63 protein-coding genes (2 of these 63 cut by a window edge) are annotated in these 57376 nt (G+C 37.3%); 49 read left to right on the top strand and 14 right to left on the bottom strand.

The annotated features are described in order from the left end of the window. Positions 1–1936: the 5' end (the start) of an alpha-2-macroglobulin family protein gene (locus B0G92_RS15250; protein WP_101472866.1), read on the bottom strand. 4601 nt of this gene lie to the left of the window's left edge; 1936 of the gene's 6537 nt are visible here — the first part of the coding sequence; the start codon lies at positions 1934–1936; the stop codon falls past the left edge of the window. Positions 1937–2120: 184 nt separating this feature from the next. On the opposite strand from B0G92_RS15250, the gene B0G92_RS15245 reads away from it, so the two are divergent. Together B0G92_RS15245 and B0G92_RS15240 are read left to right on the top strand one after the other, a co-directional pair. After that, entirely contained in the window at positions 2121–2819 is a 699-nt protein-coding gene (locus tag B0G92_RS15245) for a tetratricopeptide repeat protein (RefSeq protein ID WP_101472865.1), read from the top strand. 28 nt (positions 2820–2847) lie between these two features. After that, a complete protein-coding gene (locus tag B0G92_RS15240) occupies positions 2848–4206 on the top strand; it encodes a UDP-N-acetylmuramate--L-alanine ligase (RefSeq protein WP_101472864.1) in 1359 nt (452 codons plus the stop codon). 52 nt (positions 4207–4258) lie between these two features. On the opposite strand, the gene B0G92_RS15235 is transcribed toward B0G92_RS15240, so the two are convergent. Then, positions 4259–4834 (bottom strand): DUF1287 domain-containing protein, encoded by a 576-nt coding sequence (locus B0G92_RS15235; protein ID WP_101472863.1) that lies wholly within the window; start codon positions 4832–4834, stop codon positions 4259–4261. A 125-nt stretch (positions 4835–4959) separates the two neighbouring features. Here B0G92_RS15235 and radC point away from each other — a divergent pair, with 125 nt between their 5' ends. After that, positions 4960–5667 (top strand): RadC family protein, encoded by a 708-nt coding sequence (gene radC / locus B0G92_RS15230; RefSeq protein ID WP_056068877.1) that lies wholly within the window; start codon positions 4960–4962, stop codon positions 5665–5667. 49 nt (positions 5668–5716) lie between these two features. On the opposite strand, the gene B0G92_RS15225 is transcribed toward radC, so the two are convergent. From B0G92_RS15225 to B0G92_RS15210, 4 genes are all read right to left on the bottom strand, one after another. Continuing rightward, positions 5717–6217, bottom strand: coding sequence for a hypothetical protein (locus B0G92_RS15225; RefSeq protein ID WP_056068875.1), 501 nt, complete (start codon positions 6215–6217; stop codon positions 5717–5719). A gap of 53 nt (positions 6218–6270) precedes the next feature. Next, the gene (locus B0G92_RS15220) at positions 6271–7449 is read right to left on the bottom strand and encodes a hypothetical protein (protein WP_101472862.1); all 1179 of its coding nucleotides are present in this window, start codon (positions 7447–7449) and stop codon (positions 6271–6273) included. A gap of 117 nt (positions 7450–7566) precedes the next feature. Beyond that, on the bottom strand, positions 7567–7977 hold the full coding sequence (locus tag B0G92_RS15215; RefSeq protein ID WP_101472861.1) for a hypothetical protein: 411 nt from the start codon (positions 7975–7977) through the stop codon (positions 7567–7569). A gap of 27 nt (positions 7978–8004) precedes the next feature. Then, on the bottom strand, positions 8005–8502 hold the full coding sequence (locus B0G92_RS15210; protein ID WP_101472860.1) for an outer membrane beta-barrel protein: 498 nt from the start codon (positions 8500–8502) through the stop codon (positions 8005–8007). A 140-nt stretch (positions 8503–8642) separates the two neighbouring features. Between B0G92_RS15210 and B0G92_RS15205 the strand changes: the two genes are divergently transcribed. The 7 genes from B0G92_RS15205 (at position 8643) to B0G92_RS15175 (ending at position 15377) form a co-directional block, all read left to right on the top strand. Next, positions 8643–10655 (top strand): tetratricopeptide repeat-containing sensor histidine kinase, encoded by a 2013-nt coding sequence (locus B0G92_RS15205; protein WP_101472859.1) that lies wholly within the window; start codon positions 8643–8645, stop codon positions 10653–10655. A gap of 6 nt (positions 10656–10661) precedes the next feature. Next, complete coding sequence (locus B0G92_RS15200) at positions 10662–11327, top strand: LuxR C-terminal-related transcriptional regulator (RefSeq protein WP_101472858.1); 666 nt, start codon at positions 10662–10664, stop codon at positions 11325–11327. A 208-nt stretch (positions 11328–11535) separates the two neighbouring features. Then, positions 11536–12165 (top strand): ABC transporter ATP-binding protein, encoded by a 630-nt coding sequence (locus B0G92_RS15195; RefSeq protein ID WP_056069097.1) that lies wholly within the window; start codon positions 11536–11538, stop codon positions 12163–12165. Continuing rightward, entirely contained in the window at positions 12162–13433 is a 1272-nt protein-coding gene (locus B0G92_RS15190; protein WP_101472857.1) for an ABC transporter permease, read from the top strand. Before B0G92_RS15195 ends, B0G92_RS15190 begins: the two co-directional genes overlap by 4 nt. Beyond that, positions 13426–13962, top strand: coding sequence for a hypothetical protein (locus B0G92_RS15185; protein ID WP_245867904.1), 537 nt, complete (start codon positions 13426–13428; stop codon positions 13960–13962). The genes B0G92_RS15190 and B0G92_RS15185 overlap by 8 nt, the downstream gene beginning before the upstream one ends. A gap of 1 nt (position 13963) precedes the next feature. Beyond that, entirely contained in the window at positions 13964–14650 is a 687-nt protein-coding gene (locus B0G92_RS15180) for a YjjG family noncanonical pyrimidine nucleotidase (protein WP_101472856.1), read from the top strand. A 10-nt stretch (positions 14651–14660) separates the two neighbouring features. Beyond that, positions 14661–15377 (top strand): hypothetical protein, encoded by a 717-nt coding sequence (locus B0G92_RS15175; RefSeq protein ID WP_101472855.1) that lies wholly within the window; start codon positions 14661–14663, stop codon positions 15375–15377. On the opposite strand, the gene B0G92_RS15170 is transcribed toward B0G92_RS15175, so the two are convergent. Next, a complete protein-coding gene (locus tag B0G92_RS15170) occupies positions 15374–16651 on the bottom strand; it encodes a replication-associated recombination protein A (RefSeq protein ID WP_056068859.1) in 1278 nt (425 codons plus the stop codon). The genes B0G92_RS15175 and B0G92_RS15170 overlap by 4 nt on opposite strands. 193 nt (positions 16652–16844) lie before the next feature. Between B0G92_RS15170 and B0G92_RS15165 the strand changes: the two genes are divergently transcribed. Next, complete coding sequence (locus B0G92_RS15165; RefSeq protein ID WP_101472905.1) at positions 16845–17645, top strand: rhomboid family intramembrane serine protease; 801 nt, start codon at positions 16845–16847, stop codon at positions 17643–17645. On the opposite strand, the gene rlmB is transcribed toward B0G92_RS15165, so the two are convergent. The 5 genes from rlmB to B0G92_RS15140 form a co-directional block, all read right to left on the bottom strand. Then, positions 17642–18376 carry a 23S rRNA (guanosine(2251)-2'-O)-methyltransferase RlmB gene (gene rlmB / locus B0G92_RS15160; RefSeq protein WP_101472854.1) on the bottom strand — a complete coding sequence of 245 codons (735 nt, stop codon included), beginning with the start codon at positions 18374–18376 and terminating at the stop codon, positions 17642–17644. The two genes, B0G92_RS15165 and rlmB, sit on opposite strands and share 4 nt — an antisense overlap. 91 nt (positions 18377–18467) lie before the next feature. Then, positions 18468–19376, bottom strand: a complete 909-nt coding sequence (locus B0G92_RS15155) for a DUF4843 domain-containing protein (protein WP_101472853.1) — start codon at positions 19374–19376, stop codon at positions 18468–18470. A 14-nt stretch (positions 19377–19390) separates the two neighbouring features. Next, positions 19391–20866 (bottom strand): SusD/RagB family nutrient-binding outer membrane lipoprotein, encoded by a 1476-nt coding sequence (locus B0G92_RS15150; RefSeq protein WP_056068850.1) that lies wholly within the window; start codon positions 20864–20866, stop codon positions 19391–19393. An 11-nt stretch (positions 20867–20877) separates the two neighbouring features. After that, a complete protein-coding gene (locus B0G92_RS15145) occupies positions 20878–23961 on the bottom strand; it encodes a SusC/RagA family TonB-linked outer membrane protein (RefSeq protein ID WP_101472852.1) in 3084 nt (1027 codons plus the stop codon). Positions 23962–24069: 108 nt separating this feature from the next. Further along, positions 24070–25686 carry a BamA/TamA family outer membrane protein gene (locus B0G92_RS15140; RefSeq protein ID WP_245867900.1) on the bottom strand — a complete coding sequence of 539 codons (1617 nt, stop codon included), beginning with the start codon at positions 25684–25686 and terminating at the stop codon, positions 24070–24072. Positions 25687–26010: 324 nt separating this feature from the next. On the opposite strand from B0G92_RS15140, the gene rpsL reads away from it, so the two are divergent. The 33 genes from rpsL to carA all read left to right on the top strand — a co-directional run bounded on the left by rpsL (position 26011) and on the right by carA (position 44581). Further along, positions 26011–26394 (top strand): 30S ribosomal protein S12, encoded by a 384-nt coding sequence (gene rpsL / locus B0G92_RS15135; protein WP_007136570.1) that lies wholly within the window; start codon positions 26011–26013, stop codon positions 26392–26394. Positions 26395–26484: 90 nt separating this feature from the next. Further along, positions 26485–26961 (top strand): 30S ribosomal protein S7, encoded by a 477-nt coding sequence (gene rpsG / locus B0G92_RS15130; RefSeq protein WP_056068845.1) that lies wholly within the window; start codon positions 26485–26487, stop codon positions 26959–26961. Positions 26962–26971: 10 nt separating this feature from the next. Beyond that, positions 26972–29128 (top strand): elongation factor G, encoded by a 2157-nt coding sequence (gene fusA / locus B0G92_RS15125; RefSeq protein WP_101472850.1) that lies wholly within the window; start codon positions 26972–26974, stop codon positions 29126–29128. A 12-nt stretch (positions 29129–29140) separates the two neighbouring features. Further along, positions 29141–29446, top strand: a complete 306-nt coding sequence (gene rpsJ / locus B0G92_RS15120; protein ID WP_056068841.1) for a 30S ribosomal protein S10 — start codon at positions 29141–29143, stop codon at positions 29444–29446. 154 nt (positions 29447–29600) lie between these two features. Next, the gene (rplC, locus tag B0G92_RS15115; RefSeq protein WP_056068839.1) at positions 29601–30218 is read left to right on the top strand and encodes a 50S ribosomal protein L3; all 618 of its coding nucleotides are present in this window, start codon (positions 29601–29603) and stop codon (positions 30216–30218) included. Continuing rightward, the gene (gene rplD, locus B0G92_RS15110) at positions 30218–30847 is read left to right on the top strand and encodes a 50S ribosomal protein L4 (RefSeq protein ID WP_101472849.1); all 630 of its coding nucleotides are present in this window, start codon (positions 30218–30220) and stop codon (positions 30845–30847) included. Before rplC ends, rplD begins: the two co-directional genes overlap by 1 nt. Before the next feature lie 6 nt (positions 30848–30853). Beyond that, positions 30854–31144 carry a 50S ribosomal protein L23 gene (rplW, locus tag B0G92_RS15105; protein WP_056068835.1) on the top strand — a complete coding sequence of 97 codons (291 nt, stop codon included), beginning with the start codon at positions 30854–30856 and terminating at the stop codon, positions 31142–31144. A gap of 16 nt (positions 31145–31160) precedes the next feature. After that, positions 31161–31985: a 50S ribosomal protein L2 gene (gene rplB, locus B0G92_RS15100; RefSeq protein ID WP_056068833.1), complete on the top strand. Its 825-nt coding sequence runs from the start codon at positions 31161–31163 to the stop codon at positions 31983–31985. Between the two features lie 6 nt (positions 31986–31991). Then, entirely contained in the window at positions 31992–32270 is a 279-nt protein-coding gene (rpsS, locus tag B0G92_RS15095; protein WP_014085019.1) for a 30S ribosomal protein S19, read from the top strand. A gap of 8 nt (positions 32271–32278) precedes the next feature. Further along, complete coding sequence (gene rplV / locus B0G92_RS15090) at positions 32279–32689, top strand: 50S ribosomal protein L22 (protein ID WP_056068831.1); 411 nt, start codon at positions 32279–32281, stop codon at positions 32687–32689. Positions 32690–32693: 4 nt separating this feature from the next. Then, complete coding sequence (gene rpsC / locus B0G92_RS15085; protein ID WP_056068830.1) at positions 32694–33440, top strand: 30S ribosomal protein S3; 747 nt, start codon at positions 32694–32696, stop codon at positions 33438–33440. Between the two features lie 19 nt (positions 33441–33459). Continuing rightward, on the top strand, positions 33460–33885 hold the full coding sequence (gene rplP / locus B0G92_RS15080) for a 50S ribosomal protein L16 (protein WP_056068828.1): 426 nt from the start codon (positions 33460–33462) through the stop codon (positions 33883–33885). 12 nt (positions 33886–33897) lie between these two features. Continuing rightward, positions 33898–34089 (top strand): 50S ribosomal protein L29, encoded by a 192-nt coding sequence (gene rpmC / locus B0G92_RS15075; RefSeq protein ID WP_056068826.1) that lies wholly within the window; start codon positions 33898–33900, stop codon positions 34087–34089. A 17-nt stretch (positions 34090–34106) separates the two neighbouring features. Continuing rightward, positions 34107–34364: a 30S ribosomal protein S17 gene (rpsQ, locus tag B0G92_RS15070; protein ID WP_026710306.1), complete on the top strand. Its 258-nt coding sequence runs from the start codon at positions 34107–34109 to the stop codon at positions 34362–34364. A gap of 2 nt (positions 34365–34366) precedes the next feature. Continuing rightward, positions 34367–34735, top strand: coding sequence for a 50S ribosomal protein L14 (rplN, locus tag B0G92_RS15065; protein WP_007803649.1), 369 nt, complete (start codon positions 34367–34369; stop codon positions 34733–34735). Between the two features lie 11 nt (positions 34736–34746). Next, positions 34747–35061: a 50S ribosomal protein L24 gene (rplX, locus tag B0G92_RS15060; RefSeq protein WP_056068824.1), complete on the top strand. Its 315-nt coding sequence runs from the start codon at positions 34747–34749 to the stop codon at positions 35059–35061. Between the two features lie 2 nt (positions 35062–35063). After that, positions 35064–35615 carry a 50S ribosomal protein L5 gene (rplE, locus tag B0G92_RS15055; protein WP_056068822.1) on the top strand — a complete coding sequence of 184 codons (552 nt, stop codon included), beginning with the start codon at positions 35064–35066 and terminating at the stop codon, positions 35613–35615. Between the two features lie 3 nt (positions 35616–35618). Continuing rightward, positions 35619–35888: a 30S ribosomal protein S14 gene (gene rpsN / locus B0G92_RS15050; protein WP_014085011.1), complete on the top strand. Its 270-nt coding sequence runs from the start codon at positions 35619–35621 to the stop codon at positions 35886–35888. 153 nt (positions 35889–36041) lie between these two features. Beyond that, positions 36042–36440, top strand: coding sequence for a 30S ribosomal protein S8 (gene rpsH / locus B0G92_RS15045; protein ID WP_056068820.1), 399 nt, complete (start codon positions 36042–36044; stop codon positions 36438–36440). A 19-nt stretch (positions 36441–36459) separates the two neighbouring features. Next, positions 36460–37002: a 50S ribosomal protein L6 gene (gene rplF, locus B0G92_RS15040; protein WP_056068817.1), complete on the top strand. Its 543-nt coding sequence runs from the start codon at positions 36460–36462 to the stop codon at positions 37000–37002. Positions 37003–37014: 12 nt separating this feature from the next. Then, positions 37015–37368, top strand: coding sequence for a 50S ribosomal protein L18 (rplR, locus tag B0G92_RS15035; RefSeq protein WP_056068815.1), 354 nt, complete (start codon positions 37015–37017; stop codon positions 37366–37368). 6 nt (positions 37369–37374) lie between these two features. Next, positions 37375–37899, top strand: a complete 525-nt coding sequence (gene rpsE / locus B0G92_RS15030; protein WP_056068813.1) for a 30S ribosomal protein S5 — start codon at positions 37375–37377, stop codon at positions 37897–37899. A gap of 11 nt (positions 37900–37910) precedes the next feature. Further along, positions 37911–38093, top strand: a complete 183-nt coding sequence (gene rpmD, locus B0G92_RS15025) for a 50S ribosomal protein L30 (RefSeq protein ID WP_056068811.1) — start codon at positions 37911–37913, stop codon at positions 38091–38093. Positions 38094–38105: 12 nt separating this feature from the next. Beyond that, positions 38106–38561: a 50S ribosomal protein L15 gene (gene rplO / locus B0G92_RS15020; protein WP_056068809.1), complete on the top strand. Its 456-nt coding sequence runs from the start codon at positions 38106–38108 to the stop codon at positions 38559–38561. 15 nt (positions 38562–38576) lie between these two features. After that, entirely contained in the window at positions 38577–39929 is a 1353-nt protein-coding gene (secY, locus tag B0G92_RS15015) for a preprotein translocase subunit SecY (protein ID WP_101472848.1), read from the top strand. Between the two features lie 5 nt (positions 39930–39934). Next, the gene (infA, locus tag B0G92_RS15010) at positions 39935–40150 is read left to right on the top strand and encodes a translation initiation factor IF-1 (RefSeq protein ID WP_007136545.1); all 216 of its coding nucleotides are present in this window, start codon (positions 39935–39937) and stop codon (positions 40148–40150) included. Between the two features lie 10 nt (positions 40151–40160). Next, complete coding sequence (ykgO, locus tag B0G92_RS15005) at positions 40161–40277, top strand: type B 50S ribosomal protein L36 (protein ID WP_002987490.1); 117 nt, start codon at positions 40161–40163, stop codon at positions 40275–40277. Positions 40278–40279: 2 nt separating this feature from the next. Then, positions 40280–40654, top strand: coding sequence for a 30S ribosomal protein S13 (gene rpsM, locus B0G92_RS15000; RefSeq protein WP_056068805.1), 375 nt, complete (start codon positions 40280–40282; stop codon positions 40652–40654). Positions 40655–40662: 8 nt separating this feature from the next. Then, entirely contained in the window at positions 40663–41046 is a 384-nt protein-coding gene (rpsK, locus tag B0G92_RS14995) for a 30S ribosomal protein S11 (RefSeq protein WP_023574076.1), read from the top strand. 87 nt (positions 41047–41133) lie between these two features. Next, the gene (gene rpsD, locus B0G92_RS14990) at positions 41134–41739 is read left to right on the top strand and encodes a 30S ribosomal protein S4 (protein WP_056068803.1); all 606 of its coding nucleotides are present in this window, start codon (positions 41134–41136) and stop codon (positions 41737–41739) included. A gap of 19 nt (positions 41740–41758) precedes the next feature. After that, entirely contained in the window at positions 41759–42751 is a 993-nt protein-coding gene (locus B0G92_RS14985) for a DNA-directed RNA polymerase subunit alpha (RefSeq protein WP_056068801.1), read from the top strand. A gap of 39 nt (positions 42752–42790) precedes the next feature. After that, the gene (rplQ, locus tag B0G92_RS14980; protein ID WP_101472847.1) at positions 42791–43306 is read left to right on the top strand and encodes a 50S ribosomal protein L17; all 516 of its coding nucleotides are present in this window, start codon (positions 42791–42793) and stop codon (positions 43304–43306) included. Positions 43307–43468: 162 nt separating this feature from the next. Continuing rightward, the gene (gene carA / locus B0G92_RS14975; protein ID WP_101472846.1) at positions 43469–44581 is read left to right on the top strand and encodes a glutamine-hydrolyzing carbamoyl-phosphate synthase small subunit; all 1113 of its coding nucleotides are present in this window, start codon (positions 43469–43471) and stop codon (positions 44579–44581) included. 67 nt (positions 44582–44648) lie between these two features. On the opposite strand, the gene B0G92_RS14970 is transcribed toward carA, so the two are convergent. Continuing rightward, positions 44649–48191, bottom strand: a complete 3543-nt coding sequence (locus B0G92_RS14970) for a T9SS type A sorting domain-containing protein (RefSeq protein ID WP_101472845.1) — start codon at positions 48189–48191, stop codon at positions 44649–44651. Positions 48192–48554: 363 nt separating this feature from the next. Between B0G92_RS14970 and eno the strand changes: the two genes are divergently transcribed. The 5 genes from eno to B0G92_RS14945 all read left to right on the top strand — a co-directional run bounded on the left by eno (position 48555) and on the right by B0G92_RS14945 (position 57086). After that, complete coding sequence (gene eno, locus B0G92_RS14965) at positions 48555–49847, top strand: phosphopyruvate hydratase (RefSeq protein ID WP_056069090.1); 1293 nt, start codon at positions 48555–48557, stop codon at positions 49845–49847. Between the two features lie 192 nt (positions 49848–50039). After that, entirely contained in the window at positions 50040–52007 is a 1968-nt protein-coding gene (locus tag B0G92_RS14960; protein WP_101472844.1) for a tetratricopeptide repeat protein, read from the top strand. Positions 52008–52009: 2 nt separating this feature from the next. Continuing rightward, positions 52010–52771: a LytR/AlgR family response regulator transcription factor gene (locus tag B0G92_RS14955; RefSeq protein ID WP_056068778.1), complete on the top strand. Its 762-nt coding sequence runs from the start codon at positions 52010–52012 to the stop codon at positions 52769–52771. 100 nt (positions 52772–52871) lie between these two features. Continuing rightward, positions 52872–55538 (top strand): DUF7619 domain-containing protein, encoded by a 2667-nt coding sequence (locus B0G92_RS14950; RefSeq protein WP_101472843.1) that lies wholly within the window; start codon positions 52872–52874, stop codon positions 55536–55538. A gap of 264 nt (positions 55539–55802) precedes the next feature. Beyond that, positions 55803–57086, top strand: coding sequence for a citrate synthase (locus B0G92_RS14945; RefSeq protein WP_101472842.1), 1284 nt, complete (start codon positions 55803–55805; stop codon positions 57084–57086). Positions 57087–57113: 27 nt separating this feature from the next. Here B0G92_RS14945 and B0G92_RS14940 read toward each other — a convergent pair whose 3' ends face one another. After that, positions 57114–57376, bottom strand: partial view of a hypothetical protein gene (locus tag B0G92_RS14940; protein ID WP_143395055.1) — the end only. It continues 1087 nt past the right edge of the window; only the last 263 of its 1350 coding nucleotides appear in the window; the start codon falls outside the window, past its right edge — the gene reads right to left on this strand; it ends in the stop codon at positions 57114–57116.

The raw sequence follows: 57376 nt of genomic DNA, 5'->3' as shown, positions 1-57376 counted from the left end.
GAATTTGAAACTCCCCAGCGATTGAGCCAAATTCATTAGTTTTTAACCGGGATTTATAAACTTCCTCATCGTTCCTGTTTTTTACTACGATAGTTACATATTTGTCCGGAACAGTGTATGTTTTTTCATTTTTGCTTTCAAACAAAATTCCCTTAAAAAAGATATTTTGCCCAGGTCTGTAAATGGCCCTATCGGTATATAGACTTACTTTGGATTTGATTTTTATTTTCTCACGATCATCTCGCGAATAGTAATATGAATCATGATATTGAGTAAGTGTATCGTTTTTAAATATAGCCTGAATCTTCTTTATGTCTCTTCCGTTTAAATCGTCTTCTTGATTTGTTGTTATTCCAATTTTATTCGTTTTTTTCAAATAAATGCTGTCAATTTTTATACTTACATCTTGAATTGGCTTACCTGTTTTTCTATGTAATACCTGAATCTTTTCCTGCTTTCCGGACCACGAATATGCCATAAGCATTTCAGAAGCATTTAAGATCGTATAAGCGTACTCTGAGTTTTCAGTTATGCTGTCTTTTTGTATATTCATTATCAAAAGATAGGAGCCAATCTCAATTTTCGGAAGAATTATTTCTGTTGTGTATTGAAAATAATCATCTTTTTTTGGCAGTATACTTTCAAATGTTTTATAAGCTTTGTTTTTATTTGCAAAATCGATAAAAAGACTATCGCGATCTGCATAGTTCTTATCTTCTCTCCGACTATCATAATCCCTGTCTTCATCGTATCTGTATGCCCATTCATTCGGGATTTTATATAACGATCCATAAATAGTATCTGCATTTTTGAATTTAACCAATGCTTTGTTTGTTTGGTTTGGTATCAGGTATTTTTCAGTTGTAATGTTTAAGTATTTTTGAGAAATCGACCGTTTAAGTTCTTTTGCCATTAAAAGGTAGGGTTCTTGCTTTTGAGAAATTATTTCCTCGCATATAGTAATTGCCTTCTGGTTGTAATCAGGATGTTTTTCTTTTGAGGCATTTTTATTGTAGACAGTCGCCATTTCATATAAAAAAGCGGCTCTAAGTTGATTGTTTTCCTTTGTAAATTTTTCAAGCTGATCCAAATATTCTTTTGAATCATTTCGGGTGTTGTATATATGTTGAACCCTTTTTAAGATTGTTTTTGAAAGGGCTAATGAGTTATTTTGTAATGCATAACTTCTTTCCAGTTTTTGATAAAAGAAGAGTTTTTTATAAAAAAAACTCTTGATAAGTGGTTCAATTTTAATTTTTTGAAAGACACTGGTTTCACCATATAAGTCTTGAATGTTGTTTTTTAAGAATGAATTTTCTTCTTCAGACAAACCGCCATAATAATAGTATTTTTGCAGGTATTTTTCTGTAAGGAAGTCATATAGGGACTTGTTTAAGTCAGCTTCGTGTTCTGTGAGGGTGAAAATTTCTTTGTAATCATTTAAAGGAGTCTTTAGTAAAATAGCATCGTTTTCAATGCTTTTTTCATAAGCCATATCAATTTCCTTTTTGAAATCGTTAATAGCCCATGTTCTAAAATCAGGGTCAACTATGCTGTCACTGCCTGTCCTGTTTTTTAAATAATAGTTTTTAGCATATAAATAATCCCTTAATAATTGTCCATAGATATAGTTGAAGATTGATTTAGTAGGTATGTCCTTTGCTTGTATTTCTTTCTGAAGATTTTTGATGATTTTATATTGAGCCTCTTCTTCAAGTGTCATCATGAACTTGGATTGATAGATAAAAGTCCTGATTATTTCTGCCTGATCATTTTTCTTTCGGGCTTTGATGTAAATTTTGTTCAATTCCTCTGATGCGGATTTTATTTTTCCGTCGTATTCGTACTCGTATACTTTATTCCAGTTTTTATCAAAACTTTGGGCTGCGATTGATAGAGAAAAGAATAGTGCTAATAATCCAATAATTTTTTTCATAAAGAAGGTTTTTATATAATTAAGGGAGTATAGTTTTTATAAAAAGGTTGGAAGCCTCCAAAAAAATAAAATTGGAGCCGTATTTGTCACCAATATACTACTTTTATTTATTCTCCAAAACACATAAAATCCATCCCGCTATTCCAAATCATTTTCCTATTTTTGGAACACTAAATCAAGTCTGTTGAAACATTTCTTTTTAATCTTATTCTTATTTCCGTTAGCAGTCTTTTCGCAATCAGAATTTGCGAAAGGAGCGCAGTTTTTTGATAAAGGGAATTATGAAAAGGCCAAAGAAATATTTACAGCTCTTTATAAAAAGAACCCTAAAGATGTCAGTGTCATTGAATATCTGGGTGATATCGAAGCACATGCCAAAAAATGGGAGGAGTCTTTAGTATATTATGAAAAGCTAAAAGAATTAAAACCTTCTGAAGCTAATTATTATTATAAATATGGAGGCGCTCTTGGAATGAAAGCTAAAGAGAGCAATAAATTTAAGGCTCTTGGGATGATTGGCGATGTGGAAGATTCTTTTAAAAAAGCTATTGAGCTAAATCCGAAGCATATTGAATCAAGATGGGCATTGGTGGAATTGTACCTGCAACTTCCTGCTATTATTGGAGGCAGTGAAAGAAAGGCGCAAAAGTATGCTGACGAACTAATGACACTGTCTGCTGTTGATGGTTATCTCTCAAAAGGACATATTGCTGAATATTTTAAGAGATATAAAGAAGCAGAAAAAAACTATAAAAAGGCAATTGAAATTGGCAAATCAAAAACAACCTACAAGAAATTAGCCGATTTGTATAAAAATAAAATGAAGCAGCCGGAAAAAGCCAAGGCTGTTTTAGAAGAATATGCTGAAATAAGCAAAACATAATTAATATCCTATCCATATATTTGAATAGATGAGAACACATTTTATAGCCATTGGAGGCAGCGCAATGCACAATCTTGCCATTGCATTACATGAAAAAGGATACCAGGTGACCGGTAGTGATGATGCTGTTTTTGAGCCTTCCAAAACACGTTTGGAAAAAAGAGGACTGCTGCCTGAAGAGTTGGGCTGGTTTCCTGAAAAAATCACTTCAGATATTGATTCGGTTATTTTGGGCATGCATGCCAAAGCTGATAATCCGGAACTTTTAAAAGCACAGGAATTAGGATTAAAGATTTTTTCATATCCAGAGTTTTTATACGAGCAGTCAAAAAATAAGACAAGAGTAGTAATTGGCGGTTCGCATGGAAAAACTACCATTACTTCCATGATTTTGCATGTTATGCATTACCATGGCATCAATGTAGACTATATGGTTGGAGCGCAATTAGAAGGTTTTGATACGATGGTGCATCTAACAGAAGAAAATGATTTTATTGTTCTTGAAGGAGATGAATATTTATCATCTCCAATGGACAGAAGACCAAAATTTCATCTCTATCAGCCCAATATTGCTTTGATTTCAGGAATTGCCTGGGACCATATTAATGTTTTTCCAACCTATGAAAATTATGTGGAACAGTTTGAGATTTTCATTCAAAAAATAACCAACGGAGGGATTCTTGTCTATAACGAAGATGATGCAGAAGTAAAAAGGGTAGCGGAAGCAGCTACGAATCCTATCCGCAAAATTCCATACACAACGCCAAATTATACAGTTGAGAATGGAATAACATTGCTTGAAACTCCGGAAGGAAATATGCCAATTGAGATTTTTGGAGCCCACAACCTGAATAATCTGGCCGGTGCCAAATGGATATGTCAGAATATGGGCGTTGACGAAGCCGATTTTTATGAGGCGATTTCCAGTTTTAAAGGAGCTTCAAAACGTTTGGAGAAAATTGCGGAAAATAAAAACAATGTAGCCTATAAAGATTTTGCACATTCGCCGAGCAAAGTGGCTGCCACTACAAAAGCGGTGAAAGAACAATATCCGGACAGAAAACTGATTGCCTGTCTGGAATTGCATACCTACAGTAGCCTGAATGCTGAATTCCTGAAAGAATATGAAGGAGCCCTTGATGCTGCAGATGTAGCGGTGGTTTTCTATTCGCCGGATGCCGTCAAAATCAAACAACTGGAAGAAGTAACCTATGATCAGATTGCAAAATCATTCAATCGCGAAGACCTGATTATTTACACCAATCCGGCTGCATTTAAAGAATACCTTTTCCACCTTAAATTTGATACGGAGAAAATTGCATTATTGCTAATGAGTTCCGGAAATTATGGAGGACTTAATTTTGATGAGGTAAAAACGCTTCTATAAATAAACTATGATGATTAGCGGAACTGTTATTCCTTTCAGAAAGCAGGTCCGCTTACTTTTTAAATTGGTAGTGTCCTGTTATTTTATATTGGAAAAGGCAATCTTCCAAAACCTGGCCGGCACCAACATTATGCACAATCAGGTTCCGTTTCCCATCAGCTGATTTTCGATTGGTCACAATTCCAATATGGGGCATTTTATCATTGATCATCCAGGTTACCAAATCGCCTGTCTTATAATCTGAAGCTTTATCGGTTACTTCTAAACTTTTACCGAATCGTGTGAAGAAAACCTGAAGATTAGGTACTCTTCTATGGTCAATATTGGGATCTGTTTTTTTGAGTCCCCATTTTTGAGGGTATTTTGAGAAGTTTTTTTTCATGTCTTCATGTACTTCTTTCTGCAGGTCAATCCCCAGTTTTCTGTATGCCCTGATAACAACGTCTGTACAAACGCCTTTTCCTTTCGGTACATCGCCGTTAGGATAGCTGATGGAAAAATAGCCTGGGTCATAGACGACCTTGTCTTTAGTCAGCGTAATTGCCGCATCCGAAAGTTTCTCCGGAAAACTTTTTTCTATAATAGCGGTAATGAAAAGAAAACAGGTAAAAGAGATGAAATATTTCATGGCAGTTATTTTTTAACTATAACGGCAGATGTATGATATATCTTATAATTTCGGTTAAATTTAATAGGGGTATTTTTTTATAGTATATATTCGTATATTCACTTATTAGATTTAATTTCAACGCCATGCAGGGAAAAGAAGCGAAAAAAACAAAAACATTTCCAATCAAGGATTGGGCAAAAGATGACAAACCAAGAGAGAAACTAATGCATAAAGGGCAGGAAGCACTAAGCAATGCAGAGCTTATAGCTATCCTGATACGTACCGGAAATCATACCGAAAGTGCTGTAGACTTGAGCAAGCGAATTTTGGCAGATGCTAAAAGTCTAAATGGGATAGGAAAGCTATCTATTGAAAAGCTCCTCACTTATCACGGCATTGGAGAGGCAAAGGCGATTACAATTCTTGCGGCTGTTGAATTGGGCCGAAGAAGGCGCTCTGAAGAAGCCGTGCCATCGAGGAGAATTGCTACAAGCAGGGTGGTTTTTGAAACGATGCAACCTGTAATAGGTGAACTTGCACATGAAGAATTCTGGATCCTATTTCTTAGTAACTCCAATAGAATTGCTCACAAATGGAGATTGAGTAAAGGTGGAATGACAGGAACCGTAGTGGATGCCCGCCTTGTTTTTAAAATAGCAATTGAGCATAATGCAACAGCAATAATTCTGGCACACAACCATCCTTCAGGGGTATTATATCCAAGTGAATCTGACAGAATAATAACTAAAAAATTAAAAGCAGCAGGAGAAAGCCTCGACATACGGGTTTTTGATCATGTGATAATTACCGAAAATGATTATTACAGCTTTGCAGATAATGGTATTTTATAGATTTGAGAAGTGCAACATCCTTGCAAGGATGTTGCACCAGATCAGGTTCTTATTCCAAACTAAAAGCAAACATGAAGTCACCGGATCCAAAAAAGTACTCTCCTGAAGCGAGATTTTTAACGACTAAGTAATAATAGCCGTCTTTTACTTTTTCAATCGTATAATTAATCTTGTCGAATGAAGTTGATGTGCTGGTTGCTTTTGCTTTCGTGGTAATCAAAACCCTTTTATCTTTTCGGATTTCAAATTTTACTAAATCAAAAACAGAAGTCGGATCGGTTCCGGGATTTACTTTAACAATGAATTTTAAAGTGCTTTTGTTTTTAATGGTAACAGACGATTTGATTCCGTTTAAATAAAAACCGCCCTCCGCACTAAATAATCCTTTGGCCTTTGCCATAGTGTTGTATTGTGATTTCTCCAACTCAATCAGCTCATTTGTGGCGGCATTGAAATAGGCCGGCTTGTCATTAAACTCGGGTAATTTGGTTTGGGCTTTACCATATACAGATGATAACAGCAATAGTAATATGCCAATGTGTCTTTTCATTTTTTTTATATTAAAGGTTCAAAAAAGGCATATTAAAAATTGAAGATGATGGATTATTTTATTTTTGCATCAAATTCCTGGATAATCTTATAATTTTTATCCTTAATAATTATTTTATAAATGCCTTTGTCTAAAATAAGATTTGTCTTTGTTTCCTTATTTAGGATTTCAATAATGTCTGCAGGGACTCCATTTTTTTCGTATTCATTTTTTCGGTAGGCAAGAACCAAAACAGGATATTCGGTAATTTTAGACTTTGGAACCGTATATGTTTTTCGTTTCCCATCTAATAATAACCAATCAGGCCTTTCGTTTTCGTATTCCGTAATAGGATGAATTATCCTGCAATCGGTCTGATCGTTTGTTTCTCCGCCATTAAATAATTTTCCGGCTCCATTGATCAGGATTACCGATTTTTTAGGATTCGCCATCAAGACATAAGGACTGGTGAATTTAATATCACCTTTTTCCGTATAATACACCTGATCAATCGTAAAAGGATCAATATTTGTTTCGTCTTTTAATCGGCCAGCCATAGCTCTTTCCCAACTTTTGCTTGGTGGAATTCCTTCTATTACATGGTCGAAGCCACAATGGATTAAAAATTTTGAATTTGGATTTTCTTTGACTAATCGGGCAATATTAGCAGCCTGTTCAATTTCTCTTTCTTTACCATTTTTTCCATCAGATGCTTCATACTCAAATAAAACAAAACCAATTTTTAATGCTTCGCTTAACATATTTGCCATCTGTGGTTCTTTTACATAAAAACCACTTTCCATGACAGGAAATTTCCGGTCATTTATTTCCGTATCAGCGAGTGCCTCCAAACCAAAGAAGCGATAACCATTATCATACAAACCTTGTAAAAGCGAAGTCGTAAAAATACGGTGCCTGTTGTTATGGTGTGCTTCATTGATGATGATGATTTTCTCGTCTTTTGAGCGATTTATGATATAGTCCTTTGCATTCTTTTGCCTGAAAGAAGTGAAGTACAAACTATCTTCTTTGCTGATTTTTCGTGCAGGTCTTCCGTTCTTATCCCAGGTTTCTAAAGCCTGTTTATAATATCCGTTTATGGAATAATCTGTTGCTCCCATTTGATATTTCCATGCCAGTGTGTCTTTTTCGATTTTGACTGCAATATCTTTTGAAAACTGATAAGTTTCTGTATTGGTTTGTGCTGAAATTTTTAAAGTGAAAAGAAAAACATACTTAAACAATTGCTTCATGATTATTTGGCTTAACTGAATTTATTTTTTCTAAATATATTTTCTTTTACTTAATTATCAGCCATTTCTCTTCCTTAAACAGGATGTTTTTTTGTAAACGTCCTAATAATTAAGGTGTTAAGGAAAAACAAAAGCCAGGCTTTCAAAACTAAATGTACCATTAACGTCCGCAATTTTATTGCTTTGCCTCACAACGTTGTTGTCATAATAGATTTTTAAGCTGGCCGTTTGACCTGCAACACCGGGATTTTGCATTACGGCATTACCGCTAATGCCAATACCCATGACGTTATCAGGATATTCAATTGTTTTGCTCCATGGCAATGAAGTGACTGTTTCAGTCGTGTTTCCGGTGACATTGTTGTTATAAACTACAAATATATGACCGGTAAAGTTGCCCGTTATTTCAAATTTTGCAGTTTTAACCGGTGTGGGTGTAGGTATTGGGTTGCCGTCGCCATCGTCACTGCTACAGGAAACAGTAATGGCAATTAATAAGATGGAAAAAAATGTTTTTATTGTTTTCATAGTTTTTGTTTTTTAGAGATGGTACTTTTAATTTAACAGATAAGTAATGCCAATTTTTCCTCCTGTTGTAACATTTCCACTTCGGAGCTCCAGATTTACAGCAAATCTCTCATTAAAGAAATACCTTCCGCCAATTTGAATCCCAACTCCAAAAGGTTCGTCATTAACCAGATAAGTGTTGGTTTCCGAATCTTTGAATTTCCAGTTATAGTAATTTAAATTAAGCCCGGCATAAACATCCCATTCATTCGGGATTTTCAGCAATTCATTAAAATGATAATTCCCGTTGGCCTGCAAACCTATTATGGTACTTTTAATGCCATAGGTAGTATAAGACTGATAGGACGCCTCAACTCCTACAGTAATTGGATTCGAAATCGTGTAATCAGCACCAACATAAACAGGCGTCGACCAGTTAGATGTCCCAAAGCCGGCGTTTAATTGAATTTTGCCTTTTTCAAGCGAAGATTGCGCGAATGCAGAAAGAGTGAGCAAAAGCACGGATAAATTGATAAGCTTTTTCATTTAATTTTTTTAATTGATTAGATGGTTATTAGATGTCAGACAAATTTATAGAGGAGGTTTAATTTGCTTCTAATCATAAAAAGGTATATATGATTACCTGAAATCAGGTAATTTTCTGCCTTTTATTCAGAATCCGAATAATGGTCGTTACATTTGTGGCTTATCTCTACAAAATGAAGCGATTGCATCTTGTTTTCCTCCTGTTTGCTACCTGTCTGGGACATGCTCAAAATAACAGCACATTAAATGATTATGAGGTTACAATTGATAGCCTGAAAAATGCAATTTCTACCAGTAAATCAGATAGCCTCCGTTGCATTATGAATTACAGGCTGGCTTATATTTATACTAAAAATGTAGATAAGAAAGAGTTGGGAAAGATTCATTTAAAAAAGGCCAATGAATTAGTAAAAAACAATAGTTATTTAAAAGACCTTTCCTATTATTATAATTCGCTTTTTTTTAGCCTGACAAAAGAGAATCTGCAGAAGTTCCGAAAAGCAGACGAAGCCTTAAAAAAATACAACAGCAGGGAAATATACATATTAAGGTCTAAAATACTTTTTAATATAGGACTCCTGTATCAGCGGGAAAATGAACCCTTACAAACAATAGAGGTTTTGGTGAAGGAAGCGATTCCGGTAGCAAAGAAAAGCAAGGATAGCCAGGAACTGTCTAATCTATATAAATTAATTGCCGTTGTTTTTTATAATAATGAAGATATTGCCAAAACAAAATATTATCTGGATCTGTCAATCAATACTTTGGAACAGGGAAAGAGCAAAAAGAACAGATACAATGAGGATTTAATAGAATTGTATTTGTTTAATGTTGAGGTTTTATCTGTTCAGAAAAAAACGAATGAAGCTTTTGAATATTTGCAAAAAGCTGAAGATTTGTTGAAATCCTATCCGTTGAAATCGTTATATATTGAATATTATTTTGCAAAAGGGAGTTTGAATCAGGAGATTAAAAACTATGAGCAGGCTATTTCGGATTATGATAATGGTATAAAGTTGTCAAAACTGAATAAGGATTCTGCTCTGGAACAAAGATTCAAACTCATGAAATATGAGGTCTTTATTCTTCAAAATAAAATTGAAAGTGCTAAAGATTTGCTGCTGGACGTTTTTAAAACCGGTGGAATGAATATTAAGGATAGGGCCTATTATTCATATGAACTGTCTAAAATTTACCGGAAATTAAATGATTTTGAAAAGGCTTATGTCTATAATGAGCAATACATTCAATTAAAGGATAGCCTGAGTCAAATGTTTGAGGCTGAAAAAATAGCAGACATTGAGGCCAAATACAATAAATTGGAAAATGAAAATAAGATAAAAGAGCTAACCATCGAAAAACAGGCAACATTATTAAATCAGAGAAAAAATATGCTCTTCCTTTTATTGCTGTCTTTTGCTCTCGTATGCGTATTGATTTTCGCTTATTTTATTTGGAAGAATTTAAAAAACCAAAAGAAAATAACAGCCCAAAAAGAAATTAACCATTTTCAGAAGCTAAATAATTTAAAAAGGGAAAAAGAAATTGAAATCATGCAAACCATGATTAATGTAGAAGAAGCTGAAAGAAAAAGGGTAGCCCGGGACTTGCATGATAGTATTGGCAGTAAGCTGTCGGCTTTGAAAATTATATTTGCAAATACACAAAACAAAAACGATTATAATGATAGCAGAATCAATACTATTTTAGAAACGTCCATAGCTGAGTTAAGGCAGATTTCATACAATTTGGTTCCCGAATCTCTGCTGAAATTAGGTTTGGAAAAAGCCCTTGGCGATTTGTGTTTTACATTGCGTTCTGATACTGTTTCAATTGAATTTCATTCGTATGAAATTGATAATTCAATGCCGCTCACTACGCAAACAAATATTTTTAGAATCGTTCAGGAATTATTAAACAATGCGCTAAAACATTCAAAAGCCACTCAGATTTTAGTTTCTTGCAGCCAGAATGGCAACCGGTTTTATATTTCAATAGAAGATAATGGAGTTGGTTTTGATATTTCAGGGATTGAAGAAAACCAGGGACTTGGAATCAAAAATATAAAAAGCAGAATAGAACTTTTACATGGAAGCCTTGACTGTGAAAGTAGTTCCGGAGGAACTTCCTATAATATAGAACTTGATGTCTGACAGACTATGGAAAATAAAAAATTGAATATTGCCATTTTAGATGACCACCCTTTGATTATTGAGGGGTTGACAACACTTTTTTCAAACCACACAGAATTTAATCTGCTGGGTGGTTTTAACCAAAGTGAAGAACTGTTTGGTTTTGAAGAAATTGACAAAATTGATGTACTGCTGTTGGATATTTTCTTTGGAAATAATAACGGAATCGATATTTGTTTTGATTTGAAAAAGAAATATCCTAAAATGATTATATTGGGAATTAGCAGTCAGGCGGAAAGAAGTATTGTATTACAGATGATCAAACAGGGTGCCTCCGGTTATTTATTAAAAACAGCCAAAAATGATGAATATATCCATTGCATAAAAGAGGCGGCAAAAGGGAAAATTGTATTTGGAAAAGAAGTACAGGCTACGTTGGATAAAATACAGATAGCTGATTTAAAATCGATTCCGAGGCTGACCAAAAGAGAAAAAGAAATATTGGCTTTATTAATAAAAGGGAAATCTACACAAGAAATCTCAGAAGAGTTGTTTTTAAGTTTTTTAACCATACAAACCCACAGAAGAAACTTGCTTCAAAAGTTTGATGTCAAAAATTCTCTCGAACTAATCAATTTTGCCAATGAGAATGGACTTCTTAATGACCCTTATTTTCCACCTAATTTTAGCTGACGTTTCAATTTAGAACCCCATTTCTTGTCTGATGTTTCGGATAATTCTGAAAATTGCATTTCTGTCATTACATTAACCTTCTAAGCAGGAGCAACTTTGATTGTTTCGTTTCATTCACTTTTCAAGGCTATATTTTATAAGTTTGGCTTAACAATTTATATTAAAGTATTTCAGTATCTTGCAGGCACTTGCAGAAATGACTTTAGTTATGATTCAGACTAAAAATCTGGCTTTTTCTTATAATGGGAAAGCAAATTTTAATTTTCCTGATATTTCCTTAAATAGCGGCGAGGTACTTTTGATTACCGGCGGCTCCGGAAAAGGAAAAACAACATTGCTTCACCTTTTGGGTGGGTTGCTGAAAGCCCAATCAGGTTCTATCCGTATAGGCGATGTCAATATCGAAACCCTGTCCAATAAGAACCTGGACAAATTCAGAGGCAAAAATATTGGGTTAATACTCCAGCAATCCCATTTTGTAGAGGCATTTTCTGTGTTTGAAAATGTTGTTCTTTCTTCCTGGCTGGCAACCGGACGAAAAGCAGACGAAAAAGCAAAATTACTTTTGGCAGAACTGGGACTGTCGGATCAAATACACAAGCTTACATCACGTTTGAGTATTGGGCAGCAGCAAAGAGTTTCCATAGCCAGAGCTTTGGTGAATGAGCCCCAATTGCTTTTGGCAGACGAACCCACGTCAAGCCTTGATGATGAGAATGCCTATAAGGTAGCCGACCTGCTTTCGCAATTGTCAAAAGAATATGGTGCGGCACTCATTATTGTTACGCACGACCAAAGACTAAAAGATCGTTTTTCTAATCAAATTACATTAGCATGATTGGCAGATTAGCCTGGAAAAATATTTGGTTCAAACCCTTGAATACCATTTTGAGTATTATTTTGCTGACGGCAAGTGTTGCCATAATTTCATTGTTAATTCTGCTTCAGGAACAATTTGAAAAGCAATTTTCAAGTAATATTGATGGTGTTGATGTTGTTTTGGGGGCACAGGGAAGTCCGTTGCAGCTTATTCTTTCCTCAGTATATCAGGTTGATGCGCCAACAGGCAATATTAGTTACAGCGAAGCAAAAACATGGATGAAGCATCCTTTTGTAAAAAGCGCCATACCTTTGGCTTTTGGAGATAATTACAGGGGATTTAAAATTGTAGGAACAACACCCGCCTATCTCGATAAATTTGGGGCAACTGTCTCTCAGGGAAAGATATTTCAATCCGATTTTGAAGTTGTTATCGGTGCCGAAATTGCAAAAAAACTAAATATAAAAGTAGGAGATAAGTTTTTCGGGTCGCATGGAGATGCGGCCGAAGGTGAGATTCATGAAGAATTTGCATATAAAGTCAGCGGCATTGCAAGCCCTACCGGAAAAGTAATCGACAATCTTATTTTGTGCAACATCCCTAGTGTATGGGCTATGCATGAAAACCACGAGCATGCAGACGAAAATCCGGAACATGGAGAAGAAGGACATATTCACTTTGAAGGCGATGAACACGAACATCACAATCACGAAGCAGCAACGTCGGTATCTGAAGAAGGGAAAGAAATAACTGCCGTATTGATAAAATTCAGGAATAAAATGGGTTTTGTGACCTGGCCGAGATTGATTGCCCAGAATACAAAAATGCAGGCAGCTTCTCCTGCAATCGAAATCAACAGGCTGTTTTCCTTATTCGGGATAGGACTTCAGGCTTTACAGTATCTGGCATACGGAATCATGCTTATATCCGGAATCAGTATTTTTATAGCGCTTTATACAACATTGAAAGAACGGAAATACGAATTCGCCCTCCTGAGGGTTGGCGGAGCCAGTCGATTACAATTGCTTAGCCTGGTGATGTTTGAAAGCATATTGCTTTGCTTTGTCGGATTTATTTTCGGCACTATTGTTGGAAGGATTGCATTGTTTTTAATTTCTTCTTCAACAGATGAGGAATATAAAATGACTTTTGATCCATTTGCTTTTGTTTGGAAGAAAGAAGGAATTTTATTTATAGTAACTATCTTTGTAGGAGTATTGGCGGCAGCAATTCCTGCCATAAAAGCATACCGATTGAATATTTCAAAAACTTTAGCAAATGCGTAAGACTTATTTTTTCATAGCGCTTTTTCTTTTTTTAGGCGCAATTTATATGAATGTAAAGGGAAGAGAATCAGATTCATTTTCAGTGCAGCAGGCAGGTTTTTTGCCAAAAGCAGGAGCTTTTTCTAAATCGGAAGCAAAATCTCTTATTGTGACCGATACTTTAAACTGGAAATTGCTGGGGGCTATCAAGTTTGTAAAAAAAACAACCAAGGATTATCCAGAAGGTGTCATGTACCCGATAATCAATTCCACCTTAAAGACAAAAAACAAAAAGAGGATTGCCATGTCAGGCTTCATTGTGCCGATAGACAATACCACCTATGCACTCAGCAAAAATGTTTTTGCAGCCTGCTTTTTCTGCGGACAGGCAGGGCCGGAAACCATTATGGGAATAAAGTTCAGGGGAGGTACTCCAAAGTTGAAAACGGATCAGTATGTAACTTTGGAAGGCAATTTCCGTATAAATGAAAATGATGTAGAAGATTGGATCTATCATATTGAAGATGCCGTAATTGTAAAAGGAAAATAAATTGGAAACTAAAATTTCAGACGTTTTTTTTGATTTGGACCATACCTTATGGGACTTTGAAAAGAATTCTGCGTTAGCATTTGATACCATCCTGAAGAAACACAAAGTTAATGTGGATATTCAGGAGTTTATTTCGTTATATGTTCCCGTAAATATTAAATACTGGAAGCTTTACCAGGATGATAAAGTTACACAGCAAGAATTGCGCTATGGAAGACTGAAAGATGTTTTTGACCATATGAAAATTGAAGTCGATGACGAAATGATTCATTTTTTAGCAGAAGAATACATCAGTTATCTTCCGCAGTTCAATCACCTCTATGAAGGGGCAATAGAACTGTTGGAATACCTGAAGCCAAAATACAGGCTGCATATAATCACAAACGGATTCCACCAGATACAAAATAATAAGTTGGTCAATTCTAAAATTGTGCATTATTTCGAAACCATTACCAATTCCGAAAATGCAGGTGTAAAAAAACCACATCCGGAAATATTTAATTATGCTTTGGATTTGGCAAAATGTGCCAAAGAAACAAGCGTCATGATTGGTGACAATCTTGAAGCCGACATAGAAGGGGCCTTGAATGTGGGGCTTGACGCTATCTTTTTTAACGAACACAATTTAGAAACCCATCCTAATATCAAGCAGGTAAATCATCTGCTGGCCTTAAAAAAATATCTTTAAACCTCTCGTTATGAAAAAAAACATCCTAATACTATTCCTATTTGCCTCTTTATCCGCTTTGGCACAACGTTCATTAAATGATTACAAATATGCTATAGTTCCAATAAAATTTGATTTTTTGAGTGAGCCCAATGAATACAGGCTGAACACTATTACAAAATTTAATCTGACAAAGATGGGATTTGAGGCTTTCTATTCAAATGAAGATTTGCCATTAGAAACAGCCGGAGAAAGATGCAGCAGGGTTTTTGTTAATGTAGAAAAAATAAGCTCATTACTGTCAACAAAACTGGTTGTCGTATTTAGGGATTGTAATAATGTTGAGATTAACAGGAGTGATGTTGGAGTAAGCAAAACCAAAGAATATAAAATTGCTTATCCGGAGGCACTGAATGATGCTTTCAAATCACTGTTTACTTTTGGATATAACTATAACGGAACGGTTTATAAACCGGAATCGGCTAAAAAGGTAGAAACTCCTAAATCTTCTGTTGAGCCGGAAGATACTCCTAATATGCTTTTTGCGCAGCCAATTCCTAATGGTTACCAATTGGTAGATAAGACGCCTAAAGTGGTATTCAAAATTTTCAAGACTTCTCACCCTGACTATTTCACAGTGCAATCGGATACCATTAACGGGGCATTAATCAGAAAAAATAATGAATGGGTACTGGAATATTATAAAGACGATAAGCCGGTTTCAGAAAAACTTTTAATTAAGTTTTAATAACCGTATTTGTCTTTCCAACGATTTTTTAAAAATTCCCTTGTTGACTGTTCTCTGGAATTATTTCCCGGAACATAGATAGGGGTATTTTTTATTTCATCGGGAAGGAATTCCTGCTCGGCAAAATTGTTTTGATAATCGTGGGCATATTTATAATCTTCACCATAACCCAGTTCTTTCATCAATTTTGTTGGTGCATTTCTTAAATGAAGCGGAATAGGCAGGTCGCCAGTCTGTTTTACGATTTGCTGTGCTTTTCCAATTGCTGTATACGAAGCATTGCTTTTAGGCGAAGTTGCCAGATAAATGGCGCACTGGCTTAAAATAATCCTGCTTTCCGGATAGCCAATGGTTGAAACTGCCTGAAACGTATTGTTGGCCATGATAAAGGCTGTAGGGTTTGCATTGCCAATATCTTCGCTGGAAAGAATCAGCATACGTCTTGCAATAAATTTGACATCTTCACCTCCTTCAATCATGCGGGCCAGCCAATAAACGGCCCCATTTGGATCACTACCGCGAATGGATTTTATAAATGCGGAAATAATGTCATAGTGCTGTTCACCGGTCTTATCATATAAAACCGTATTTTGCTGTACCAGTTTTAGTACGGAATCATTCGTAATTATGATTTTTTCATCGTTGGAAGCATTAACGACGAGGTCGAAAATATTGAGCAGCTTTCTGCCATCTCCACCCGAAAGCCTTAATAAAGCTTCCGTTTCTTTTAATTCAATGTTTTTTTCTTTCAGATAGACGTCGGTTTTCATAGCCCGTTCAAGCAACGCCTCCAAATCTGATTTTGAAAAGGCATTCAATATATAAACCTGACAACGCGACAGTAATGCGGGAATTACTTCAAAACTAGGATTTTCAGTTGTGGCACCTATCAATGTTACCCAGCCTTTTTCTACAGCGGCTAATAAGGAATCTTGCTGCGATTTGCTGAAACGGTGAATCTCATCAATAAATAGGATTGGATTTTTGGCAGTGAACAAACCGCCACTTTGCTTGGCTTTTTCAATAACATCACGCACTTCTTTTACGCCGGAATTAATAGCGCTTAGGATATAAAACGGACGTTTGGACTCCTGTGCAATAATTTGGGCCAGGGTAGTTTTTCCTGTTCCCGGTGGTCCCCAAAAAATTAATGAAGGAATGATGCCTTTTGCAATCTGATGGGTCAATGACCCGTTAGGGCCTACTAGTTGCGGTTGGCCTAAATAATCTTCAAGTTGTTGCGGGCGAATTCTTTCTGCTAACGGTGCTTCCATTTTGTAAAATTACTGAATTTGAAGAAGTTTTTTTTAAGGAACACAGCATAAACTTTTGTGAAATTTCTGAAGGCCTATATTTTATCTTATGTGAGGTAAAACAGTTTGCCTGATTTCAAATGCTGACAAAATAGCACGAAAATAAAAGTGGATAAGTTTTTGACAGTTTTTGGTAAAAAAAATCCTGAAAGCAATGGATGATAAAAATTTACGATTCTCACCTTCGGTTTTGGCCTGGCCATTATTTTCCGTAGTTCTTTTGTGGATTATTTTTTGGGCAGAAGTACGTTTTAAACTCAATCTTACAGAATTTGGAATTTACCCGCGAACTTTTTCCGGATTGAGGGGAGTTTTATTCAGTCCGTTTCTTCATGGCGATATCCAGCATCTTTATAATAATTCGATTCCGCTGTTTCTTTTAATAGCAGCAATGCGTTTCTTTTATAGAAACCAGACTCTGGCAGTGCTTGGATATGGAATATTGCTCTCTGGTTTTTTGACATGGGTTATCGGTCGGGAATCCTATCATATTGGCGCCAGCGGTTTGATTTATGTTTTGGTCAGCTTTATCTTTTTTAAAGGAATACAAACCCGATATTACAGGCTTGTTGCCTTATCCCTAACAATTATACTGCTGTATGGAGGTATGGTGTGGTATATTTTTCCAAACGTTCAACAGGGAATTTCCTGGGAAGGCCATTTGTCTGGACTCATAACAGGATATGTTTTCTCATTGGTCATTAAAACTCCGGAATATCAGAAACCGATTGTATATGACTGGGAACGGCCGGACTTTAATCCGGAAGAAGATATGTTTATGAGGCATTTTGATGAAAACGGCAATTTCCAAAATCTTCCAAAACCTGATGTTGATGATGAAACAGGCAATGAGGATTTCTTCAGATCCAATTATAATGTCTTTTATACAATTGTCCGTGATAATTCAGAAGGTAATCCGGAAAATAATGAAGATGGGGCAGAAGAGAATACCTAACTTCTCTGTCTTACTGTTTCATAAAGGAAAGCGCCGCAGGCAACCGATACGTTCAGGGAAGCAATAGTTCCAAACATTGGCAACTTGGCCTTTTCATCTACAATTTTCAAAACGGAAGGATTCACCCCGCGGTCTTCAGAACCCATGACAATGGCTATAGGTTCGTTTAGTGACAAGTCATAAATGTTCTGATCCGTTTTTTCTGTAGCAGCGATAGTTTTTATGCCTGATCCCTGAAGATGGAAAATAGCATCTTTGATGTGTTCTACTTTACAGATTGGAACATTAAAAACAGCACCTGCCGATGTTTTTACGGTATCTCCGTTAACGGGAGCGGCACCCTGTTTTTGAATGATGATTCCATCGACTCCGGTACACTCTGCAGTACGGATAATAGCCCCAAAATTTCGGGCATCGGAAATCTGGTCCAAAATAAGGAAAAGGGGAGTCTTTCCGCTTTCCATCACAGTTTCTATAAGCGTTTCAAGATTGTGGAAAGAAACCGGTGCAATAGTGGCAACAGCACCTTGATGGTTATTTGGAGTTAGCTTGTTTAGTTTTTCTACAGGCACATAAGAAAAATTTACTCCGGCACGTTTCATGACTTTCATCAAGTCTTTCATCAGTTCACCCTGAGCGTCTTTCTGTATAAATACTTTGTCTATTTCTTTTCCTGCCTGAATAGCTTCTATGATAGCTCTGATTCCAAAAATTTGATGTCCTTTTTCCATGGTGGCAAAGATAGGATAAAGTTGTAAAGAAATAAAATAAGGCCGGCGAATTCGATTCTGCCGGCCTTTGTTTTATACTTGTTTTGATTAATTAGTTGGTCTGGAAGATATCCGGCCAATCAACGCCGCCTTCACGGGTTAAGGTAACGGTACCGCCATCACCCCATGTATTTCTCCAGGTAAAGACCATAACAGGTCCTGTAACACTGACAATGTTATAGGTGAAAGTATCAGAATACTGATCCGAACCGCTAAAAAGAAATTCGCGGCATACCCATGTTAAAAAGGCGCCATTAGGTCCAACAGCAGGGTCGTCGTCGTAAATAGCTCCATACAATCCGAATGAGGCATCATCAAGACTGTATTTTCCTGGTTCGGTTTCAGTCCATGTTACTGTACCGCTAATAGTACCCGCAATTCCCGTTCCTGTACCTGTTCCTTCTCCGTCACCATATTGCATAGATGTCTGAGTATAAGTATGTGTTCCTGACAGATCATCTGTAATTGGGCACAATGGTTTCAGGTTGATTATGATAGTGCCTGTAGATTCTTTTGTAGAAACTCCTACCGGGAAACTTCCTGTAGCAGCAGTCAGTTTCAGTGCAATAGTCAATGGAACCGGTAATTCAGGGTCTAGAGAAGATGAGAGTATCTTGATTGGGAATGTGGTCTGAGTTTCTCCTGCCGGGAATGTAAATGTCCCGTTGTTTAAAATGACAAAGTTTGTGCCTTCAACAGCTGTTGTCTTGGTGGGATCTACTTCATACGTAACTACAATGTCTGATGGAGCCGCAGAGCCGTTACCACCTACTAAACGGGCAGGAACCTGAAATTCTGCTTCGTCCATTCCAATATCAAATGTTCCGTCAATAGAGCCAGACGGAAAGTCAACAAGGTTCGTCCCGGCACCAAAATCTGTCACATCATCATCTACAAGACAAGATGAGAACAGGGCCAATATGATCGCAATAGCTGCGAATTTGAATTTATTTTTTTTCATGTTTCACATTTTAATTAGTTATCCCAAAAAATAGGTGATGTAAAAGCGTCATCCGTTGTCTGGTTAGGAACATTTGCAGAGTTGGCCACATATTCTGAGTTAGGATACATTAATCTAATTGGACGTTGTGGTCTGCTTGCAATTAATGATAAAGGAATGCCTGATGGGAATCCGGTTCTGGTGTATTCAATCCAGGATTCGATACCGTTAATACTGTTTAAGGCAATCCATTTTTGTGTTATGATGGCTTCAATTTCATTTCCTGCAGAAGCATTCCATCCCACAAGATTGGTAGCTTGTGAATAATAAGTGTTTGCCTGAGCAGCTGTAAGCCCTAAAGTTTCATATGAGGCCTCGATTCCTGATTCATAAAGATTTTGAGCACTTCCGGCAATATAGCCTCTTGCTACTGCTTCAGCCTGAAGGAAATAGCTTTCTGCGGCTGTTAAAATATAAGCATCCTGGGTAAAGTTTTTAAGTACTCCATTTCCTAATCCTGAGTATGGCACAACCACTGTTCCTTGCTCGTCTGGAGCACCCTGGTTTATTCCGGCAAAACCTCCGCCAGGAATTGGGGCATAGATTTTTTCAAGTCTGGTGTCATTTGTGCTGTTAAGATAGTCAATAGTATATTGCGTACCTTTTACTGCTCTATTGTCACTCGTTGGACTTCCAGATAATGTTGTTCCATAAGTTTCAAAAAACGGATTCATTTTTCCGGTACTCGTAATGTAGCCAGGATTGTTGGTTACGTTTTCAGTTATGAAACCACTTCCTTCATCAATAATGTCCTGGAACTTATCTGCAATATAGGCCTGTTTCGAAGGCATTCCGGATTGACGGATAAGGATTCTCATCTTTACGGTGTTGGCAAATTTTATCCATTCATCCATGTCTCCGTGAAGCATGATATCATTGTTGGCAGGATCCAATGCCGAAGAAGGTGCGTTTTTGATAAGTTCGATTGCTGCATCTAATTGCACAATTAAATCATCATAAACAGCTTCTGCGTCATCATAGGCAGGCGTCAGTTCCAAATCACGTTGCAGTGCTTCAGTATAAGGAATATCTCCATATAAATCTACTAGATACTGGAAATAGAAAGCTTTCATTATTTTGGCGATTGCCTGATAATTTTCGTAGTTTTCTAAAGATGTCTTTTCAATCTTATGAAAGTTAGCCAATGTCAAATACAGGTCATCCCAGGTGTCATCATAGAATGTACTGTTTACGATATATTGCATCTCATCCTGATAGGCAATAAATTCTTCAATGTTATTTGACCAGTTGTAAACCATAAAGTTACCCACATGGTTCATTCTTACATTGAGTTTTCTTGCTCCTGAATTTTGAGCGCTTGCCAGAAGTAATTCCGGCTTCACATTAGTGGGGTTGTTTGGATCTTCATTGATGTCCAAATAATCGCTGCAGGAAAATAGCAAGAAAAAAGAGGCAATTAATAAGGAGCTTTTTTTGAATATATTTTTCATCATTTCTTGAATTAGAAAGTTAATGTAACATTGAAACCGTAGCTTCTGGTTGGAGGAACTTCATTTACGGTTCCTACCCCAACAGCATTTCCTGTAGTAAATCCAAATTCAGGATCTGTATATCGGTTTGCCTTAGGCAAAATCATGAATACGTTGCGTGCGTTTGCTCCAATGGTAATGCCTTCAAAAGGAGAGTTGTCTAATACTTTTTTAGGGAATGAATAGCTAAGTGCTATTTCGCGGCATTTGAAAGCTGTTGCATCAATCACATAGTTTTCTGCAATGTTGCTGTAAACCGAATCCCAAAAAGGTTGTCCTCCGCTGGAAGTTGGAATGCTTGTATTGGCAGTATATACTCCCGGCGCTGTTTGGTAAGAAGAGTTAGGGAATACGAATGGTAACCTTCCTGTCTGTGCACTTTGTACTGACGAACCTGTGAAATCAAGCATTTGACCTATTTCATTATAAAATACGTGTCCTGTTCTGTAATCAAAAACAGCAGAAAGTCTGAATCCTTTATAATTAAAGTTGGTTGAAAGGCCAACGATGTAATCAGGAGTTGTTTTTCCCAGATTTTTCAAAGCTGATGATTGGATTGGGTTTCCTGTTGCCTGGTCGATAATTACTCTGCCCTGATCGTCTCTTTCATAAGCTGTTCCTTTAATAATAGGATATTCCTGTCCTACAACAGCATAAACTCCGGCAGTAGAGAAACCACCTAAAGAAAGTTCGTTAACACCAGGCAGTAAGCTTTTTACTTCAGTTTTTGGGGCGCTATAGCTCACTCTGAAATCCCAGCTGAAATCTTCGGTCTGGATTGGCACAAAGCCCAGGTCTAATTCAAGTCCTTTGGTCTGTAATTCCCCCGCATTTAGCAAAGCCCTTGTAGCACCAGATGATGAAGATGCTGCTGCATTAATAATCTGGTCAGTAGAGTTTGAAATATAATAACTCGCATCCAGCCAGATTCTTTTGTTGAAAAATTCAAGATTTAAACCAAATTCTTTTGATGTGGTAAACTCCGGCTTTAATCCTGCCAAAGCAACTGTACTGCTCAAATTAAAAGATGTCAAATCGCCATAAGGGAAACCTACAGAGCGGACATAGGTGTTTTGGTTCGCATAAGCGGAAGTAGAGTTTCCTACTTTGGTATAACTTGCGGTTAACTTTGCAAAATTCAAAACCTTTCCTTTTAGTTCAGGGAAAGCTGATGTAGGAATGAATGAAATACCATAACTAGGGTAGAAGTAGGAGTTGTTTTCTTTGATTAAAGCAGACGACCAGTCATTTCTTCCGGTAACATTAAGGAATAAAAAGTCCTTGAAGCCCAGTTCGGCGCTTCCGTATAGACCGATGCTTCTCAAACGGGAATTGAATTCAACACCGCGAAGTTCACCTGTTCTTAAAGAAACATTATATAATCCCTCAACAACTAAATTGTCACCGCGTATTCCGATTTCTTTTGTTCGGATATCCCTGATATTGTTCCCCAAAATGATTTTGGCTGTAATATCTTTAGTCAGGTTGAAATCAAAGTTAAGCATCAGGTCGCTGTTAATTCTTCTCTCAAAATTGGAACCGTCAGAAACACCCTGGTTTAAATCTTCCCTGCCACTGCCATCTGTGAAAACATGGCCGTTATTGGTGTGTTTGAAATCAGAACTCAACATACTTACCCCACCGCGGTATAAAACATTGAACCAATCGTTTATCTTATAACCTAAATCAACCGATCCCTGAAAACGCTCTGTAGAAGAAATACGTCGTGAATTTTTCAGAATCCAATAAGGGTTATAAGCATAGTTTGTAAAGTAATCCTGTAAATCTCCCTGAGAGTATACTTCTAAAGGAATGTTGATAGGAGTTTGCAAAAGTTGGCTGTAAAGGCTTCGGCCACTTTCTGTATCTGTAAAAAAGCTGCTTTCATCATCAGATCCGGTAAGGCTTCCTGCGATATCTGTTTTATCGGTAAAATAGGAAACATTTCCTGTAACCGACCAATTTCCGGAATTTTTGCTTGTATTTAAACGGAAGGTGTTTTTGTGGTAAAGATCACCAGGAATAATCCCTTCTGTTTTTACATCTTGAGCAGAGAAGAATAAATTACCATTTTCATCGCCTTGTGAGATAGAAAAGCCATTTTGTTTTGTAGTTCCAACATTAAAAAAGTCCTTGATATTGTTTTTTCGGGCTACATAGCTAAATTCTCTGATAGATCCATCCGGCAATTCCGGTCCAACCTGAACTAATGAGCCATCTAATGGCGCTCCCCAGTTAGTGTTTTCAACCGGGTCAAGTTCTCCTGCCCAGCCTTGACCAAATCTTGTCTGCCTGTCCGGGATGAACTGAACCTGTTCAAAAGTTATAGTCGAGTTGTATTGCAAAGTCATTTTACCATTTCGTCCTTTTTTGGTAGTTATCATGATTGCTCCATTTGAACCTGCAGAACCATATAATGCCGCAGCATTAGCACCTTTTAGTATAGTGGTGCTTTCGATGTCGTTCGGGTTCAATTCACTCAAAGTGCTAAGTGCAGAAGGTACACCATCAATAACAATCAGTGCTTCGTTGTTTCCTGAAATGGATCTGGCACCTCTTAATACAACCCTGGTCTGTGGATTGACCCCGCTGTTTATGGTATTAATTTGTAAACCGGACACTTTTCCAACTAACGCTGTGGCTGCATTTACGGCCTTGGCCTGATTTAATTCGTCAGACTTTACGACTTGAGTGGAATAGCTCAGTTCTTTTGGGTTTCTTTTTATTCCAAGAGCCGTTACCACGACAGTTTCAAGTTGGGTTGCATCGTCTTCCATCACAATGTTGAAATCGTTAGCTGTAGCCATAACTTCTTTTGTGGTCATGCCGATGAAACTGAAAACTAAAATGTCGGGAGGTGAAGCTTTTATTTGAAATTTACCATCAAAATCGGTTTGAGTACCCATTGTTGTTCCTTTGATGGTTACGCTTACCCCGGGAAGGGGCAGTCCGCTTTGGTCACTTACTGTACCAGAAATTGTCCTTTCCTGTGCAAAAGAAATCTGCATTATTAACGCCAGGACAAGCGTTAACAAGCCGTTTAACTTTGTTTTCATTAGATATAGGTTTGAATTAGTTAATCCAAATTTCTTAAATATTTCTTAACAAACCTATAGTTTTTTTAATTTTGTTTTTATTATATTGTAATATATGTATGCTGAATGTTAAAATTTGGCCTTAAAGCTAATGTGAACAATTGAGTTAGAAAGTTTTATTTGCTGGTTGCCAGTACTGCCATTAGCATATACAATATTAAAAAGTCCGTTTTTGGTCAGCAATCCAAATCCGAATCCCAGACCAAGAAGATTTCCGTCGTTATCTGTAGTCTTGTCCTGATAATATCCGAAATCAATGATGGAATGGATATAGATTGTCGGTGCCAAAACATATCTGTATTCCGTAAGTATAGAAGAATAAAGATTGGCCTGAAGACTGTTTTCATTAAAACCCCGGATGGAATTTATCCCGCCAAATCGGAAAAGCTCGTTGGTGATATAGCTGTCGCTCTGCAGCAGGAAGTTCTGGCTCCGGAGTGCTATAATGTTCTTGTCGTTTAAATAAAGATTGTGCCTGAGGTCTACATTGGTAAAGAACTGGCTGTTCTTTGAAGCTTCGGAATTTCTATTTCCTACGCCAGCCTTAATATTGAGTAATGTTTTGTCCGGAAATAAAAAATCATCGTTTTTGAATCGCGTATACTCAAAATTAGAGGTGATGAAAGCATTGTCAAAATCTTTCAAAGTCGAACTGTTGAGGTTCTGGATGTCATTTGATTCTGTGGATTGATATCCTACATATAATCTTGTGTTGTAATTAAAGTAATATCCGAGATCGATAGCGGTCTGCGTATTTTGAAACGTACTGTCCTGTTTAAAAATGTTTAGCTGAGCCTTGATTCCCAAGGGGCTTCTGAAAATATAAGGGAGTTCGATATTGGCGTTAAAAGTCTTTTGGTCGTTGCCGTCGCTTTTCCAGTACAGATTAAATCGTTCGCCTACGTTTAGCGAGTTGACCAATAACAGGTCAAGATAGCCATTGATTTTTAAGTCGCCTTTATCGTCATTTCCGAAACCTATGAATCCGTCAAAACGATTGGGTTTTGATTTTTCCAGATAGACATACACCTTGGTGGTGTCGTTCATAAAAAGGATTTCAGGATATTTGGTTTGGGTTACAAATTGAAATTGGTTAAAATCTTCGTGTATGTTTTTGAGATTTTGTTGGTTAAAAACTTTGTTGCGGTAACGGCGCCTGATTTCTTTTTTATGTCCTTCAGGAAATTTTTCATAGCCGTTAATTACAATATCATTTACCTGTCGTTGCTTTTCGGTTTGGAGATTCAAGTCGGCAAGTAGGATGTTTTTCTGTTTTTTTAGATTAATAAGCTGAAGCCTGGCTAAAGAGTAGCCTTTTCGTTCCAGGGAATTTAGTGTAGTGTTCAGAAAACTTTCCGTTTCCCCCAAAGGGAGTTTTAGCGTATCTCCGGGGCTTTCTACGATTCCTAATTTCCGTAGTTCAGAATCCTTGCCTAAATAAATATGTATAAAACGGGTTCTCTGCCCCAGGCGAAATTTGAATAAAAAAGTGCTGTCATCCTGTTTTTTATTTTCCTGAATTTCGTTTTCAAGAAAACCGAAACGTTTTAGTTTTTCCGAAAGGCTATTGGCTTCCTCTACGATACTTTTGGCATTGCTGTGTTTTTTGGAATAGCCAATGGAGTCAATCGTTTTCAAATCGCTTTGCGAATCCGATGTGATTTTTAAATGAAGTTTCTGGCCCAAAGAATTTAAGCTGAATAAAATACAGAATAAAAGAAAAAAAAATCGGTTCAAAATATTATAATTGTTAAAAGCAACGACACTGGATCTTCGGTTTTATTCCTGAATTTCTCAGGATTTATAAGAATAGGAAATAAGGCTTTTAGAACTGTTATCAGACCACGGTAAAAGTAACGCAAAAAAGCAACGAATAATATACAAAAATTAAATCTAGGTTAATCTGTTTGAAAATTAATGAATTAACGTTTGTTTAAAAAAAAATAATTACTACATTTGCAACCCCGTAAAAAGCGGGAAATTAAATCATAATATATATTAGTATTAATTATGCCAACAATTCAACAATTAGTAAGAACTGGAAGAACCCAGATAACTAAGAAGAGTAAATCGGTTGCTTTAGATTCTTGTCCTCAAAGAAGAGGGGTTTGTACGCGTGTTTACACTACTACACCAAAAAAACCAAACTCTGCAATGCGTAAAGTTGCGCGTGTACGTTTGACAAATGGTAATGAAGTGAATGCTTACATCCCAGGAGAAGGACACAATCTACAAGAGCACTCGATAGTATTAGTTAGGGGTGGAAGGGTAAAAGATTTACCAGGAGTTAGATACCACATCGTTCGTGGTGCGCTTGATACGTCAGGTGTTGCCGGAAGAACGCAAAGAAGATCTAAGTATGGTGCAAAACGCCCAAAAGAAGCAAAAAAGTAATTTTTTAATCAGTCCGATGTCGAAGGCGGAAGGTTGAAAGAAATATTCTTTGCGACTTTAAACTTTAGACTTTAGACTAAAATTCAAGACATGAGAAAAAGACAGGCCAAAAAAAGACCTCTTTTACCAGATCCAAAATTTAACGATCAGTTAGTGACGCGTTTTGTGAACAACTTAATGTGGGACGGTAAAAAATCAACTGCTTTCAAAGTATTCTATGATGCATTGGATATCGTAGAAAACAAGAAACAAGATGCAGAAAAATCTTCATTGGAAATCTGGAAAGATGCTTTAACTAACGTTATGCCTCACGTAGAAGTACGTAGCCGTAGAGTTGGTGGTGCTACATTCCAAATCCCGATGCAAATCAGACCAGACCGTAAAATCTCTATGGCAATGAAGTGGATGATACTTTATGCTCGTAGAAGAAACGAGAAATCTATGGCTCAAAAACTAGCTTCTGAAGTTTTAGCTGCTGCTAAAGAAGAAGGTGCTGCTGTTAAGAAGAGAATGGATACTCACAAGATGGCTGAAGCAAACAAAGCATTCTCTCACTTTAGATTTTAATCCTTAAGAAATGGCTAGAGATTTAAAATATACAAGAAATATCGGAATTGCTGCTCACATTGATGCTGGTAAGACAACAACAACGGAGCGTATTCTTTTTTATACTGGAAAATCACATAAAATTGGTGAGGTGCACGATGGTGCTGCAACAATGGACTGGATGGCACAGGAGCAGGAAAGAGGTATCACGATTACTTCGGCTGCTACAACTTGTGAGTGGAACTTTCCAACTGTACAAGGAAAGCTTCTTCCGGAAAGTAAGCCTTACCACTTTAACATCATCGATACTCCTGGGCACGTTGACTTTACCGTTGAGGTAAACCGTTCTTTAAGAGTATTGGATGGATTGGTTTTCTTGTTTAGTGCAGTTGATGGTGTTGAGCCTCAGTCTGAAACTAACTGGAGACTTGCTGACCAATATAGAGTTCCACGTATGGGATTCGTTAACAAAATGGACCGTCAAGGTTCTAACTTCTTGAACGTATGCCAACAGGTTAGAGATATGTTGAAATCTAACGCTGTTGCTATTACATTGCCAATTGGTGATGAGGCGGATTTCAAAGGAGTGGTTGACTTGGTGAAAAATCAGGCTATCATATGGCATGATGAAACTCAGGGAGCTACTTTTGATATCGTTGATATCCCTGCTGATATGGTAGACGAAGTAAAACAATACCGTTCTACTTTAATCGAGGCCGTGGCTGAGTATGATGAAAATCTTCTTGACAAATATATGGAGGACGAAAACTCTATCACAGAAGAAGAAATCAACAAGGCATTACGTGCTGCTACAATTGATATGGCTATCATTCCTATGATCTGTGGTTCTTCTTTCAAAAACAAAGGAGTTCAGTTCATGTTGGATGCTGTATGTAAATATTTGCCTTCTCCGCTAGACAAAGAGGGTATTGAAGGAATTCATCCTGATGATGCAGATTTGTTGGAAGAAGACCAAACAAAAATTATGCGTAAGCCAGATGTAAAAGAGCCGTTTGCAGCTTTAGCATTTAAGATTGCTACAGACCCATTCGTAGGTCGTTTGGCATTCTTCCGTGCTTACTCCGGACGTCTTGATGCTGGTTCTTATGTTTTGAACACTCGTTCAGGAAACAAAGAGAGAATTTCCCGTATCTACCAGATGCACGCTAACAAGCAAAACCCAATCGAATTTATCGAGGCTGGAGATATTGGAGCTGCTGTAGGATTTAAAGATATCAAAACAGGAGATACATTGTGTGATGAAAAACACCCAATCATCCTTGAATCTATGAAATTCCCTGATCCGGTAATTGGTATCGCTATTGAGCCTAAAACTAAGGCTGACGTAGACAAGATGGGTATGGCTTTGGCTAAATTGGCTGAAGAAGATCCAACGTTTACAGTTAGAACAGATGAGGCTTCAGGTCAGACAATTATTTCTGGTATGGGTGAGCTTCACCTGGATATCCTTATCGACCGTATGAAACGTGAGTTCAAAGTGGAAGTTAACCAGGGTGAGCCTCAGGTAGAGTACAAAGAAGCATTCACCAGACCGGCTCAACACAGAGAGGTTTACAAGAAGCAATCAGGAGGTCGTGGTAAATTTGGTGATATCGTATTTAGAATCGAACCAGCTGACGAAGTTGACGGAAAAGTTCCTGTTGGATTACAGTTCGTTAATGAAGTTAAAGGTGGTAACGTTCCTAAAGAATATATCCCTGCAGTAGAAAAAGGTTTCAGAGAAGCAATGAAACAAGGGCCTTTGGCTGGTTATGCAGTAGATAGCCTTAAAGTTACTTTGTTGGACGGATCTTTCCACCCTGTGGATTCTGATGCGCTTTCTTTCGAGTTAGCTGCGAAATTAGGATACAAAGAGTCTGGAAAAGCTGCTGGTGCTGTTATCCTTGAGCCAATCATGAAAATCGAAGTTATCACTCCGGAAGAAAACATGGGTGATATCGTAGGTGACTTGAACCGTCGTAGAGGTCAGGTTAATGACATGGGTGACAGAAATGGTGCTAAGACTATCAAGGCTGATGTGCCATTATCAGAAATGTTCGGTTATGTTACAACATTGAGAACATTGTCATCAGGTAGAGCTACTTCTACAATGGAGTTCTCTCACTATGCTGAAACGCCTTCTAACATTTCAGAAGCGGTAATCAAAAAAGCAAAAGGTAACGCTTAATTCTAAAGAAAAATGAGTCAAAAAATCAGAATAAAACTAAAGTCTTACGATCACAATTTGGTAGACAAATCTGCTGAGAAGATTGTAAAAACTGTAAAAAGTACAGGTGCAGTGGTAACAGGACCAATTCCGTTGCCAACTCACAAAAAGATTTTTACTGTGTTGCGTTCTCCGCACGTTAACAAAAAATCTAGAGAGCAATTTGAAGTAATGTCATACAAAAGATTGTTAGACATTTATTCTTCTTCATCAAAAACTATCGATGCTCTAATGAAATTGGAGCTTCCAAGTGGAGTTGAAGTAGAGATCAAAGTATAAGTATCTCATTAAGAAAACAACACATTATTTAGGCGAAAAAATATTTTTAGGATAAATCGCAAAATAGTTATACTTTTGCGCCTCCAAAAAATAGGATTCGTTTAAATAATGTGTTCTATTGTTTTGTATTTTAATAATTAATAATTAATATTTTATGTCTGGGTTAATTGGTAGAAAAATCGGCATGACCAGTATTTTCGATGAAAACGGGAAAAATATTCCTTGTACTGTAATCGAAGCTGGACCATGTGTTGTTACCCAAGTCAGAACCAATGCGGTTGACGGGTATGAAGCGTTGCAACTTGGTTTCGATGACAAAAATGAGAAACATTCCACAAAAGCTGATCTAGGTCACTTTAAAAAAGCGGGAACTGTAGCTAAGAAAAAAGTCGTTGAGTTCAAGTACTTCGAAGAAGAATACAAATTAGGTGATGTGCTCACTGTAGACCTTTTTGTAGAAGGCGAATTTGTAGATGTTCAAGGTGTATCAAAAGGTAAAGGTTTCCAGGGTGTTGTTAAGCGTCACGGTTTTGGTGGGGTTGGACAGTCTACACATGGTCAGCACAACCGTTTGAGAGCGCCGGGATCTGTAGGAGCTTCTTCTTATCCTTCCAGAGTATTCAAAGGAATGCGTATGGCAGGTAGAATGGGAACTGATAATGTAACTGTTCAGAACTTAAGAGTTTTGAAAGTGGTTGCTGAGAAGAACCTGCTTTTAGTAAAAGGATGTGTTCCAGGACACAATAACTCTTATGTAATCATTCAGAAGTAATGGAAGTAAAAGTTTTAAATATCAACGGAAAAGAAACTGGCAGAACGATTACTCTTTCTGATTCAGTATTCGCAATTGAGCCAAATAATCACGCGGTATACCTTGATGTTAAGCAATATCTTGCTAATCAAAGACAAGGAACTCACAAATCTAAAGAGAGAGCTGAGGTAACCGGAAGTACGCGTAAGATTAAAAAGCAAAAAGGAACCGGTACAGCTCGTGCTGGTAGCGTTAAGAACCCTTTGTTTAAAGGTGGAGGTACAGTTTTCGGGCCAAGACCAAGAAGTTATTCATTCAAATTGAATAAAAACTTGAAGCGTTTGGCAAGAAAATCTGCTTTCTCAATCAAAGCAAAAGAGTCAAATATTATCGTATTAGAAGACTTCAATTTTGAAGTGCCAAACACTAAAAATTTCATTAACGTTTTGAAAGCTTTAGGGTTAGAGAATAAAAAATCTTTATTTGTGTTGGGAGAGTCGAATAAAAATGTATATTTGTCCTCACGCAATTTAAAGGCGTCTAGCGTTGTAACTAGTTCAGAATTAAGCACTTACGCTATTTTGAATGCAAACAATTTAGTGCTTTTAGAAGGGTCTTTGGAAGGAATTCAAGAAAATTTAAGCAAATAATAGGCCATGAGTATCATAATTAAACCTATAATTACTGAGAAAATTACCAAAGATGGTGAGGTTTTCAATCGCTTTGGATTCATCGTTGACAAAAAAGCAAACAAAATCCAGATTAAGAATGCTATAGAGGCGGCTTACGGGATTACTGTTGTTGAAGTAAACACGATGAACTACAGAGCTGATAGATCTACTAAATATACTAAAAGTGGTATCATCAACGGAAAGACAAATGCTTACAAAAAAGCAATTGTTCAAGTACAAGAAGGAGAAACGATAGATTTTTATAATAATATCTAATAAATAAGGCAGAAACATGTCAGTTAGAAAATTAAAACCTATTACCCCGGGTCAGCGTTTTAGAGTTGTTAATGGTTTTGACGCCATTACAACTGATAAGCCGGAGCGCTCTTTGTTAGCACCGATAAAAAACTCAGGAGGTAGAAATAGTCAAGGAAAGATGACCATGCGTTATACGGGTGGTGGTCACAAGCAGCGTTATCGTATTATTGATTTCAAAAGAACAAAAGACGGAATTCCGGCTACTGTGAAATCAATCGAATACGATCCAAACCGTACTGCTTTTATCGCTTTGTTAGCTTATGCTGATGGAGCAAAAACTTATATTATCGCTCAAAACGGATTGCAGGTAGGTCAGAAAGTAGTTTCTGGTGCTGAAGCATCTCCAGAAATCGGTAATACATTGCCTTTGAGCAAAATTCCTTTGGGAACTGTTATCTCTTGTATTGAGTTGCGTCCTGGTCAGGGAGCTGTTATTGCTCGTTCAGCAGGAACTTTCGCTCAATTAATGGCAAGAGATGGAAAATATGCAACAATTAAAATGCCTTCAGGAGAAACAAGATTAATCTTGTTGACTTGTTCGGCTACAATTGGAGCAGTATCTAATTCTGACCATCAATTGGTAGTATCTGGTAAAGCAGGTAGATCTAGATGGTTAGGTAGAAGACCTAGAACAAGACCAGTTGCGATGAACCCTGTTGATCACCCAATGGGTGGTGGAGAAGGACGTTCTTCAGGAGGACACCCACGTTCAAGAAAAGGGTTGCCTGCTAAAGGTTACAGAACGCGTTCTAAGCAAAATCCGAGTAACAAGTATATCGTAGAACGTAGAAAGAAATAATAAGATATGGCACGTTCATTAAAAAAAGGACCTTTTGTTCACTATAAATTAGATAAGAAAGTTCAAGAAAATATTGAAAAAGGTAATAAAGGAGTTGTAAAGACTTGGTCTAGAGCTTCTATGATTACTCCAGATTTTGTTGGACAGACTATCGCAGTTCATAACGGTCGTCAGTTTGTACCAGTTTACGTAACAGAAAACATGGTAGGTCATAAATTAGGAGAATTTTCACCAACAAGATCTTTTAGAGGTCACGCTGGAGCAAAAAATAAAGGTAAAAAATAAGAAGAGCAATGGGAGTTCGTAAAAGAGAAAGAGCTGAAGGCATCAAAGAAGCTAACAAGCAAGTTGCCTTCGCAAAATTGAATAACTGCCCTACTTCACCTAGAAAAATGCGCTTAGTAGCAGATCTAGTAAGAGGTCAGAAAGTGGAAAGAGCCTTGAATATTTTAAGATTCAGCTCTAAAGAAGCTTCAAGAAAATTAGAAAAACTTTTGTTGTCTGCAATCAATAACTGGGAGCAGAAAAACAGCGAAGGTAATGTAGCTGAAGCAGGCTTGATTGTTAAAGAGATCAGAGTAGATGGTGGAATGATGTTGAAAAGACTTCGTCCGGCTCCACAAGGTCGTGCACACAGAATTAGAAAACGTTCTAACCACGTAACTATCGTGTTGGGACAATTAGATAACACACAAAGCAATTAATAAGATGGGACAAAAGACAAATCCAATTGGAAACAGACTTGGTATCATCAGAGGATGGGATTCAAACTGGTATGGTGGAAATGATTACGGTGACAAACTTGCCGAAGATCACAAAATCAGAAAGTATATCCACGCTCGTTTATCAAAAGCTAGTGTATCAAAAGTAATCATCGAGAGAACTTTGAAGCTTGTAACCGTTACTATCACTACTGCCAGACCAGGTATCATTATCGGGAAAGGTGGCCAAGAGGTAGACAAGTTGAAAGAAGAGCTTAAGAAAATTACTGACAAAGAGGTTCAAATCAACATCTTTGAAATTAAAAGACCGGAGCTTGATGCTTACTTAGTGGCTACAAGTATCGCTCGTCAAATCGAAAGTCGTATTTCATACAGAAGAGCTATTAAAATGGCTATTGCGGCTGCAATGCGTATGAACGCTGAAGGTGTGAAAGTTATGATTTCAGGTCGTTTGAATGGTGCTGAAATGGCACGTTCGGAAATGTTCAAAGAAGGTAGAATTCCTCTATCAACTTTCAGAGCTGACATTGATTATGCACTTGCTGAAGCTCATACTACTTACGGTAGAATGGGAATCAAAGTGTGGATCATGAAAGGTGAGGTTTACGGCAAGAGAGATTTGTCTCCACTGGTTGGAATGGACAAAAAACAAGCCGGAAGCGGTAAAGGCGGAGATGCTCCTCGTGGCAAATCTGACAGACCAGGCAAATCAAACCCACGTAAAAGAAAGTAAATTTTTAAATTAAAGAAAAATGTTACAGCCTAAAAGAACAAAATACCGCAAGGTACAGAAGGGTAGAATGAAAGGTAACTCTCAAAGAGGGCACGAACTTTCTAACGGAATGTTTGGTATTAAATCTGTTCATGAAACTGGAATGTTCCTTACTTCTCGCCAAATCGAAGCTGCACGTATCGCTGCAACTCGTTACATGAAAAGAGAAGGACAATTATGGATTAAAATATTTCCAGATAAACCAATCACTAAGAAGCCTCTTGAAGTACGTATGGGTAAAGGTAAAGGTGCAGTTGAATATTGGGCTGCAGTTGTTAAACCCGGAAGAATTATGTTTGAGGTAGGTGGTGTGCCTTTGTCAGTTGCAAAAGAAGCTTTGCGTCTTGCAGCACAAAAACTTCCTGTTAAAACTAAGTTTGTCGTAGCTAGAGATTTCGAAGCATAATCAATTTTTATTATGAAACAATCAGAAATTAAAGATCTGTCTGTAGCTGAGTTGCAAGAAAAACTTGGTCAATTAAGAAAGACATATGCCGACCTAAAAAATGCTCACGCAATTTCTCCAATTGAAAACCCGCTTCAAATCAGAAGTTTGAGAAGATCAGTTGCAAGAATCGCTACAGAGTTAAGCAAAAGAGAGTTACAGTAATTGTATTCTGCTAAAAGATGGAAAAAAGAAATTTAAGAAAAGAGAGAATAGGTGTTGTTACTAGCAACAAAATGGAGAAATCTATTGTTGTTTCTGAAACAAAAAAAGTAAAACACCCGTTATACGGTAAGTTCGTGTTGAAAACTAAGAAATATGTAGCACACGACGAAACAAACGACTGTAACATTGGAGATACTGTAAGAATCAGCGAAACGCGTCCTTTAAGTAAATCAAAATGTTGGAGACTAGTTGAAATCATTGAAAGAGCTAAATAATTATGGTACAACAAGAATCAAGACTAAAAGTAGCAGATAACACAGGAGCTAAAGAAGTTTTAACTATCCGTGTTTTAGGAGGTACCAAAAGAAGGTATGCCTCTGTTGGTGACAAGATTGTAGTATCTATCAAAGATGCAACTCCAAACGGAAACGTGAAAAAAGGAGCTGTTTCAACTGCAGTTGTTGTACGTACCAAAAAAGAAGTGAGAAGAGCTGATGGTTCTTATATCCGTTTCGATGACAATGCATGTGTTCTTTTGAATGCTGCAGGAGAAATGAGAGGAACTCGTGTTTTTGGTCCAGTAGCAAGAGAACTTCGTGAGAAACAATTCATGAAGATTGTATCATTAGCACCAGAAGTGCTTTAATTATTTACAAGATGATAAAGCTAAAAATCAAATCAGGAGATACAGTAAAAGTTATCGCTGGCGACCATAAAGGTGCTGAAGGTAAGGTTTTACGTGTTGATCGTGAAAAAAATAAAGCGATTGTTGAAGGTGTAAACATGGTTTCAAAACACACGAAACCAAGTGCGAAAAACCCTCAAGGTGGTATCGTTAAGAAAGAAGCTCCAATTCATATCTCAAACATTGCTCTTATAGATCCTAAGACTAAAAAGGCTACAAGAACAGGTGTGAAAGTAGAAGGAGATAAGAAAGTAAGATTTTCAAAAAAATCTAATCAAGTATTATAGTGATGGCTTATATACCTAGACTAAAACAAGAGTATAAGGACAGAGTTATCTCTGCTCTTAAAGAAGAATTTGGTTACAAAAATGTAATGCAAGTTCCTAAATTGGAAAAAATCGTTTTGAGCCGCGGAGTTGGTGCTGCTGTATCTGATAAAAAACTTATCGATTATGCAGTTGATGAGTTGACTAAAATTACAGGTCAAAAAGCAGTAGCGACTATATCTAAAAAAGACGTAGCGTCATTCAAATTGAGAAAAGGAATGCCAATTGGTGCAAAAGTTACTTTGCGTGGCGAAAGAATGTATGAATTCTTAGACAGATTGATTACATCTTCATTGCCTCGAGTAAGAGACTTCGGCGGAATCAAAGCTACTGGTTTTGATGGAAGAGGAAATTACAACCTTGGAGTTTTGGAGCAAATCATTTTCCCTGAAATTGATATTGACAAAGTAAACAAAATCTCTGGTATGGATATTACCTTTGTAACATCTGCAAAAACAGATAAAGAAGCGAAGTCATTATTAGCAGAATTAGGATTACCTTTTAAAAAGAATTAAGTTATGGCTAAAGAATCAATGAAAGCCCGTGAGGTAAAAAGAGAAAAAACGGTAGCTAAGTATGCTGAAAAAAGAAAAGCTTTATTAGAAGCTGGAGATTATGAAGGCCTACAAAAATTACCGAAAAATGCTTCTCCTGTTCGTTTGCACAACCGTTGCAAATTGACTGGAAGACCTAGAGGGTATATGCGTCAATTCGGTATTTCACGTGTAACTTTCCGTGAAATGGCTAACCAAGGATTGATACCAGGAGTTAAAAAAGCCAGCTGGTAAAATCAAAAATTTTGTTTTCTCGACAGATAGTTGTAAGTTTGCCGGATTTTTGCCGCGAACCGGCAACTATCTGTCGATTAATTAGTAAGTTTTAATGGTTTCAGGTTCTACCGGAAAGTCCGGGACGAATACCAAAACCGCAATTTTAATTATATGTATACAGATCCTATTGCGGATTATTTGACAAGAGTTAGAAACGCTGTGGCTGCAAACCACAAAGTCGTTGAAATTCCTGCTTCTAATCTTAAAAAAGAAATCACAAAGATTTTATTTGATCAAGGATATATCTTGAGCTACAAGTTTGAGGACAACTCTGTACAGGGTTCAATCAAAATTGCTTTGAAGTATGATAAAGATACTAAAGAGCCAGTTATCAAAGATATCCAAAGAATTAGTAAACCAGGTTTGCGTAAATATGCAGGTGCTGCTAAACTTCCAAGAATCCTTAACGGATTAGGTATTGCTATTGTTTCAACATCAAGAGGTTTGATGACTGGAAAACAAGCTAAGCAATTGAACATTGGTGGAGAGGTAATCTGTTACGTATACTAATTTTAAACGACTTATTAAGATGTCAAGAATAGGAAAAAACCCAATCGCAATCCCTGCCGGAGTAACTGTTGAAGTTGCTGAAGGTGTGATTACGGTAAAAGGAAAATTAGGTCAGCTTACTCAGGAATATTCTAATGTTACTGTAAAAGTTGAAGATGGTCAAGTTCAGGTTGAAAGAGCATCTGATCAGAAAGAAGAGAGAGCAAAACACGGATTGTACAGAGCGTTAATCAATAACATGATTGTTGGTGTATCTGAAGGTTTTACAAAGGAATTGGAATTGGTTGGAGTAGGTTACAGAGCTTCTAATCAAGGACAAAAACTTGATTTGGCTCTAGGATTTTCACACAATATCATTTTAGATATTGCTCCTGAAGTAAAATTGGAGACAGTTTCTGAAAAAGGTAAGAACCCAATCGTAAAATTAACATCTTTCGATAAACAACTTGTAGGACAGGTAGCTGCGAAAATCAGAAGTTTCCGTAAGCCAGAGCCATACAAAGGAAAAGGAGTTAAGTTTGTTGGTGAAGTATTAAGAAGAAAAGCAGGTAAATCAGCTTAAAAATAAAAGATTATGTCATTAACAAAATCTGAAAGAAGACAGAGAATTAAATTCAGAATCAGAAAAATCGTAAGCGGTACTGCTGCTAAACCAAGACTTTCTGTATTCAGAAGTAACAAAGAAATCTATGCACAGCTCATAGACGATGTAAATGGTGTTACTTTATTGGCTGCTTCCTCTAGAGAGAAAGAAGTAGATACTAAAGGTACAAACGTAGAAGTTGCAGCAGCAGTTGGAAAACTGGTAGCTGAAAAAGCGTTGAAAGCCGGAATTGAAACCGTTACCTTCGATAGAGGCGGATATCTATATCACGGTCGTATTAAATCATTAGCAGAAGGCGCTAGAGCGGCTGGACTTAAATTCTAAGAAATTATGTATCATAAATACAAAAACGTAGAGTTAGTAAAACCAAGTGGACTTGAATTAAAGGACCGTTTGGTGAGTGTAAACCGTGTAACTAAAGTTACTAAGGGTGGTAGAGCTTTCGGATTTTCTGCAATTGTAGTTGTAGGTGACGAGAACGGTGTAGTTGGACATGGACTTGGAAAATCTAAAGATGTTTCTGAAGCTATTGCTAAAGCAGTAGAAGATGCAAAGAAAAATCTTGTGAAAATTCCATTGAGCAGCAAAACTGTTCCTCACGAACAAAAAGGTAAATTTGGTGGAGCGCGTGTATTCTTGATGCCTGCATCTCATGGTACAGGAGTTATCGCTGGTGGAGCTGTTCGTTCAGTTCTTGAATCAGTAGGTATTCACGACGTATTATCAAAATCTCAAGGTTCTTCAAACCCTCATAACGTGGTAAAAGCAACTTTTGATGCTTTATTGCAAATGAGAAGCGCTTATACTGTTGCAAAACAGAGAGGTGTTTCTTTGGAGAAAGTTTTTAAAGGTTAATTCAAGGAAAAATGGCAAAATTATTAGTAAAACAAGTTAGAAGCAAAATCAACTGTCCTCTATCTCAAAAAAGAGGTCTTGAAGCTTTAGGTCTTCGTAAAATGGGACAAGTTGTGGAGCATGAGTCAAATCCTGCTATCCTTGGGATGATAAACAAAGTAAAACACTTAGTTTCTGTTGAAGAAGCTAAATAACAAATTATAGTTATGAATTTAAGTAACTTACAGCCAGCTGAAGGCTCAACACACAATCAAAACAAAAGATTAGGTAGAGGAGAAGGTTCTGGAAAAGGTGGTACTTCTGCAAGAGGTCACAAAGGAGCTAAGTCTCGTTCTGGTTACTCTAAAAAGATTGGTTTTGAAGGAGGTCAGATGCCACTTCAAAGACGTGTGCCTAAATTTGGTTTTAAAAACATCAATCGTAAAGAATACGAAGGTGTAAACCTTGATACGCTTCAAGCTTTGGTTGATAATGGCATTGTTACAGATAACACTGTTGATATGACAGTTTTCGTAGCTAACCGTTTGGCAACTAAAAACGAAATCGTAAAGATTTTGGGTAGAGGTGAATTAAAAGCTAAATTAAAGGTAACCGCACATAAATTTACTGCTACTGCAAAAGCTGCTATCGAAGCTGCCGGAGGAGAAGCTGTAACTTTGTAATCCTTAATAATCAAGATGAAGAAGTTTATAGAATCGTTAAGCAATGTTTGGAAGATTGAAGAGCTAAAAAACAGAATTTTAGTTACTCTTGGATTGTTATTGGTGTATCGTTTTGGAGCACAAGTAACGCTTCCAGGGATTGATGCGACTAAGTTACATGGACTTACTGATCAAACAAAAGAAGGAATCGGATGGTTAATTGATGTATTTACAGGTGGTGCGTTTTCGCAGGCATCTGTATTTGCATTAGGTATCATGCCATATATCTCTGCATCTATCGTAGTTCAATTGATGGGTATTGCTGTGCCTTACCTTCAAAAGCTACAAAAAGACGGTGAAAGCGGAAGAAAGAAAATGAATCAAATCACGCGTTGGTTGACTATCGTAATTACGTTGGTTCAGGCTCCGGGTTATATTTTCAACCTTTACAGAACTTTACCGGGAGAAGCTTTCCTTTCTAATGTGAACCCAGGATTGATCTCACCTTTTGCATTTCAGTTCTTGTCTGTTGTAATACTTGTTTCAGGTACTATCTTCGCGATGTGGCTTGGAGAAAAAATTACAGATAAAGGAATCGGAAACGGTATATCGTTATTGATTATGGTGGGTATTATTGCGAGAATGCCACAAGCATTCATCCAGGAATTCTCTACCAGAGTAACAAACAATAACGGTGGTCCAATGCTTTTGGTTTTCGAAGTAATAATTTGGTTGCTCGTCATCGTAGCTTGTGTTCTATTAGTTATGGCGGTTCGAAAAATTCCGGTACAGTATGCACGCCGTACGGTATCAGGTGAATTCGAACAGGCAGGAAACAGACAATGGATTCCTCTGAAGCTGAATGCTTCCGGAGTTATGCCAATCATCTTTGCTCAGGCAATTATGTTCATTCCTGCAGCTTTGGCTGGTTTATCTAGCTCAGAAACAGCTACTTCAGTTAGTACGGCTTTCCAGAATATTTTTGGATGGCAGTATAACTTGGTTTTCGCCTTGTTAATCATAGTTTTTACTTACTTTTACACCGCAATTACAGTACCTACAAATAAAATGGCAGATGATTTGAAAAGAAGCGGCGGTTTTATCCCAGGAATCAAACCTGGTGCTGAAACTTCAGAATTCTTAGATAAGATTATGTCTTACATCACATTCCCAGGTTCATTATTCCTTGCTTTGATTGCTGTGTTCCCAGCAATCGTTGTCACTGTTTTGAATGTACAACCATCCTGGGCTTTGTTTTACGGAGGTACATCGTTATTGATTATGGTTGGAGTTGCAAGTGATACTATCCAGCAAATTAATTCTTATTTGTTGAACAAGCATTACGATGGTTTGATGAAAAGTGGTAAAAATAGAAAAGCAGTAGCTTAATTTTTATGGCAAAACAATCAGCAATAGAACAAGACGGATCCATCATCGAAGCATTATCAAATGCGATGTTCCGTGTAGAGTTAGAAAATGGACATATTGTAATAGCTCACATCTCTGGGAAAATGCGTATGCATTACATCAAATTATTGCCTGGCGATAAAGTGAAGCTGGAAATGAGCCCTTACGATTTGTCAAAAGCAAGAATTACTTATAGATACTAAAGCTATTAAAATGAAAGTAAGAGCATCAGTTAAAAAAAGAAGTGCCGAGTGCATCATCGTACGAAGAAAAGGAAGATTGTACGTTATTAATAAAAAGAATCCTAGATTTAAACAAAGACAAGGATAGTTATGGCAAGAATAGCAGGGGTAGATATACCTAAAAACAAAAGAGGAGTTATCGCTTTAACTTATATCTTCGGGATAGGAAAAAGCAGAGCTATTGAGATTTTAGAAAAAGCTCAAGTTAGCCAGGATACTAAAGTTCAAGATTGGAATGATGATGAAATCGGAGCTATCCGTGAGGCAGTTTCCTACTTCAAAATTGAAGGTGAATTGCGTTCTGAAATTTCATTGAACATCAAACGTTTGATGGATATCGGATGTTATAGAGGAATTCGTCACAGATCTGGTCTTCCATTAAGAGGACAAAGAACTAAAAACAACTCTAGAACTAGAAAAGGTAAAAGAAAAACTGTTGCTAACAAGAAAAAGGCAACTAAATAATAAGTAGTATGGCTAAGGCAAGTACAAAAAAACGTAAAGTTATCGTTGAATCAACAGGCGAAGCTCATATTAATGCAACTTTTAACAACATCATCATCTCTTTGACTAACAAAAAAGGTGAAGTTATTTCTTGGTCTTCTGCAGGTAAGATGGGATTCAGAGGTTCTAAAAAGAACACTCCGTATGCCGCTCAAATGGCAGCTGAAGATTGCAGCAAAGTAGCGTTAGAAGCTGGACTTAAAAAAGTGAAAGTTTATGTAAAAGGACCAGGTAACGGACGTGAGTCTGCTATCCGTTCTATTCATAACGGCGGAATTGAAGTAACAGAAATCATTGACGTTACTCCAATGCCACACAACGGATGTCGTCCTCCAAAAAGACGTAGAGTTTAATTAATATTTAAGTATAACTAGGTAGAATCTAAGATTATCGGAGGATATGACCTGAATTCATAATCTCTACCTTAATTAATTTTTAAAATGGCAAGATATACTGGTCCAAAAACTAAAATTGCTCGTAAATTCGGCGAGGCAATCTTCGGAGATGACAAAGCCTTCGAAAAAAGAAATTATCCACCGGGACAACACGGATTGGCTAAAAAAAGAGGTAAGAAATCTGAATACGCTATCCAGTTAATGGAAAAGCAAAAAGCTAAGTATTCTTATGGAATCTTGGAAAAACAATTCAGAAACTTATTCGAAAAAGCTTCTGCTACTAAAGGAGTAACAGGTGAAGTTCTTTTACAACTTTGTGAGGCAAGACTTGATAACGTAGTTTTCAGAATGGGAATCGCTCCATCAAGAAGAGCTGCACGTCAAATCGTTTCTCACAGACACATCACTGTTAACGGTGAAGTTGTAAACATCCCTTCATATCACTTGAAACCTGGAGATAAAGTTGCCGTTCGTGAAAAATCTAAATCTTTAGAAGCTATCGAGCGTTCATTATCTAATTCAAGTCACGTTTACGAGTGGATTACTTGGAACAACGACCTTAAAGAAGGTACTTTCGTTTCAGTTCCAGCGAGACTTCAAATCCCAGAAAACATTAAAGAGCAACTAATCGTAGAGTTGTATAACAAATAATAAGACACTAGTCGAACATATGGCAATATTTAATTTTCAGAAGCCCGATAAAGTTATCATGATCGATTCAACCGATTTCGAAGGTAAGTTTGAATTCAGACCTTTGGAACCTGGTTACGGATTGACTGTTGGTAATGCACTTAGACGAGTCTTGCTTTCCGCTTTAGAAGGATATGCAATAACATCTGTTCGTATCGAAGGTGTAGATCACGAGTTTTCTACAATTTCAGGAGTAGTGGAAGACGTTACAGAAATCATCCTAAATCTTAAACAAGTACGTTTCAAGCGTCAGATTGAAGATATAGACAATGAATCTGTTTCTATCTCAATTTCTGGTAAAGACCAGATTACTGCTGGAGATTTTCAAAAATTTATTTCTGGTTTCCAAGTATTGAACCCGGAATTGGTTATCTGCAACTTAGATAGCAAAGTTAACTTGAATATGGAGTTGACTATTGAAAAAGGTAGAGGATACGTTCCTGCAGAAGAGAATAAAAAACAAAACGCTGCAATCGGTACTATTTTTACGGATTCTATCTTTACACCGGTAAAGAACGTGAAATATGCTATCGAGAACTTCCGTGTTGAGCAAAAAACAGATTACGAAAAACTAGTTTTCGAAATCAAGACTGACGGATCTATCAATCCTAAAGATGCTCTTACTGAAGCTGCTAAAGTTTTGATTCACCATTTCATGCTGTTCTCTGATGAAAGAATAACACTTGAAGCTGATGAAATCGCTCAGACAGAATCTTATGATGAAGAATCATTACACATGAGACAATTGCTTAAAACTAAGCTTGTTGATATGGATTTGTCTGTTAGAGCTTTAAATTGCTTGAAAGCGGCTGAAGTTGATACACTCGGAGATCTAGTATCTTTCAATAAGAATGACTTAATGAAGTTCCGTAATTTCGGTAAAAAATCATTAACTGAGCTTGATGAGCTTGTTGCAGTGAAAAATTTACATTTCGGAATGGATTTAACAAAGTATAAATTAGATAAAGAATAATCTAATCCCGAATTCGTTCGAGATTAAATTTCAATAGCAATGAGACACGGAAAAAAAATCAATCACTTAAGCAGACAGGCATCGCACAGAAAAGCTATGTTGTCTAATATGGCTTGTTCTCTAATCGAACACAAACGTATTAACACTACTGTTGCTAAAGCTAAAGCGCTTAAACAATATGTTGAGCCTTTGATTACTAAATCAAAAGAAGACACTACTCATAACAGACGTATTGTTTTTTCTTACCTTAAAAATAAGTATGCTGTAACTGACCTTTTCAGAGATGTTGCTGCAAAAGTTGGAGATCGTCCAGGTGGATACACTCGTATCATCAAACTTGGAAATCGTTTAGGAGATAACGCTGATATGGCGATGATCGAACTAGTTGATTTCAACGAACTATACAACGGAGGTAAAAAAGAAGTTAAAAAAGCGAAAAGCCGTCGTGGTGGTAAGTCTACTAAGAAAGCAGAAGAAACTGCTGTCGAAGAGGCTCCAAAAGTTGAAACTCCAGCTGCACCGGCTGCAGAAACTTCTACTGATGCTGCTGAATAATGAAGAAATTCATTTCATAAATAAAAAAAGGATAAGCTATTATAGTTTATCCTTTTTTTTTGCCGTTTGAAAATGGTCTATCGAGAAATAAATTTTTAGAAACTCTAAAATTGAATTAAATTTGCAACCGCATTCCATAACTACACAACACAACAATAAAAAATGAAATACACAACACGACAAAAAGCAATTCTCCTTCTTAGTGATGGAACCATCTTTTACGGGAAATCTATAGGTATAGAAGGAACTACTTTTGGCGAAGTCTGCTTTAATACAGGAATGACAGGCTATCAGGAAATTTTCACAGACCCGTCCTATTTTGGCCAAATTATGGTGGCAACAAATGCCCATATTGGTAATTATGGAGTGAATGAGGAAGATGTAGAATCCGATCAGATTATGATTTCGGGATTAGTCTGCAAAAACTTTTCTTTTAATTATTCGCGTGCCAATTCTTCCGGTAGCCTTGAGGACTACTTTAAGAAGCAGAATTTAATATGCATTTCTGATGTAGATACCAGGGCTCTGGTAAGCTACATTCGGGATAATGGTGCTATGAATGCCGTAATTTCTACCGATGGGAAATCTATTGAAGAATTAAAAGAAATGCTGGCAAAAGTGCCTAATATGGAAGGTTTGGAGCTGGCTTCGAAAGTTTCTACCAAAGCACCTTATTTTGTAGGTGAAGAAACGGCTACATATAGAATTGCAGCTTTGGATTTGGGAATCAAGAAAAATATATTGCGAAATCTTGCCAAAAGAGATTGTTATATAAAAGTTTTCCCTTTTGATACGACCTATGAAGAGATGAAAGCTTTTAATCCTGATGGATTTTTCCTTTCCAATGGTCCTGGTGATCCGGATCCTCTTTTTGGAGCTATAGAAATAGCAAAGAAAATTTTATCCAATGATGATCCTGTGTTTGGAATCTGTCTTGGACATCAGGTTTTGGCTCTTGCTAACGGAATCCCAACCTATAAGATGTTTAACGGCCACAGAGGGATAAACCATCCGGTAATGAATGTTATTACAGGAAAAGGAGAAATAACTTCCCAAAACCATGGATTTGCGGTAAATCGTGAAGCGTTGGAAAAACATCCGGATTTGGAAATAACCCATCTTCATATTAACGACGGAACCGTTGCCGGTATGCGAATGAAAAATAAAAATTGCTTTTCAGTACAGTATCACCCGGAAGCAAGTCCGGGACCGCATGATTCATCTTATTTATTTGATCAGTTTATTGAGAAAATCAAAAGCTGTGTAGCAAAATAAAAATAAATCAGAATAAAAAAGAGCCACTTTATAAAGTGGCTCTTTTATTTTGAAATCTGTTTCCAGATTATTGCTTCATCACCTTAATGGTTTTAGTTTGTCCCTCTGCAGTTACTTTTACTAAATAAGATCCAGTCGGCAAGTTAGACATGTCGATTGTACCATTAGTATCATTAATTGTTTTGGAAACCACATTTTGACCTAATAAGTTAAAGATGCTTACGTCTGAAATGTTTTGGTCGTAAGATAGGTTCAAAATATTGCTAACAGGATTCGGATAAGCTTTGAAATTAGCGTTATTGAATCCAGGAACACTTAATGTCGGACTCCAGGCAGAGATTGAGAAAGCTTCTTCTTCATCGTTACTGTATTCCCATACTCTGATATAAACTGTTTCTCCTGCTGTTCTTCCGGTCAGGTTGATTTTTGAATAATTTGCGCTTCCACCATCGTCATTGCATTCGATTAATTCTAAAGCATCGCAAGTTCCTGAATAAATTGCCAACCCTGAATCAAAGCCGGTAACGCTTGACCCGACAGGATTGCCAGTTTCAATAGTTAATTTTCCGTCTGCAGGAATAACTACTTTATACCAAACATCACTGCCCTCATAACTGGCACATTCCGGATCCGGAATAGTGGCTGAAAGAGAAGAATCTGTAGCGCCTGCTATAGTTGAATTCACAGCTCCGCCGGCATATGTTGTAGCAGCAGTCAAAGTGATGGCATTTGCACAATCATCATTTGCAGGTGGTGGAGGTGTAGTACCAACACAAATATCAAAATTGGTAGATCCAATTTCATCACTATTATAACTGAATACTCTTAAATAGTAAGTAGTACCAACGGTTAATCCGCTAACCACACTTGTATCAGGATCGCTGATAGATATGCTTATCAATTGTCCTCCACATGTTCCTTCAAAAACTTCATGAACAAGGTCTGATGGATCTCCTTCTACGTTTAGTAGGGTTACTCTATGTGAAGTTGCCGTAGCTACAAAAGTATACCAAACATCATCATCTGCTGTTCCAACACTGCTTTCCGATTCTCCCGAATCCGTAGCGCCGGCAATTGTACCTGCTGTTGTAGAAGCGCAGGATGCGTCGGCATTTACTGTAAGTGCGATTGCATTCGTACAGTCATCATTTGCCGGAGGGGCAGGCTGAGAACCAATGCAGATGTCAAAAGTTGTTGATTCCGGTGTATCAGAGTAATAACTGTATACTCTAACATAATAAGTAGTGCCAACAGTCAGGTCTGTAGCGAAACTAGAATCGCTATCACTCGAATATAATAAAGACAATGTACCGCAAGTGCCTTCAAACACTTCGTGTACTAAATCTGTTTCGTCTCCTTCTACATTTATAAGATTTATTTTGTGAGATGTTGCAGTAGCTACAAAGCTGTACCATACGTCATCATCTGCCTCTCCTGTATCCGTTTCAATTCCGGAATCCGTAGCGCTTACTAATGTTCCTGAAGTTACAGTTGTGCAGTTAAGATCAGAGTTGACAGTTAAGGCAATAGCACCAGCACATTCATCATTCGCTGGAGCCGGTGGAAATGTTCCTACACAAATATCAAAAGTCGTTGATTCTGAAGCAGTACTTCCGTAAGTAAATACCCTTACATAATAAGTAGTGCCAACAGTTAGCCCGGAAACTGTGCTTTCGTCATTGTCACTTGAGTTTAAAATAGTTAATCCTGCACATGTGCCGTCTAATACTTCATGTACCAAATCGGTCTGGTCGCCCTCAACGTTTGTAAGTGTTATTTTGTGAGTAGCAGCAGTAGCGACAAAGCTATACCATACATCATCATCTGCTGTTCCTGTATCGGCTTCGATTCCGGAATTTGTAGCACTTGCCAATGTTCCTGAAGTTGTTGATGTACAGTTGAAATCAGAGTTTACAGTCAAAGCAACGGCTCCGGCACATTCGTCGTTAGCTGGTGCTGCTGGCGGAACGCTGATACAAAGGTTAAAAGTAGTTGATTCGGCGGCAGCAGAACTGTACGTGAATACTCTAAGGTAATAAGTAGTTCCAACTGTTAGTCCGGTAACAAGGCTTGATTCAGGATCGCTTGCGTGTAAGCTTATAAGCTGGCCACCACAAGTTCCCTGGAATACTTCGTGTACAAGGTCAGTAATATCACCGTTAATATTTAACAGCTTAATTCTGTGTGTTGTCGAGGTGGCTACAAATGTGTACCAAACGTCATCATTTGAATTACCAACACTTGATTCGCTTTCGTTCGAATCAGTAGCGCTAACCAGTGTTCCTGCGGTTTTTAAAGTACAGGAATCGTTTGTGTTTACTTGAACAGCTATTGCATTAGCGCATTCGTCGTTAGCAGGTGGAGCCGGAGGAACGCTTACACAGATGTTAAAGGTTGTCGATTCCGAAGGGCTGCTTCCGTAACTGAATACTCTTACGTAATAAGTAGTACCTATAGTAAGGCCGCTAACAAGGCTTGAATCAGGATCGCTTGAATTTAGTACAACTAATGAACCACAAACACCGTCCATTACTTCGTGAACCAAATCCGTATTATCTCCACTGCTGTCAATTAATTTTATTCTGTGGGAAGTAGCAGTAGCTACAAAACTATACCACACGTCATCATCAGCAGTTCCTATGTTCGTTGAAATTCCAGAATCTGTAGCGCCAATAAGTGTTCCTGGTGTTACAGAAGCACATGGTGTATTGGCGGGATTTACTGTCAAGGAAATTGCAGTTGTACATTCGTCATTGGTTAATTCCGGTAAAGTAGTTATACAAATATCGAAAGTAGTCAATGCCGGGCTGGATCCATACGAAAACACTCTTACATAATAGGTATTACCAACGGTTAAGCCGCTAACAAGACTAGATTCAGGATCGCTGGAACTCAATATGTTCAAGGAGCTACAAGTGCCATCCATTACTTCGTGTACCAAATCGGTTGCGTTGCCATCAATGTTTAAAAGTGAAATTTTATGAGATGTTGCTGTAGCTACAAAGCGATACCATACATCGTCGTCTGCAGTTCCCGTTTCCGTGCTAACGCCAGAATCGGTAGCGCCAGCCAAAACTCCTGTAGCGACAGAAGTGCAGGTTAAACCTGAGTTAGGCGTCAAAATTATAGCATTTGCACATTCATCATTGGTTAAAGCTGGTAAAGTGCCTACACAAATATCAAATGTTGTTGTGACAGCGTCATCATAATAACTGTAAACCCTTACATAATACGTAGTTCCAATTGTCAATCCGGAAACAACACTTGTGTTAGGATCCCTGGAACTCAGGATGTTTAATGTTCCGCAAGTTCCGCTCATGACCTCATGGGCTAAATCGGTGTCATCACCTTCTACATTTAATAGGCTGATTTTGTGTGTTGTTGCTGTTGCAACGAAGCTATACCACACATCATCATCGGCAGTACCGGTATCTGCTTCGATTCCGGAGTCTGTAGCGCCTGCTAATGTTCCGGCAGTTTTTGATGTGCAGGACAAGTTAGTGTTAACGGTTAGCGAAGTGGCATTGGCACAGTCATCATTACTGGGAGCCTGTGCATAGGCATGGCAATAGAAGGCAAGTAATGCCCAAAAAAATAGATTTTTTTTCATTAGTTAGTTGTTTGATTAATAGCGCCTGAATTTCGGCGTATTTGCGCAAAAAAACAAAAACTAATTAGAATTTAGCGGTTTTGAATTAGAATTTGAAATAGTGTTCTGGAGTTGTATTAACAAATCTGACAACAAAAAATCTTATGCAGATTCTTAATTTTTTCTATGCCAGAATGACAGGATGAAATAGTAGGGCGAAAAATACTGTTGTGAGAAGGAAAGAGTTGTGAGAAAATAAATAACAAATGCTAAAACGTTTGCGTTTATAAGTTTTTAAAAAATAAAAGATTTCGGATTTTAAAATCCTTAAATTTGTGTTCTATTCAGAAAAACAACCAAATAATAACAAATAAACAATTAATAATGAGCAGAATTATTAAAATCCACGCAAGACAAATCCTTGATTCCAGAGGAAATCCAACTATTGAAGTTGATGTAGTAACAGAACATGGAATTTTGGGTAGGGCTGCCGTACCGTCAGGAGCTTCAACGGGAGAACATGAGGCCGTAGAACTTCGTGACGGAGGCAAAGCATTTATGGGTAAAGGAGTTATGAAAGCGGTGGAAAATGTAAATATAAAAATTGCCGAAGAATTATTAGGAAATTCTGTTTTCGAGCAAAACCTGATCGATCAGAGAATGATTGAATTGGACGGTACTCCTAATAAGTCAAACCTGGGCGCTAATGCTATTCTTGGGGTTTCTTTGGCGGTTGCCAAAGCAGCTGCAAATGAATTGGGCTTGCCGTTGTATCGTTATGTTGGAGGTGTTTCAGGTAATACGCTTCCGGTTCCTATGATGAATATCATCAATGGAGGTTCGCACTCGGATGCTCCAATCGCTTTTCAGGAATTTATGATTATGCCGGTAAAAGCAAAAACGTTTACACAGGCAATGCAAATGGGAACAGAGGTTTTTCACCACCTGAAAAAAGTATTGCACGATAGAGGATTGAGTACTGCGGTAGGAGATGAAGGTGGTTTTGCTCCAAATTTGGCTGGTGGAACAGAAGACGCATTGGATTCAATTAAAAAGGCAGTTGAAAATGCAGGTTATGTTTTTGGTGAAGATATTAAGATTGCTTTAGATTGTGCTGCCTCAGAATTTTATGTAAACGGAAATTACGATTACAAGAAGTTTGAAGGGGAAACAGGAAAAGTTCGTTCTTCAAAAGAACAGGCAGAATATCTGGCTGAACTGGCATCAAAATATCCAATTATTTCGATTGAAGACGGTATGCAGGAAAACGATTGGGACGGTTGGAAATATCTTACAGAATTAATAGGGGATAAAGTACAGCTTGTAGGAGATGATTTGTTTGTAACCAATGTTGAGCGTCTTAAAAAAGGAATAGACAAGGGAATTGCAAATTCAATTTTAGTAAAAGTAAACCAGATTGGTACGCTAACTGAAACCATTGCTGCAGTAAATATGGCACACAATGCCGGATATACATCAGTAATGTCGCACCGTTCCGGAGAAACAGAAGACAATACAATTGCGGATTTGGCGGTAGCTTTGAACTGTGGACAAATAAAAACAGGTTCGGCATCGCGTTCTGACCGTATGGCAAAATACAATCAATTGCTTCGTATTGAGGAAGAATTAGGAAGTACGGCCTATTTCCCTGGTGAAAAAGCTTTCAAGATTAAATAATTTAGCTATCTTTAAATAATTAAAACCCTTTTGGATGTATATTCCGAAAGGGTTTTTTTATAAAATCAAATTCTAAATTAAAACCGTCAAATTCTAAGTTTTGACTATATTCGGGAAATAGAATATTATTTTTGTTAATTGCGCATCGTGTGAATTGGTGTGCCGGAATCTTAAAGATAAAACGTTTTTGGAATGAATATGAAATCCTTTGTGATCTGCTTTTTTATGCTGTTTTGCGTTCTTTCCTATTCGCAGGAAAAGACGATAGACAGCCTGAAAAACGTTTTAAACCATACAAAAAACGATATTGATAAGGCCGAACTGCTGAATGCAATAGCATCAGAATACATGTCCAGTGATCCAAAGCAGATGCGTGAGTATGCAAACAAAGCACTGGAACTCTCCAAAAAAATAAAGTATCGGATTGAAGAAGGAAATGCCTGTCTGAATTTAGGAAACGTAAATGTCATTCTCGGAAACTATTCATTGGCATTGGATAATTTTTCAAATGCACAACAAATCTTCGAAGCCGATCTGGCAACCGACCTTAAAAATAGTTCCAAGATAAAAAACGGACTTGCCCGCGCTTATGGAAGTATAGGGATAGTCTTTTCGGAACAAAGTAACTATGCCAAAGCTTTGCAATACCACCTGAAAGCGGTCAGGATTTATGAAGAAATGAAAGACGGGGCAAGAACAGCCCGTATCTACAATAATATTGGTATAGTATATCAGGCCCTGAAAGAAGATTTCAAGGCATTGGATTATTTTACAAGAGCCCAAAAACTTCAGGAAAAGGCAGGAGATATGACCGTAGGTATCACTACCACCAATATTGGTAATATCTATCTAAGACAGAAAAATTATTCCAAAGCTTTTGAGTATTATACCAAATCAAAAAATACCTTCGATAAAAGCAGCGATGCCAGAGGACTGGGAGAATTATACAACAATCTGGGTTCCTATTATTGGCAAACAGGCAACTTGCCTAAAGCGACAGAAAGCTGGGAAAAAGCCATTGCCCAGTTCAAATCTATAGACGATAAATTTGGTATTTCAGATACCTATTCGCACTTGGGTAATTTTTATTATAGCCAGAAACAATATAATGAAGCAATGGCTAATGCAGTCAGTGCCTTAAAACTTGCTAAAGAACTGGAGGTGTTGGAACAGGTCATGAATTCCGAAAAACTCATCAGTTCGATTTATGAAAAGCAAAACAAACCGGACCTGGCGTTAGAGCATTATAAATATTATAATATTGCAAGAGACAGTCTGGTTAGCCATGAAAATATCAGGAAAAGCGTTCAGGCTGAAATGAATTTTGATTTTGAAAAAAAGCAGACCATGCAGCAAGAGGCTCATGAAAAAAGAGAATTGCTTTTTAAGGAACAAAATAAAAGATACCAACTGCAGGCCATTTTTGGAGCTTTATTCGTAATCTTGATTTTTGGAATTATTTTTCTGATTTATAACAGGATGCAGCTCAAAAAAACACTAACCTTGCAGAAGGAGTTGGCAGAATACGAGCAAAAAGCACTGCATCTTCAGATGAATCCGCATTTTGTATTTAATTGCCTGGGTTCTATTTCAAGCTTTATTGTACAAAACGGTACGGATTCAGCTATAAAATACCTCTCCAAATTTTCAAAATTGATGCGGCTTACATTGGAATATTCTAAAGAATCGCTTATCCCGATTGATAAGGAAATTGAAAGCCTGCAAAATTATTTGGAGCTGGAGCAACTTCGTTCCGATAAAATGTTTAATTTCAGCATCACCAAAAGTGACCTGATAGAAGACGATATGGCACTGCCACCGCTATTATTGCAGCCTTTTGTGGAAAATGCAATTATCCACGGTTTGATTCCTAAAAAAGAAGTCGGAAAAATCGATATTGATTTCTCACTAAAAGAAGAAAGCCTGATATGTACAATTGTCGATAACGGGATAGGTTTTGAAAAGTCGCAGGAGTTAAAAGCAGCTTCGGTTTCAATTCATAAATCGATGGCTTTGGATATAACCCGGAAACGACTTGAAATGATGGAGGCAGTTACCTCAAAAACATCAAAAGTAGAAATAAAGGAACTGAAAGACGAAAATGGAAATCCGGTTGGTACGGAAGTAGTCCTTCACCTGCCTATACAATATATTAAATAAGTATGATTACAGCAGTATTGATAGATGATGACAGCAACCTGAGAAAAGGAATGAAAAGCCTGTTGAGTCGCTATGCGCCTGAAATTAAAATTTTAGGAGAAGCTGACAGCGTGAAAACAGGTATCAAGGTTATGGACAGCCTTAAACCTCAGGTGGTTTTTCTCGACATACAGCTTACAGATGGTACAGGTTTTGATATTCTCGAAAATCTGGCGCAAAAAAATGGCAAGTCTTCTTCGCATATTGTCTTTATCACAGCCCATGAAGAATATGCTATCAAGGCATTCCGATTTAGTGCTTTGGATTTCCTTTTAAAGCCTGTAGACCCGGAAGAATTGGAAAAAGTTATAGAAAAAATAAAAAGCACTTTAGAAAAGAATGATAATTACGCGCACATCGACCTGCTTTTGGAAAATATAAGAAAGAAAGTTGATAATTTTAAAAGAATAGCGCTTTCTACTTCCGACGGAATTCACCTGTTGGAAGTCAGCGATATTATTCGCTGTGAGTCTGAAGACAATTATACCAAGTTTTATATTAAGAACGGCAAGCCGATCTTGATTTCAAAAACACTAAAAGAATACGAGGAATTATTGGCAGAGCATGGCTTCGAAAGAATCCATCAGTCTCATCTGATCAATCTTTCCTGCCTCAAATCCTACATCAAAAAAGACGGAGGTTATGTCATTATGGCCGATAATAGCAAACTTCCGATATCACAAAGAAAAAAAGAAAGATTGCATGAATTGCTGAAAATGATTTAGCGAATTCTAACCCGAAATGCTAAAATTCTAAATAATTTCTTTTTGTGGCTCCTACTTTATTATATTTGGAGGTTATTATTATGAAAAAAATGATGGTTATATGAAAAGATTATTACTTTATGGGCTGTTGTTCTTATACGGGTTCAGCTATGCGCAGAACGTAGATATCTTAGACCCATCTTTTAAAAGCAAATTGTTGGCTGCTGATGTTTCCAATCGGATAGCAAAAGACGGCAACGGAACTCCTATACGTATTGACCTGAATAATGATGGCGAAATTCAACTTACTGAAGCCGTTAGAGTCGTAGAACTGAATGTTTCCGCTTCAGATATTTCTTCTCTTCAGGGAATTAATCATTTTTCCAACCTGAAAATCCTTGAATGTTATAATAATTCAATAAATACGCTCAATCTTTCAAATAACCCTTATCTTGAATATGTTGATTGTTCTGAAAACCAGATTTCTTCATTAAACCTGAACGGACTGGTTAACCTGAAACATCTGGATTGCAGAGTAATGGGGAGTGGTAATTTGACTTCGCTCAATTTAACCGGATTGACTGCATTAAGAGTGCTAAGATGTGGAAGAAATAGCCTGACAACACTGGATTTATCGCCGGTTACAAACCTGGTTGAGCTGGATTGTAGTGTTACGGGGCTTACGAGTTTGAATCTTAACGGATTAGTAAATTTAAAATCATTGGATTGTAGCTTGAGCCAGCTTTCTACATTGAATCTGGCATCTTTGGGTAATCTGGAAAGACTTGATTATTCTTATAATCCCGGTCTTGCATCGTTGAATATTTCTTCTCTGACTTCACTTAAAGAGTTGTCATGCAATGCAATGGGATTAGCCTCTTTAAATCTTTCACCATTCCCGGAATTGGTCAGCCTGAGTTGCCATAGTAACATGCTGACAAATCTCGATTTTTCTGCAAACAGCCATCTCGAAAGAATAGAATGTAGCGCCAATCAGCTAACGGCTTTGAACGTAGCAGGCTTGCCATCACTAACTACGCTGATGTGCAGTTATAACCAGTTTTCTGTCTTAAATTTATCAGGATTGGAAAATTTATCACATTTGGATTGCAGGAATAATAACATCGTTATAATTGAAACGGCAGGACTTAATGGTTTAATGTCGGTTTTTTGCAATAATAATTCCTTAATAAAATTAGACCTTAGCCATTCTCCTTATGTTTCTGTAGTTTCGTGCGCAGACAATCCGCAACTTATCTCGGTAAATTTGAAAAATGGTTTTTCACTTCCGCAAATTTTTGACGGTTTTGATTTTGCCAACACGCCAAACCTGGAATATGTTTGCGCAGATGAAGATGAATTGGCTTTGTTTCAAAGCTTTTTCACGGGTCAGGGTATGAACGTTTCCGTTACTCCATACTGTACTTTTACTCCCGGAGGTGATTACAATACCATAGCCGGTATGTTAAGGTTGGATGAAAATGGCAATGGTTGCGACGCTAATGATAGAACACAGCCTTTTATCAAGGTAAAATTAAATGACGGAATAGAAGAATCATCAGTATTTACAGATCTTGAAACAGGATACGCTTTTTATACGCAGTCCGGTGCATTTACACTGACTCCTGCAACAGAAAATACCTCTTTCTTTTCTTTTAGCCCGGCCAGTACAGTAGTTAACTTTCCAAATAATAACAATAATACGCAAACACAAAATTTCTGTATTACTCCAGACGGAGTGCATTCAGACATAGAAATAGCTATTGCGCCAGTGGTTCCTGCAAGACCGGGTTTTGATGCAGTATATAAAGTAGTTTATAAAAACAACGGAAACCAGACAGTGTCCCAAAACGCTGGAATCACGCTTCGCTACAATCAGGACCTGATGAGTTTTGTGTCATCGACTCCGGTTGCCGGTTCGCAAACTCCGGGTAGGATAACCTGGAGTTATGCAGACTTGCATCCTTTTGAATCCCGCAGTTTTACTGTAACAATGAATATCAACAGGCCGACAGATGGGCATCCGGTTAATATCAATGACATATTGAGTTTTAACGCTTCCATTACAGCACCGGGTGATGAGAATACGAATGACAATACGTTTACACTGCGTCAGAAAGTTGTAGGTTCTTTTGATCCTAATGACATTAGCTGTCTGGAAGGAGATATTGTTCCTCCTACAGAAATAGGAGAATACCTCCATTATCTGGTTCGCTTTGAAAATACAGGAAATGCACCTGCTCAAAATATAGTGATCCGAAATGAAATTGATGAGGAAGAGTATGATGTATCATCGCTTCAGATATTGGACAGCTCCCATAAACTAAGAGCAAGAGTAAAAGGAAATAGGGCCGAATTCATTTTTCAGAATGTTTATCTGGATTCTGGTGGTCACGGAAATATTTTATTAAAACTAAAATCGACAGAAAATCTTGTTGCTGAAAGTACGGTATCAAGCAGGGTAGGAATATATTTTGACTATAATACTCCGGTATTGACAAACAGAGTCACAACCGTTTTCAAAATGTTGTCTGTTGATGAAAAAGATTTGGATCAAACAATTAAAATCTATCCGAATCCGGTAAACAAAATGCTTAACATTAAAGCTGCCGGCATGATTCGCACAGTATACCTGTATGATGCACAGGGAAGAATACTCATGACGCAACTCCTGGGAAAAAATGAGGTGAGTTTTGATCTTTCCAATTATGCAGCCGGAGTTTATTTTGTGAAAATTATAACCGATGAAGGAGCCAAAACCGAAAAAATAATCAATAGAAAAAACTAGAAGACAGATTCATAAAAAGAGAAAATAACCAGAAAGCCTAATCAAAAAACAATAAAGATTTAGTTTTTGTTATGGAATAACTGACTTTTAAAGCCTGCTGATTTATCAGCAGGCTTTTTTTTCTAAATGGATTTGTTTCTGCCTGATTTGCAAAATTTAAAGAAATATTAACGAAAACGTTACCGTATTGCTTTTTAGTTATTACCGAATTCCCTATTTTTGTTAAATTATATTTTTCAATTTTAAATAATCTCCAATAATATTATGTCAAAAACAGCAATATTAGAAATTGATGGCAACAGACACGAATTTCCAGTACTCGTTGGAACGGAAAACGAAGTTGCGATTGATATCGACAAACTACGCAGTGCAACCGGTGCAATAACTCTTGATCCGGGTTATAAAAATTCAGGATCTTGTAAAAGTGAAATTACTTTCCTTGATGGAGAAGAGGGAATTTTGCGTTACAGAGGATATTCAATTGAAGAATTGGCAGAAAAGGCTGATTTTCTTGAAGTTTCTTACCTTTTGATTTTTGGTGAATTGCCAACTGCAAAGCAATTAGAGCAATTCGAAACCGATATTAGAAAATATACTTTGGTAAATGAGGAAATGAAAAATATCATTGACGGTTTTCCAAAGAATGCACACCCAATGGGCGTATTGTCTTGCCTGACAAGTGCACTTACTGCATTTAACCCAAAATCAGTAAATGTTGACAGCGAAAAAGATATGTATGAGGCAGTTTGTAAAACAATGGGTAAATTCCTTGTTATTGCTACATGGACCTACAGAAAAAGCATGGGCTATCCATTAAACTATTATGACAATACCAAAGGATATGTTGAGAATTTCATGCGTTTGATGTTTGAATTACCAACAGGACCTTATACTGCAGACCCAACAATTGTGGCTGCTTTAGACAAATTGTTTATCCTACATGCTGACCACGAGCAAAACTGTTCAACTTCAACAGTAAGAATGGTAGGTTCTTCACATGCAGGTTTGTTTGCTTCTATTTCTGCAGGAGTTTCTGCTCTTTGGGGGCCGCTTCACGGAGGTGCGAACCAGGCAGTCTTGGAAATGCTGGAAGAAATACAAAAGAATGGAGGCGATGCTGACAAATATCTGGCAAAAGCAAAAGACAAAAATGATCCTTTCCGTTTGATGGGCTTCGGGCATAGAGTTTATAAAAACTTTGACCCAAGAGCAAAAATCATCAAAAAAGCGGCAGATGAAGTATTGGCAACTTTAGGAGTTAATGATCCAATCCTGAACATTGCTAAAAAATTAGAAGAAGCTGCATTGGAAGATGAATACTTCAAATCAAGAAACCTTTATCCAAACGTAGATTTCTATTCAGGAATCATCTACCGTGCGCTAGGAATTCCGACAGACATGTTTACGGTTCTTTTTGCAATTGGCCGTTTACCGGGATGGATTGCTCAATGGAAAGAAATGCGTGTGAACAAAGAGCCAATTGGTCGTCCAAGACAGGTATATGTAGGTTCGCCGTTAAGAGACTTCGTTCCTTTCGAAAAGAGATAATTTTCAAAAAATAGTTTTAAAAAAGCTTCACTGTTTGGTGGAGCTTTTTTTTGCTCTATAACTTTCCCAACTGATTACCGCATAAGCTATCAAAATTCCCTGCAAAGGCATCATATAGCGGGAAGCATTGACCGGGCCGGTTATCAAAATGGCATAGGCTATGAAAATCACCAGAAAAGTTCCGGCAAAATCAATTCGTTTTTTTCTTTGCCAGAGATGCCTGAAAAGTAGCGCCCATTTGAACAGGGTAGCAAAGAATATGGGAATCAGTATCAGGATAATCCAGAAGT

The sequence above is a fragment of the Flavobacterium lindanitolerans genome, from assembly GCF_002846575.1.
In the GTDB taxonomy this organism is placed as follows: domain Bacteria; phylum Bacteroidota; class Bacteroidia; order Flavobacteriales; family Flavobacteriaceae; genus Flavobacterium; species Flavobacterium lindanitolerans.
Note: the sequence above shows the minus strand (reverse complement) of the source record. Positions and strands in the feature narration are given on the sequence as shown.

Bases quoted from the DNA above. Each gene is read 5' to 3' on its own strand.
- B0G92_RS15240 (WP_101472864.1), top strand. From the start codon at position 2,848: ATGAGAACACATTTTATAGCCATTGGAGGCAGCGCAATGCACAATCTT.
- B0G92_RS15235 (WP_101472863.1), bottom strand. From the start codon at position 4,834: ATGAAATATTTCATCTCTTTTACCTGTTTTCTTTTCATTACCGCTATT.
- radC (WP_056068877.1), top strand. From the start codon at position 4,960: ATGCAGGGAAAAGAAGCGAAAAAAACAAAAACATTTCCAATCAAGGAT.
- B0G92_RS15225 (WP_056068875.1), bottom strand. From the start codon at position 6,217: ATGAAAAGACACATTGGCATATTACTATTGCTGTTATCATCTGTATAT.
- B0G92_RS15220 (WP_101472862.1), bottom strand. From the start codon at position 7,449: ATGAAGCAATTGTTTAAGTATGTTTTTCTTTTCACTTTAAAAATTTCA.
- B0G92_RS15215 (WP_101472861.1), bottom strand. From the start codon at position 7,977: ATGAAAACAATAAAAACATTTTTTTCCATCTTATTAATTGCCATTACT.
- B0G92_RS15210 (WP_101472860.1), bottom strand. From the start codon at position 8,502: ATGAAAAAGCTTATCAATTTATCCGTGCTTTTGCTCACTCTTTCTGCA.
- B0G92_RS15205 (WP_101472859.1), top strand. From the start codon at position 8,643: ATGGTCGTTACATTTGTGGCTTATCTCTACAAAATGAAGCGATTGCAT.
- B0G92_RS15200 (WP_101472858.1), top strand. From the start codon at position 10,662: ATGGAAAATAAAAAATTGAATATTGCCATTTTAGATGACCACCCTTTG.
- B0G92_RS15195 (WP_056069097.1), top strand. From the start codon at position 11,536: ATGATTCAGACTAAAAATCTGGCTTTTTCTTATAATGGGAAAGCAAAT.
- B0G92_RS15190 (WP_101472857.1), top strand. From the start codon at position 12,162: ATGATTGGCAGATTAGCCTGGAAAAATATTTGGTTCAAACCCTTGAAT.
- B0G92_RS15185 (WP_245867904.1), top strand. From the start codon at position 13,426: ATGCGTAAGACTTATTTTTTCATAGCGCTTTTTCTTTTTTTAGGCGCA.
- B0G92_RS15175 (WP_101472855.1), top strand. From the start codon at position 14,661: ATGAAAAAAAACATCCTAATACTATTCCTATTTGCCTCTTTATCCGCT.
- B0G92_RS15170 (WP_056068859.1), bottom strand. From the start codon at position 16,651: ATGGAAGCACCGTTAGCAGAAAGAATTCGCCCGCAACAACTTGAAGAT.
- B0G92_RS15165 (WP_101472905.1), top strand. From the start codon at position 16,845: ATGGATGATAAAAATTTACGATTCTCACCTTCGGTTTTGGCCTGGCCA.
- rlmB (WP_101472854.1), bottom strand. From the start codon at position 18,376: ATGGAAAAAGGACATCAAATTTTTGGAATCAGAGCTATCATAGAAGCT.
- B0G92_RS15155 (WP_101472853.1), bottom strand. From the start codon at position 19,376: ATGAAAAAAAATAAATTCAAATTCGCAGCTATTGCGATCATATTGGCC.
- B0G92_RS15150 (WP_056068850.1), bottom strand. From the start codon at position 20,866: ATGAAAAATATATTCAAAAAAAGCTCCTTATTAATTGCCTCTTTTTTC.
- B0G92_RS15145 (WP_101472852.1), bottom strand. From the start codon at position 23,961: ATGAAAACAAAGTTAAACGGCTTGTTAACGCTTGTCCTGGCGTTAATA.
- rpsL (WP_007136570.1), top strand. From the start codon at position 26,011: ATGCCAACAATTCAACAATTAGTAAGAACTGGAAGAACCCAGATAACT.
- rpsG (WP_056068845.1), top strand. From the start codon at position 26,485: ATGAGAAAAAGACAGGCCAAAAAAAGACCTCTTTTACCAGATCCAAAA.
- fusA (WP_101472850.1), top strand. From the start codon at position 26,972: ATGGCTAGAGATTTAAAATATACAAGAAATATCGGAATTGCTGCTCAC.
- rpsJ (WP_056068841.1), top strand. From the start codon at position 29,141: ATGAGTCAAAAAATCAGAATAAAACTAAAGTCTTACGATCACAATTTG.
- rplC (WP_056068839.1), top strand. From the start codon at position 29,601: ATGTCTGGGTTAATTGGTAGAAAAATCGGCATGACCAGTATTTTCGAT.
- rplD (WP_101472849.1), top strand. From the start codon at position 30,218: ATGGAAGTAAAAGTTTTAAATATCAACGGAAAAGAAACTGGCAGAACG.
- rplW (WP_056068835.1), top strand. From the start codon at position 30,854: ATGAGTATCATAATTAAACCTATAATTACTGAGAAAATTACCAAAGAT.
- rplB (WP_056068833.1), top strand. From the start codon at position 31,161: ATGTCAGTTAGAAAATTAAAACCTATTACCCCGGGTCAGCGTTTTAGA.
- rpsS (WP_014085019.1), top strand. From the start codon at position 31,992: ATGGCACGTTCATTAAAAAAAGGACCTTTTGTTCACTATAAATTAGAT.
- rplV (WP_056068831.1), top strand. From the start codon at position 32,279: ATGGGAGTTCGTAAAAGAGAAAGAGCTGAAGGCATCAAAGAAGCTAAC.
- rpsC (WP_056068830.1), top strand. From the start codon at position 32,694: ATGGGACAAAAGACAAATCCAATTGGAAACAGACTTGGTATCATCAGA.
- rplP (WP_056068828.1), top strand. From the start codon at position 33,460: ATGTTACAGCCTAAAAGAACAAAATACCGCAAGGTACAGAAGGGTAGA.
- rpmC (WP_056068826.1), top strand. From the start codon at position 33,898: ATGAAACAATCAGAAATTAAAGATCTGTCTGTAGCTGAGTTGCAAGAA.
- rpsQ (WP_026710306.1), top strand. From the start codon at position 34,107: ATGGAAAAAAGAAATTTAAGAAAAGAGAGAATAGGTGTTGTTACTAGC.
- rplN (WP_007803649.1), top strand. From the start codon at position 34,367: ATGGTACAACAAGAATCAAGACTAAAAGTAGCAGATAACACAGGAGCT.
- rplX (WP_056068824.1), top strand. From the start codon at position 34,747: ATGATAAAGCTAAAAATCAAATCAGGAGATACAGTAAAAGTTATCGCT.
- rplE (WP_056068822.1), top strand. From the start codon at position 35,064: ATGGCTTATATACCTAGACTAAAACAAGAGTATAAGGACAGAGTTATC.
- rpsN (WP_014085011.1), top strand. From the start codon at position 35,619: ATGGCTAAAGAATCAATGAAAGCCCGTGAGGTAAAAAGAGAAAAAACG.
- rpsH (WP_056068820.1), top strand. From the start codon at position 36,042: ATGTATACAGATCCTATTGCGGATTATTTGACAAGAGTTAGAAACGCT.
- rplF (WP_056068817.1), top strand. From the start codon at position 36,460: ATGTCAAGAATAGGAAAAAACCCAATCGCAATCCCTGCCGGAGTAACT.
- rplR (WP_056068815.1), top strand. From the start codon at position 37,015: ATGTCATTAACAAAATCTGAAAGAAGACAGAGAATTAAATTCAGAATC.
- rpsE (WP_056068813.1), top strand. From the start codon at position 37,375: ATGTATCATAAATACAAAAACGTAGAGTTAGTAAAACCAAGTGGACTT.
- rpmD (WP_056068811.1), top strand. From the start codon at position 37,911: ATGGCAAAATTATTAGTAAAACAAGTTAGAAGCAAAATCAACTGTCCT.
- rplO (WP_056068809.1), top strand. From the start codon at position 38,106: ATGAATTTAAGTAACTTACAGCCAGCTGAAGGCTCAACACACAATCAA.
- secY (WP_101472848.1), top strand. From the start codon at position 38,577: ATGAAGAAGTTTATAGAATCGTTAAGCAATGTTTGGAAGATTGAAGAG.
- infA (WP_007136545.1), top strand. From the start codon at position 39,935: ATGGCAAAACAATCAGCAATAGAACAAGACGGATCCATCATCGAAGCA.
- ykgO (WP_002987490.1), top strand. From the start codon at position 40,161: ATGAAAGTAAGAGCATCAGTTAAAAAAAGAAGTGCCGAGTGCATCATC.
- rpsM (WP_056068805.1), top strand. From the start codon at position 40,280: ATGGCAAGAATAGCAGGGGTAGATATACCTAAAAACAAAAGAGGAGTT.
- rpsK (WP_023574076.1), top strand. From the start codon at position 40,663: ATGGCTAAGGCAAGTACAAAAAAACGTAAAGTTATCGTTGAATCAACA.
- rpsD (WP_056068803.1), top strand. From the start codon at position 41,134: ATGGCAAGATATACTGGTCCAAAAACTAAAATTGCTCGTAAATTCGGC.
- B0G92_RS14985 (WP_056068801.1), top strand. From the start codon at position 41,759: ATGGCAATATTTAATTTTCAGAAGCCCGATAAAGTTATCATGATCGAT.
- rplQ (WP_101472847.1), top strand. From the start codon at position 42,791: ATGAGACACGGAAAAAAAATCAATCACTTAAGCAGACAGGCATCGCAC.
- carA (WP_101472846.1), top strand. From the start codon at position 43,469: ATGAAATACACAACACGACAAAAAGCAATTCTCCTTCTTAGTGATGGA.
- B0G92_RS14970 (WP_101472845.1), bottom strand. From the start codon at position 48,191: ATGAAAAAAAATCTATTTTTTTGGGCATTACTTGCCTTCTATTGCCAT.
- eno (WP_056069090.1), top strand. From the start codon at position 48,555: ATGAGCAGAATTATTAAAATCCACGCAAGACAAATCCTTGATTCCAGA.
- B0G92_RS14960 (WP_101472844.1), top strand. From the start codon at position 50,040: ATGAATATGAAATCCTTTGTGATCTGCTTTTTTATGCTGTTTTGCGTT.
- B0G92_RS14955 (WP_056068778.1), top strand. From the start codon at position 52,010: ATGATTACAGCAGTATTGATAGATGATGACAGCAACCTGAGAAAAGGA.
- B0G92_RS14950 (WP_101472843.1), top strand. From the start codon at position 52,872: ATGAAAAGATTATTACTTTATGGGCTGTTGTTCTTATACGGGTTCAGC.
- B0G92_RS14945 (WP_101472842.1), top strand. From the start codon at position 55,803: ATGTCAAAAACAGCAATATTAGAAATTGATGGCAACAGACACGAATTT.